A 56,449-nucleotide genomic window follows, 5' to 3' on the forward strand; every position below is an offset into this window, starting at 1 on the left:
GGCCGAGAAGACCGGTGAATACCCCTTCCACGGGGGCCTGCGCAAACTCGATGTCCAGCCGGTGGTGCTGTGCCCCGAAGGCGTGCACTTCTCCGTCGAACGCGCGGTGCGCCTGCTGGGTCTGGGCGAGGAGCACATCCTCACCATCCCGGTGGACAAGGACGGCCGGATGATCCCCGAGGAGGCCGACCGGGTACTCACCGAGCTCCCCGGCCACCAGCTCGCGGTCGCGATCGTGGCCGTCGCAGGCTCCACCGACCTCGGCATCGTGGACCCACTCCCTGCCCTGGCCGCGATAGCCCGCCGGCACGGCGTGTGGCTGCACGCTGACGCGGCCTACGGAGCCGGGGCGCTGTTCTCCCCCCGGCTGCGTGGCATGCTCGACGGACTCGCCGAGGCCGACTCGATCACTGTCGACCTGCACAAGTTCGGCTGGGCCCCGGCCTCTTCCGCCGTCCTGCTGGTCCGCAGGGCCGAGACCATGCTCTCGTTCGGTCTGCAGCCCACCACCTGCCTGAGTGCCGACGACGACACCTGCGCCGGGTTCATCGGTCTGCAGAACACCTCGCTGCAGACCACGCGGCGGGCGGACGCCCTCAAGATCGCGGTCACCATGCGCACGCTCGGCAGCAAGGCCATGGGCGCCATGGTGGACACCTGCCACGACCTCGCCCGGCACACCGCGTCTCGGATCGCGGCCGAGCCGCGCCTGGAACTGGGCACCGAACCACCGCTCACCGCCGTGCTGTTCCGCTACCTCCCGGCAGGCGACCTGGACGCCGATGCCTTCAACGGCGCCCTGCGCCGCCGGGTCATGGAGCAGGGGCGCGCTCTGATCGCCCGTACGCACATCGCCGGGGAGGACGGCGGCAGCCGGGTCTTCCTCAAGCTGATGTTGCTGAACCCGGAGACCACCACCGAGCAGATCGACACGGTCCTTGACGAGTTGCTGGCCGTGGCCGCCGCCCAGGAAGCAGAAGCGCTCGGTTCCTGAGCGGCCCCGCCCACTTGTTTCCCGGTTCGGCTCGAAGTTCAGCGGAGAGAGAGCGGCGATGCCCGAGGTGAATGACCCGCGCCCCTGCCTTGACAGCGGCCCCGGCGCGCCGGACAGCGTGCGCGAATCCATGCGGGTGCTACCGCGTGCGTTTGCCGTACCGCTCACGTTGCTGACCGGCCGGCCGCACGCCGGGCAGCGGCCGGTCCACTACACCCCCACCCGGCACCTGGTGAACGCCGTCGTCTCGGTCGCCACCGGGATGGCCCTCAGCGGGGCCGCGCTGAGGACGGCCGGCTGGTTGCTGGTCCTGCTGCTGCCGGGGTGGGCGATGACCCTGCACGGAGCCCGGAACCTACGGATGATGATCTACCACCAGTGCGCTCACCAGAACATGTGGCGACGGCGCGGACCGGACGCCACCCTGGGCCGGGTGCTCGCCGCCGTCCTGCTGGTCCAGGACTTCGGGAGGTACAGCGCCGAGCACGTCGGCGACCACCACGCCCTGCACCACATGACCCGCCGCGACCCCACGGTCCAGGCGTTCCTGGTGAGTCTGGAACTGCGACCCGGCATGACCCGCCGTCAGATGTGGCGGCAGGTTCTGGGGAAAACCTTCTCCCCCTGGTTCCACGCCCGATTCCTGACGGCCCGGTTCCGCTCGTTCTACGCCTTCGCGAGCACCCCCTGGCGGGTGGGGGCCACGGCGGGCCTCGTCGTGATGGTGGTATTGGCCACCTGGCTGCAGGTGTGGGTCTTCCTGGGGGTGGCCTGGGTGCTGCCCATGACGGTCTTCTTCCAGATGAGCAATGTCTTCCGGCTGTGCGTCAAGCACACCTTCCCCAGCCCGGAACAGACCGACCGACGGGGCAAGGAGTACTTCGCGAGCCTCACCAACGCCATCTTCATCGGCGAGGCCGCCCCCTCGCCCGGCCTTCCGCCCACGCGCCGGTACGTGGCCTGGGTGCGCTGGTGGGCCCGGATGCTGCTGATCCACTTCCCCACCCGGTACCTGATCCTCACCGGTGACACGGTGGTCCACGACTTCCACCACCGGCATCCCATGAACAAGAACTGGGCGAACTACCTCTTCGCCCGCGAGGACGACCACCGCCGTGGCAGCCCGGGCTGGCCCGCCTACCACGAGGTGTGGGGGATGGTCGCCGCGATCGACCTCGTCTTCGACTCACTGCGGGCCGCCGACCCCGACGAGTACCACCGCGACCGGCTCGCCGAGGTGAATCACCGTCAGCTGTTCATGGCCTTCGACGACTGACCCCCCGCGTCCTGCCCCGTCCCGTGCCCACCCACACTCCACAGAAAGAACGCCGATGAACACGCTTCCCGGGCCGAGCGAACGCCTGGTCGTCCTGGGCGTGGCCGAGAGCGACTCGCACGCCGTCGCCAACCACCTCATCACCATGCAGCTCCAGGACCACGGCTTCACCGTGATCAACCTCGGTGTCTGCACCCCGCTGAGCGACTTCGCCGACGCCGCGGACCGGTACCCGCAGGCCGAAGCCGTCCTGATCGGCACGCTCAACGGCCACGCACACCAGGACCTCAAGGCGCTGCCCGAACTGCGCGCCGCCGGCCGCCTCAACTGCCCCGTGGTGGTGGGCGGCAACCTCTCCGTCGGAAGCCACAAGAGCGACGCCGACCGGCAGCGGCTGTACGATCTGGGCGTCGACCACCTACTCAGCGACGCTGGCGAACTCGTACTGCTGCTCGACCAGCTCCACGCGCTCCGCGCGACGATGGTGGCCGAGTTGCAGAATGGCTGAACTGAACGGCCTCGAACTGGATCCACAGATCGCCGCCGATCTGCCCGGCTGGTCCGACATCCTGGCGTATCTCACAGAGCCCCGGCGACCCTTCGTCGTCAACGTACTGCGCGCCGCCGACGCGGCAGGTCGTCCGGCCGTCCAGCCGCGCTGCGGAGTCGGCGGGCACGAACCGATGCTGGCGCTGCTGCGTGCGCTGGAGCCCGCCGGGCCGGACATCCTCTCGGTCACCATCGACTCGCACACCCGGCTGCGGAACTTCGCCACAGCGCGGGACCTCATGCGCGACAGTCCGGCGGACCTCAACGGGTATCCGCTGATCGCGCACGGCTGGCAACGGGGCCGGGAACTGGGCGAGGCCGTCGCGGTCCCCCTGGAGGTCCGGCACGGCTCACCCGACGGCCGTGACCTGTTCGCGGTAACGCTCGCGGCTGGCATCACCTCGTTCGAGGGCGGCGGCATCGGCTACAACCTGCCGTACTCCAAGAACGTGCCACTGGCCCACTCCCTGCGGGCCTGGCAGCAGGTGGACGCCCTGTGCGGCACCCTCGCCGCGTCCGGGCTGGTCATCGACCGGGAGCTGTTCGGCACTCTCACGGCCGTGCTCGTCCCCCCTTCGGTCAGCCTCGCCATGACGCTGCTGGAAGGCGTCGCCGCCGCCCGAGAAGGCGTCAGCTGCCTGTCGATCGCCTACCCGCAGGGCGGCGAGGTGCACCAGGACGTCGCCGCCCTGCGCTCCGTGCGGACCCTGGCCCGCCGCTACCTCGGCACGGCCGTCGAGGTCTACCCGGTGCTGCACGAGTTCATGGGGGTCTTCCCCGCCACCCCCGAGTTCGCCGCCCTGCTGATCCTCCACGGCGGCCTGACGGCTCGGCTCGGCGGCGCGACCAAGGTGATCAACAAGACCGTGCAGGAGGCCTATGGCATTCCCGACGCCGAAGCCAACGCCCACGGGCTGCGCACCGCGGCCCTGGGCGCCTCGCACCTGCTCGACTTCGTCCGCATCGACGAGGACCGAGCGGCCGAGGAACAGCACTGGATCGAGCGCGAGGTCGCCGAGATCATCGAGCCTGTGCTCGCCACCGGTGACCTGTTCGACAGCATCGACTCGGCGTTCCGCGCCGGCCGCCTGGACATCCCCTTCAGCGCCAGCATCCACGCCCGCTCCCAGGTGATCCCCCGACGCGACCGCACCGGCGCCGTCCGATACGGCGACAGCGGGGACCTTCCGTTCTCCGGGGCGGTGCTGCGCCGCCAGGCCGACCTGCTCCGGGAGCCCCCGGGCACTCGGCCCCGCACCCGGATCGAAGCGGCCACCGCCGACATCCACTACTTCCTCGACAAAGAAAGCGCGTCGCTTCCCGACCGCTCGCGCTACGCCCCGTCCTCCCCGAGCCCCGATCGAGGTTCTGAATGACCACCGAAAACCTGCCCCCCACGCCGTCGTCCCCTCTGGTGCCTGACCCGGAGAAGGGAGCCCGCGTCGTCGCGGACGACCGCGCCCACCTCTTCCACTCCTGGGCCGCCCAGGGCAGCGTGAACCCCCTCCCGGTCGCGGGCGCCTCGGGGCGGTACTTCTGGGACTACTCGGGGAAGCGCTACCTCGACTTCTCCTCCCAGTTCATCAACCTGAACATCGGGCACGCGCACCCCAAGGTCGTCGCGGCGATCAAGGAGCAGGCCGACAAGATCTGCATGATCGCTTCGACTTTCGCCAACGACAAGCGCGGCGAGGCGGCCAAGCTGATCGCCGAGGTGGCGCCCGAGGGCCTCAACCGGGTCTTCTTCACCAACGGCGGCGCCGAGGCCAACGAGCACGCGGTGCGGATGGCCCGCATGCACACCGGCCGTCCCAAGATCCTGTCGGCCTACCGCTCGTACCACGGCGGTACCTCGACAGCGATCAGCCTGACCGGCGACCCGCGCCGCTGGGCCAACGAGCACTCCGGCAGTGCCTCGGGCAACATCGCCCACTTCTTCGGCCCCTACCTCTACCGTTCGCACTTCCACGCGACCACCGAGGCCGAGGAAAGCACACGCGCGCTGGCCCACCTCGAACAGGTCATCATGTTCGAAGGGCCCTCGACGATCGCCGCGATCGTGCTGGAGACCGTCGTCGGCACGGCCGGCATCCTCATACCCCCGGCCGGTTACCTCCAGGGCGTGCGCGACCTGTGCGACCGGCACGGCATCCTCTACATCGCCGACGAGGTGATGTCCGGCTTCGGCCGCACGGGCGAGTGGTTCGCCGTCGACCACTGGGGCGTCACCCCCGACCTCATCACCTTCGCCAAGGGCGTCAACTCCGGGTACGTACCGCTCGGCGGCGTGATCCTCTCCGACGCCGTCCACGAAACCTTCCGTGACGTGGCCTACCCCGGCGGCCTCACCTACTCCGGCCACCCGCTGGCCTGCGCCGCGGCCGTGGCCACCATCACCGCGATGAAGGAGGAGGGAATCAACGAGAACGCCACGCGCATCGGCGAGGACATCATCGGCCCCGGCCTGCGGGCGATCGCCGACCGCCACCCGTCGGTCGGCGAGGTCCGCGGCCTGGGCGTGTTCTGGGCGGTCGAACTCGTCCGCGACCGCGACACCCGAGAGATGCTCGTGCCCTACGCCGCCGGCGGCGACCTGACCCGCCCAGTGGACGAAGTCGTCGCCGCCTGCAAAGAACGCGGCCTGTGGCCCGTGTACAACTTCAACCGCATCCACATCGTCCCGCCGTGCAACACCACCGACGAGGAGGCCCGCGAGGGTCTTGCCATCCTTGACGAGGCGCTCGCCGCCGCGGACAAGTACGTCGGCTGACACCACTGACGGCAACGGTGGGGCCTACGGGGCCGGGGCGTGATCCACGCCCCGGCCCCGTAGGCCCCACCCGGGGCGAAAGCGACGGCCCGCTCGGACCGTCGCGGGCGGGTGGGTGGTCTGTCGGCGGCGTTCGCCGTTCTGCCCGGCCGCGGGCAGGATCCGGTACATCGTCCGCTCTGAGCACCAGTACTTGCCTGCGTCCAGCACGCGCACCCAGACCTGCGCGGGCGGCAGGTCGGCGCACTCCGGCCGGAGAGGGTGCTGGGCCGTGTGATGGTTTTGCCCACGTCCTGGTGGGTGGCGGGGTGCCGGTTCTTGGAGCCGGGTGGGCGTCCGGGGCCGGGACGGCTGGGTTTGGGCACCCTGGCCGGGCAGGGCAAGTGAGGTCGGAGGTGTCGTAACCCGCGTCGGACGCGGGTCGGCGTGAGGACCGTGCCGGGACGGGTGACCTTCTCCCAGGGCTTGCGCTGGTCGAGGGTCAACGGGGCGGCGAGGCGGAGTTGGGTGTGGGCAGCGATCACGAGCCATGTCCAACGATCCGCCGCGTGCGGGTCACGCATGCGCGGCCGGGTCCAGCCAAGAAGGGGTCTCCGTCCCAGATCAGAGGCCCTTTCCCAGGCAAAGCCGCAAGTGGCGGCAGACGAGTCGGGCTATACGCCGGGTTCTGTCGCCCGGCTGCCTCGCGGCGGCCGGGGAGACGGCCATCCATCTAGGGCCGGCGTTGCCGCCGGCCTCGTGCGGTCTACCCAAGGACTCGGGCGGGCAGCCCTCGAACGTCCTCGCAGGAGCGTCGTCCATATCCATGGGGACGTTCCCTTTTGACCTTGCTCCGGGTGGGGTTTACCTAGCTGCCCAGGTCACCCTGGGCACTGGTGGTCTCTTACACCACCGTTTCACCCTTACCGGGGAGCGCCCTCTTTCAAGGACACAGCCCTGGCGGTCTGTTTTCTGTGGCACTGTCCCGCGGGTCACCCCGGGTGGCCGTTAGCCATCACCCTGCCCTGTGGAGCCCGGACGTTCCTCGGGGAGCGCCCCCGAAGGGGAGTCCACGCGGCCGTCCGCCCGGCTCGTCTGCCGTGTCAACCATGCTACCGGGCGTCCGCCCCGACGCGGTCCAGTGGCCGTCGCCAGGACAGACCCCGCCAGGATGAGAGCGAAGGCGGCTAGGATGCCGACCGTCAGCGGTTCGTCCAGGAACACGGCACCCGCCGCCACCGCGACCGCCGGATTGACGTACGTGAACACCGTGGCCCGGGTCGGACCGACCTCCTTGATCAGCTCCAGGAACGCCACGAAGGCGAGAGCCGTGCAGACCACGCCCAGGACAGCCAGGGCCAGCAGTACGTGCGTGGACGGAAGTGTTTCCGGGCGGGTGATCACCGCCGCCGGGGCGTACACCAGCGCCGCCAGCGCCAGGCACGGCGCCGTGAGGTGGAGCGACGGGACGTCCTTCAGATGGCGCGCCACTATCAGCGGGGCCGAGGCATAGCCGATCACCGTCAGCAGCACCTCCGCCAGCGAGCGGGCGTCGCCGCCCGTCAGGTGCGGGACGGTCAGGACCGCGACGCCCGCCAAACCCAGGGTCAGGCCCGTGAGTCGCCGGGCCCCCAGCCTCTCCGTGCTGCCGAAGAAGCGGGCCAGCGCGAGCCCGACTATCGGCACCCCCGCGATCAGCAGGCCCGCCGTGGAGCTGGAGAGGTGGCGTTCCGCGTCTGTCAGGGTCCACCACGGGCCGATGATCTCGATGACCGCGAACGCCAGCATCGGGCGCCAGGACATTCGTATCGTTCGTGCGAGACCCCCTTGGCGGATCGCGAAGGGGAGGAGGATCGCCGCGCCCAGCAGACAACGCGTGAACACCACCGTCGACGGGGACAGGTCCGCCTCCACCGCCACCTTGATCAGCAGATACGGGATGCCCCAGACCACTCCCATCAGGGAGAACAACAACCAGCCGCGTGCAGTCATGCGGGCAAGTGTCGGCCCCTTCCCCTCCCGCCGTCTTGAACGCTGTTGCGGTAGGCCGCCGGGGTCACCCCCATCACGCGCCGGAACCAGCGGGTCAGGTGCGCCTGGTCGGCGAAGCCTACGAGCGACGCGACTTCCGCGGGGCGTAGTCCGCTCTCCAGCAGGGCTCTGGCCCGGGTCACGCGGTGCTGGGCCAGCCAGGCGTACGGGGGTATCCCGACCGTCGTACGGAAGGCGCGCAGGAGTTGGTAGCGGGACAGGCCCAGGCCGGTGGCGAGGTCGGCGAGGGAAGGCGGGGCGGTCAGTTCGTCGGCCAGGCGGGTTCGTACCGCGTGGGCTATCCGGTCCGCGCCGGGAATCCGGTCGTTCACCGGGCGGGCCGTGGAGTGGCGGCGGGCCAGTGCTGTGAGCAGCCAGGGGAGGCGGGACTCGGCCTCCAGAGGGTCCGGGCAGGCGCTCAGGTCGGTGTGCACGGCGCGGAAGGCGGCGGCCAGTTCGGGGTCGTCGAGGAGAGGCTCACGGAAGTACGGGAAGTCGCCGGTGGTGCCGTCCGTGAGGAGGGAGGTGTCGGCGTACAGGGCGCGGTAGGCGTAGCCGTCGGCGGTGTCCGGGCCGCCTGTGTGCATCTCTCCGGGGCCCAGTACGACGATGGAACCGGGCCTGGGGCGGAGGCGGCCACCTCGGTAGTCGATTACCTCGGAGCCGCCGACGCACAGCCCGACCGTGAACTCGTCGTGGGCGTGCGGGGCGTAGACGTGCCGGTCGAAGCGGGCGGTGAGCAGGTCCAGGGCGGGGCCGCAGCGGCCGAGTCTCGCCCTGGTCCACAGCGCCTGTTCCCGTGTGCCCCCGTCTGCGTTCACGGTTCCACGGTACTTCGCAGGCGTCCGAGGAAGTCCGTCGTGTCCGGGCGACCGTCACGCCGGTGCGAACCTCACCCCCGCCACCCCCAGCTCGGCCCGTGTGAGCCGTACCCGCAGTCGCTCCCCCAGCGGCAGCGGGACCCCGTCTCCGCCCTCGATGCGCGCGACCACCGCCGGGGAGTCCAACTGCACTGTCCCGACCGTCGGTTTGTGTTCCTCCACGTCCACCACGCACCCCTCGAAGACCTCCCCCACCCGGTCCTTGAGCAGTGCCGCCTCGACGATGTCCACGCATCCGCGTTCCACCGCGCCCGCCCGTCTCCCGCCCTCGGCCATCTCCTTGGGGAGGGCGTCCAGGGCCGCCAACACCCAGTCGGGCGGGGGCTGTTCGGTGACGGCGGCCAGGCAGATCTCCGAGGCGTACCGGTCGACCAGGCGGCGTAGGGGAGCCGTGCAGTGGGCGTAGGGGGCGGCTACGGCGGCGTGGGTGGTGAGCGGAGGGAGGTTGCCGTCGCGGAAGATCGTGTAGCCCGCGCCTCGTAGCAGGGTCGTGCACTCCTGGAGGAAGGCCGCGTGGTGGGGGCGGTGTGGGTCCAGGGAGCGGATCAGGGCCGCGTACGAGACGTGGTGCGGCCAGTCGATGTGCAGGGCCTGCGCGGTGCGGCGCAGGCGGCCGACCGCGCCGTCCGGTGCTGCGGGGAGGGTGCGGAGCACTCCGGTGCCGTGCGTCAGCATCAGCTCGGCCGCCGCCATGCCCGTGAGTAGGGAGATCTGGGCGTTCCAGCCTTCGGCGGGCAGTGGTGCACGGTAGGTGAGTGAGTACGTACGAGCGCCCTCGTTCTCGTTCTCGTCCTCACCCTGGCCCTCGTCCTCGTCCTCGTCCTCGTCCTCGTCTTCGACTATTTCCTGCTCCGGGACGTTCAGGGAGATTCCGCCGCGTTCGGCTTCCAGGCGTTCCCTCGCCTCGCCTATGTCCTTGAGGAGGGCCAGGGGCTCCTCCGCCGTTCCTGCGTCGAGTTGCCGCTGCACGCCCTCGTAGTCGAGTTTGGCGCGGCTGCGGACCAGGGCCCGGTGGACGTCCACGGCGACCGTACGGCCGTCCGCGTCCAGGTCGATCGTCCAGAGGGCGGCCGGGCGGGTCCGGTCGGGGAGGAGGCTCGCGGCGTTCTCGCTGAGTACCGGCGGGTGCAGCGGGGTCTTCTCGTCCGGGAAGTAGAGGGTGGTGACCCGGCGGTGCGTCTCCGCGTCCAACGCCCCGCCCGGTACGACGAATGCCGCCACGTCCGCGATGGCGTACCGGACGCGGAAGCCGCCGTCGGGGCGGCGGGACAAGTGCATCGCCTGGTCCAGGTCCGTGGACGTGGGCGGGTCGATGGTGAAGAACGGGATGTCCGTGGCGTCGAGCGGCGGGAGAGCGGGGTTCTTCGCCGCCCGGTCCGCCTCCGCCAGTACCGCGGGCGGGAAGCTGTCGGGGACGCCCAGTTCGGTGCGTAGCGCGGTGAGGGCGGCCCGGAGAGGGGCTTCGGGGGCGCCGGTCACTCGTATGCGGCGGCGAGGCATGGAACGAGCGTAGGCATAATCCGGACGACCCGCCTCACCACGTAATCTGACGCGGGTCGACCCGCGTACCTGCGTACCCGCATACCTGTGTAGCCGTTTGGAGAACTCACCGTGCTTGTCCTGCTGCCCCCCTCCGAAGGCAAGGCCGCTTCGGGTCGTGGCGCCCCGTTGAAGCTGGAGTCGCTGTCTCTGCCGGGGCTCACGGGTGCCCGCGAGGCTGTTCTCGGGGAGCTTGTCGAGCTGTGCGTCGGTGACGAGGACAAGGCGCGTGAGGTGCTCGGGCTGAGTGAGGGGCTGCGGGGTGAGGTCGCCAAGAACGTCGACCTGCTCACCGCCGGCGCGCGGCCTGCCGGGCAGGTCTACACGGGGGTGCTGTACGACGCCCTCGACCTCGCCTCTCTCGACGCCGCCGCGAAGAAGCGGGCCGCGCGTTCGCTGCTCGTCTTCTCGGGGCTCTGGGGCGCCGTACGGGTCACGGACCGTATCCCCTCGTACCGGTGCTCGATGGGCGTGAAGCTGCCCGGGCTCGGTGCGCTGGGCGCGCATTGGCGTGCCCCGATGGCCGCCGTCCTTCCCGAGGTGGCCGCTGACGGGCTCGTTCTCGATCTGCGGTCCTCCGCGTATGGCTCCGCCTGGAAGCCGAAGGGCGAGGTTGCCGGGCGGACGGCGACTGTGCGGGTGTTGCACGCGCCGACCCGGAAGGTGGTCAGTCACTTCAACAAGGCGACGAAGGGGAGGATCGTGCGGAGCCTGGTGAGTGCGGGGGTGGCACCCTCCGGGCCCGGGGAGCTGGTGGAGGTATTGCGGGATCTCGGGTACGTGGTGGAGGGGGAGGCTCCGCCGAGAGGGGCGGGGACTGCGTGGGCGTTGGATGTGCTGGTGGACGAGATTCACTGAGCCATGGGTTGTCGGCCGTCTACTGCGTCGTTGTGGCTTGTCGCGCAGTTCCCCGCGCCCCTTCGGTAACGCGCCCTATTGCAGCATGCACAACGCCCGTTGCGCGCACTGTAGGCCGGGGGCAGGATGAGGCGCATGCTCAGCCTCCCCATGGCCGGCCCCTCCTGCCCCTCCGGCCCCTCCGTTCTTGATCTTGCGCCTGTCGTCCCCGTGGTCGTCGTCGAGGACCTGGCCGACGCCGTGCCGCTTGCTCGGGCGCTCGTCGCCGGGGGGTTGCCTGCCATCGAGGTCACCCTGCGTACGCCCGTCGCGCTCGACGCCATCCGGGCCATCGCCGACGGAGTCCCCGGCGCGGTGGTCGGCGCGGGCACCGTCATCTCGCCGGCGCAGGTGTCCGACGCGCTCGCCGCCGGGGCGCGTTTTCTCGTCAGCCCGGGCTGGACGGACGTACTGCTGGAGTCCATGCGGGCTTCCGGGCTGCCGTTCCTGCCCGGAGTGTCGACGACGTCCGAAGTCGTAGCGCTGTTGGAGCGTGGGGTGCGGGAGATGAAGTTCTTTCCGGCGGAGGCGGCGGGCGGCATCGCGTATCTGAAGTCGTTGTCCGGGCCACTCCCCCAGGCCCGGTTCTGCCCGACCGGGGGGATCAGTTTCGCGAACGCACCCGAATATCGCGCGCTGCCCAACGTCGGTTGCGTGGGCGGGAGTTGGATGCTTCCGGCGGATGTCGTCGCCGCGCACGACTGGGGCCAGGTCGAGACGCTGGCCCGCGAGGCAGCAGGACTCCGCTGAGGGAGTACGAGGCTCAGCGCAGGTGGGATGTGTCGTTGAAGAGCCGTACGCTCGCGTTGCCGTCCGCGTAGTACGCCACCGCCGACAGTGAGGCCGCTGAGAGTTCCATGCGGAACAGGGACTCGGGTGGGGCGCCCAGGGCCAGGCGGATGAGGGTCTTGATCGGGGTCACGTGGGTGACCAGCAGGACCGTACGGCCCGCGTGGGCAGCGATCAACTTGTCGCGGGTGACGGCCATTCGGCGTGCGGTCGCCGCGAAGCTCTCGCCGCCGCCCGTCGGTTCGGCCTTCGGGGAGGCCAACCAGGCGTTCATGTCGTCCGGGTAGCGCTCGCGCACCTCGCCGAAGGTCAGCCCCTCCCACGCGCCGAAGTCCGTCTCGCGCAGGCCGTCGTCGATGGTCACGTCGAGGCCGAGGCGGGTCGCCACAGCGGCGGCGGTCTGGCGCGTGCGGGTCAGGGGGGACGCGACGATCGCCTCGATCGTGCCGCGCCCGGCCAAGGACGCCGCCACCCGCTCGGCCTGGTCCAGGCCCACGTCCGAGAGGGACGGGTCGGTGCCGCCGCTGCCCGAGAAGCGCTTCTGGGGGGTGAGGAGGGTCTCGCCGTGGCGCAGGAGTACGAACGTTGCCGGCGGGCCGAGATCCGCGGGCGCCGACCAGCCGACGGCCACCTTCGTGGCAGCACCGGTGTCCGCGTCAGCGGTCGTGGAGGTGAGGCCCGCGTCCAACTCCGCCGTCGACGTGGACGCCGACCACTGTTCGCCGCGCTTGCCCGCGTCCATCGCCTCGTTCGCCAAGCGGTCCGCGTGCTTGTTCCTCTCGCGCGGGATCCACTCGTACGTCACCTGCCCGGCGAGCGGGAACACCTGGGCGGCCTCCGCCGCCAGCGGCTTCATGTCCGGGTGCTTGATCTTCCAGCGGCCCGACATCTGCTCGACGACCAGCTTGGAGTCCATCCGGACGTGCACGGCGGCGGTCGGGTCCAGTTCGCGTGCCGCGCGCAGGCCGGCGACCAAGCCCCGGTACTCGGCGACGTTGTTCGTGGCGACGCCGATGTACTCGGCCGTCTCCGCCAGCGTCTCGCCCGTGGCCGCGTCGATGACGACGGAACCATAGCCCGCGGGCCCCGGGTTGCCCCGGGAACCGCCGTCGGCCTCGACGATGAACTCCCGCACGCCACAAGCTCCTTGCTGACCTACAACTGACTTACAGACCCGACTCCGACGTGCGCACCAGGATGCGGCGGCAGTTCTCGCAGCGCAGTACGGCGTTGCGGGGGGCGGCCTTCACCTCGTTGACCTCGGTGATGTTCAGCTCCAGGCGGCAGCCCTCGCAGCGGCGCTGGAAGAGACGGGCGGCGCCGACCCCGCCCTGCTGCTGGCGCAGCTTGTCGTACAGCTTGAGGAGTTCGTCGGGCACCGAACCCGAGATGACCTCGCGCTCCTTCGTCGCCGTGCCTGCCTCGCCGGCGAGGGACTCGTATGCCGCCTCGCGCCGCGCGGTCGCGTCGTCGATCTTGCCCTGGAAGGCGCCGACCCGCTCGGTCAGCTCGGCGACCCGTTCCTGCGCGGACTCACGGCGCTCCATGACCTCCAGGACGATGTCCTCCAGGTCGCCCTGCCGCTTGGCGAGGGAGACGATCTCGCGCTGGAGGTTCTCCAGGTCCTTGGACGAGCTGACGGCGCCGGAGTCCAGGCGCTGCTGGTCGCGGGTGGCGCGCTGACGCACCTGGTCCACGTCCTGCTCGGCCTTGGTCTGCTCGCGGGCGCAGTCGCTCTCCTCGGTCGTCGCGGCCACCAGCAGGTCGCGCAGCTGCGTGAGGTCCTTGGTCAGCGACTCGATCTCGGCGTGCTCGGGCAGCGACTTGCGCTTGTGCGCGAGCTGCTGGAGGCGTACGTCGAGAGCCTGGACGTCGAGAAGTCGGATCTGGTCGGCGGGCTCGGCGTTCAGTTGGGGGCTCCCAGTGCTTCAGAGGTGGTGGTGGACGCCGCGTGGGCCGTCCAGGGGTCGGTGACCGTGGCGGAGACGTGGACCCGAAGGCCCCATCCGTGCCGGTCGGAGATCGCGTCGAGCTGGGCGGCGGCCAGCTCGCACCAGGGCCACTCGGTGGCCCAGTGCGCCGCGTCGAGCAGCGCGAGGGGGTTGTGGGTGCCGGCGCCATGGGCACTTTGGGCGCGGGCCTCGCTCGCCGGGTGGTGGCGCAGGTCCGCGGTGAGGAAGGCGTCGACACCGGCCGCGCGTACGTCGTCGAAGAGGCTGTCGCCGGAGCCGCCGCTGACGGCGACCGTACGGACGAGGGCCTCGGGGTCGCCGGCGACCCGGATGCCCTGCGCGGTCGCGGGCAGCCGTTCGGCGGCTCGGGCGGCGAACTCGCGGACGGTCAGCGGGTGGTCCAGCTCGCAGACCCGGCCGAGGCCGCGTCTGCCCGCCGGGTCGGTGGGGTCCGGTACGAGCGGTCGTACGACCCGCAGGTCGAGGGCGCCGGCGAGGGCGTCGCTGACTCCCGGGTCGGCGACGTCGGCGTTGGTGTGGGCGACGTGGAGGGCGATGTCGTGCTTGATGAGGGTGTGCACGACCCGGCCCTTGAAGGTGTCCGCCGCGACCGTGGTCGTACCGCGCAGATAGAGCGGGTGGTGGGTGACCAGCAGGTCGGCGCCCAGCTTCACGGCCTCGTCGACGATGTCCTGGACGGGGTCCACGGCGAACAGGACCCGGGAGACCTCCTGATCGGGGTCGCCCACGACCGTGCCGACCGCGTCCCAGGACTCGGCCCGCTCGGCGGGCCACAGGGTCTCCAGCGCGGTGATGACTTCAGACAGACGAGGCACGAGCGCAAGGCTACCTGGCTGTTCCGTACGGCTGAACCGGTGTGTCCACCCCGCTGTCGCCCCACGGCCGTCCCACCGCCGCCCCCACTGCCATCCCCACCTCCGTCCCCACTGACGTCCCCGGTCCCCGTCAGCACACGCGCCACCGTTTCCTCAGGCGAATCGTTACTGGGCCACCCTTATGTGTGAAATGGTCGCCGCCCGGTCCCACGTCTGTGCGTGCGAAAACTAGTTTCGTCGCCGGAGGTGACCGATCGATGACGGCCTGTGCGATCGAAGCGATCGAGCCCATGATCGAACCCATGGCGATCGGACCCATGGCGGAGGACGGATTTTCCCCCGGGGCGGAGTTGGCGATCACGGCGGACGGCGCCTACGCCGCCCGGCTCGTGCGGAGTGGCGACTCGCGGAGCGGCGACTCCTGGTTTCCGGAGCGCTGGACGCTCGACGGGCCCGAGCCGTACGCCGTGCCGCTGCCCGGCAACCAGCCGGAGGAGCCCGGCACACAGGTACTGCCGATGGGAGACGGGCGGGTCCTCATCCACCGCTCGATCGACGGCCGGCACACCTTCGCGCTCCTCTATCCGACCGGCCCCGGCACCGGCGAACTCCCGCTCGGCGCGGTCGAGTGCCCCGACGCCGGTACCCGGCTGCGCCTGCTGCCCCCCGCTCCGGGCGGCGACCGCGCGTACGCCCTCGCCCTGGGCCGGCGTTCCACGACGGTGTGGCTGGTCGCGGGCGGCGCCTTCGGGCCCGAGTACGTCACGGAGGTGCCCGGCCGTTGCTCGGGCGGGGTCTGGCTGGACCGCACGGGGCGGCTGCTCGCCCTCGACCGGGAGGTCGGGGGGCGCACGAAGGCGATCGTGGTCGATCTGGAGCGCGACGGCGAGGTGTCGCCGCTGCTCCAGATCTCGGCGGAGAGCAACGACCGGCTGCTGCTCGCGGACGCGGACAGCGGACTGCTGCTGATCGGCTCGGACGCGCCCTCACCCGGGCAGCAGGAACGGTTGGGCTGGGGAGTGCTCGGCAGCACCCTGCCGGTGCGCTTCCCGGAGTGCCTGCGCATCGACGGGTGCACACTCACGCCGTTCGCGATCCAGCCGGGGCAGGTGCTGACGCCGGAGAGCTGCGGGGTGGCGTTGCGCGTGGACGGCTCGGCGGGGAGCTGGGTGGGGGTCTGGCGGCCCTCGGAGCGACAGGTGCGGCATCTTCCGGCGCCGGAGGGGTGGTTGCCGGGGGCGGGGCTGTGGAGCAGGGACGGGGAGCTTCAACTGCCTTACGTGACGGGGGAGATGCCGTGCGGGGTGGCTCGACTGCGGGCCGAGAGGTCCGAAGGGGTCGAGAGGTCCGAGGAGACCGCGGCGTGCGTGACGTTGGAGTCGGGAGCGGCGACAGGCCCGGAAACGACTGCTCCCGCGCCCGTCGCGGTGGCCCGGCCGGTGCCGTTGCAACAGGCTCCGCTGGGGCGGCTCGTGGCGAAGGCAGGGAAGCCCGGTAACGAAGTGGCGAAGCTTGTAACGAACTAGTCCCGGTCGGTGCGTGCGGCTCGTGTCACCCCGAGTTGTGCTGGTTAAGATCACCCGGCTGTAGAAAGATCATGTTGACGGGGTGAACACTTTCCGATGAACGACGCAAGCACCATGCAGCCGCTGTCCGCCGATGCCCACGAGGCTACGGGCCACAGCAGTGGCTACGGCAGACACCGGGGGCCGGTCTCGGCCCACAACGACGAGACGGCCCCGCACGGCCGTCATCGCAAGCCGTCCGACCAGGCCGAGAACATGGCCTGACGGTACGTCGAGCAACGTGCGGCCCCGCCCGGTTGGCTGGTTACGGGCGGGGCTGCTTTTTGCTGTCAGGCGCTGTGCCGGCCGCTGCGTCAGGCGCGCTTGAGTCCGAGTACCTCCGCCGCCGCGAACGTCTCCCCGGCGGGCCGCTCCGCGTAGTGCGGAGTGAGGAGCGCGTCCAGTTCGTCGTAGGTGAAGGTGTCCTGCTTGCTGTCGAACTTCGCGGCCACCCGCGGGCGTTCGACGACTGCGACCATCCCGCCATGGACGACGAGCAGCTGTCCGTTGACGTGTCCGGCGGCCGGGGACGCCAGGTAGCCGACGAGCGGGGCGACATGCTCGGGGGCGAGGGGGTCGAGGCTTCCGTGACCTTCCTCCGACCGCTCGACGCCCTGGAAGACGTCCTCGGTCATACGGGTCCGGGCGCGGGGGCAGATGGCGTTCGCCGTGACGCCGTACTTGGCGAGGGCGAGGGCCGTGGAGGTGGTCAGGCCGACGATTCCGCCTTTCGCGGCGGCGTAGTTGGGCTGTCCGGCCGAGCCGGCGAGAAACGCCTCCGAGGAGGTGTTCACGATCCGCCCGTACACCGGTGCGCCGGTCGCCTTGGCGCGCTCCCGCCAGTGCGCGGCGGCGAAGTGGGTCGTGTTGAAGTGCCCCTTGAGGTGAACCCGTATGACGGCGTCCCACTCCCCCTCCGTCATGGAGAAGACCATGCGGTCGCGCAGGATGCCCGCGTTGTTGACGAGGACGTCCAGCTTTCCGAACTCGGCGATCGCCAACTCGACCAGTTCACGCGCCTGTTCGTGATCGGCGACGTCTCCGGTGTGGGCGATCGCCGTGCCGCCCGCCGCGCGGATCTCGGCGGCGACCTCCTCAGCGGGGGTGGCGGACGCCTCGCCGGAGCCGTCCCGGCCGGGCTGCCCGTAGTCGTTGACGACGACGGCCGCGCCGAGCCGGGCCAGTTCCAGCGCCTCGACCCGGCCCAGACCGCGCCCCGCACCCGTGACGATCGCGGCGAGTCCCTCAAGTGGCAGTGACGGTGGCAATGACGGTGACAGTGGTGACATCGGCGTCCCTCAGATCTCGATGCACGTACGCAGCGCGGTTCCGGTGCGCATCTGGTCGAGGGCCTCGTTGATGCCGGAGAGCGGTACGCGGTGGGTGATGAGGCCCGCGAGGTCGACGCGTCCGGCACGCCAGAGGGCGATCGTGCGCTCGTAGGACCGCAGAACGTCGCCGCCGCCGTACATGGACGGCAGGATGCGCTTCTCGTCGAAGAACAGCTCGAACATGTTGAGTTGGAGGTTGTCGTCCATGGCGCCCGCACCGACGACGACCATGGTGCCGCCGCGCCGGGTGGTGTCGTAGGCGGTGCGGGCGGTGGCGGAGCGGCCGACGACCTCGAATACGTAGTCGAACCCCTCGCCGCCGGTGACCTGTTGCTTGGCGTCGGCCAGCTCGTCCGGTGAAACGGCCCTCGTGGCACCGAACTTGAGGGCCGCCTCCCGGCGTGAGAGCACGGGGTCGACGGCGACGATCTCGGCGGCGCCCTGGAGCCGCGCGCCCTGTATCGCGGAGATGCCGACGCCTCCGCAGCCGATGACGGCGACCGACGAACCGGCCTGCACATCAGCGGTGTTGAGGGCGGCGCCGAGTCCGGTGGTCACACCGCAGCCGATGAGGGCGGCGATGTCGAAGGGCACGTCGTCGGGGATGGGCACCGCGCAGCCGGCGTCGACGACGACCTCCTCGGCGAAGGTGCCGGTGCCGGCCATGCCGAAGATGTCGCCGCCGGGGCGCCGGAAGTTGGGGGTGCCCGCGTTCATGAACCCGGCGAGACACAGTTCGGTCTGGCCGCGCTTGCACGCAGGACATACGCCGCAGGCGGGCAGCCAGCAGACGACGACCCGGTCACCGGGCTTCACATGGCTTACGCCGTCCCCGACTTCGAGGATCTCGCCCGCGCCTTCGTGGCCGGGGACGAAGGGCGCCGGCTGCGGCAGTACGCCGTTCATCGCGGAGAGGTCCGAGTGGCACAGCCCGGTGGCCCGGACCCGGATCCTCACCTTGCCGGGACCGAAGCCCACGGCCTCGACGTCGTCCAGGATGTCGAGCTTGTCCTGCCCGATCTCATGCAGTACGGCTGCGCGCATTGGTGCGGCTCCCTTCGGGGACCTACAGGGATGTACAGGGATGTGCAGGGAGTACAGGGACGTACGAGTGCGTGTACGTGTGCGCGGTCATGGTCACGAGTGTTCGACGACCGTGTCGGCCAGTACCGGCGCCTCGTCCCGATCGACGGCGGTGACCGACACCTGGACGCGGTCCGGTTCGTGCGTCCACATCCGGATACGGAGGGTCTCCCCGGGGAACACGACCCCGGCGAAGCGGGTGCGGTACGCGCGGACCCGGCCGACGTCCCCGCCGAGCACCGTGTCGACGACCGCCTTCAGCGTCATGCCGTAGGTGCACAGGCCGTGCAGGATGGGCCGCTCGAACCCGGCGCGGGCGGCGAAGTCGGGGTCGGCGTGCAGCGGGTTCCAGTCGCCGGAGAGCCGGTAGAGCAGCGCCTGGTCGTCGCGGACGGTCCGCTCGACGACCTTCGCGGGCTCGGTGTCGGGCGCCGGGAGCCGGTTCGAGGGTCCCCTGTCACCGCCCCATCCGCCCTCTCCGCGTACGAAGATCTGCGCGTCGCTCGTCCACAACGGCCCTTCAGCGTCGGCGACTTCGGTGCGCATGACGAGGATCGCCGCGTTGCCCTTGTCGTACACGGCGGCGATGCTCCCGGTGGCGCGCGCCTTGCCCTCGACCGGGATCGGACGGTGCAGCTCGATGCTCTGGCCGCCGTGCAGGACGTGGGCGAGGTCGACGTCGACACCGGGCATGGAGAGACCGCTGATCACGTCCGGGGAGTCGTTGCCGGCGACGGTGGCGAAGCTGGGCAGGACGTGCAGCCGGGATTCGAGGGTGTAGCGCAGCTCGCCGGGGTCGGTCGCCGGGACGCCTGCGCCGATGCCGAGGTGGTAGAGCTGGACGTCCTTGCGACCCCAGGCGATCTCTGCGGACCGGGGTTCGGCGGCGACGGCCTTGGCGGCGTCAATGGGCATGGGGCTCCTGGTCGACTGGCGGGACGGACATCCCACACGACAGACATCTCGCAGGGACATCTCACAGGACGGAAATCTGGCGGGACTGAGACCTCGGTACGACCGTCCGCACCGTCGGCCGCACCGAGGTCGATACGGGCCGTTCTAGAACGGGTTCCAGCCCGGCGCCCCCTGTTGTATAGCCGAGCGGTCCTGAGTTGTGAATACTCCTGACGATGCGTCAGCTCAGCGATCCCGGACCGGCCGGCACACCGGGCCGGGACATTTGTCCTGCCGGAGTCCGTACATCGGCATCTGCCCGGCGTGCCCCTCGCTTCGTACGCTGTCGTCCATGTTCTGGATGCGAGAGGCCGCCTGCCAGGTGGGCGAGTGGCGGGCCGAACGGGTGCGCTGGCGGGCGGACATGGCGCGGTACAAGGCTGCCCGGCGGGCCGCGCGGAAGTCGGGCGGCCGGATGCCGGAGCCGGAGAACCCGGGCCCGCCACCCACCGGATTCGCCCTGCTGCCCTGGCTGCTGATGGGCATGGGCTCCTTCTCCAACCTGCTCCAGGGCCGGACCCCGCTGCCCTGGATCGGCGCCCTGGGCCTGCTCACCTTCAACTCCCTCTACATCTACGTCACGTTCCGCGCCTTCTCGAAGGAGACGCGGGACGCCAGATCGACGCGGGTGGCGCTCGTCGTGATGGGCGCGGTGACCTGCGCGCTGGCGATCGTCTACGGCGGCAGCTGGCTCTACTTCTTCCCGCTGCTCGGGCTGGCCACGGGCGCGGTGATGCGGGGCCCGTGGCTGGGCAGCACCGGACTCGCGCTCACCGCCCTCGCGGCGACGGTCTCCTCGGTCCGGGAGGGCTGGGACGCGCTGAACGTGGCATACGGGACCTTCCTGTCGACGATGGTGACGGCGGCGATCCTGTCCCTGACCGAGGCGGTACGTGAACTGCGGGCGGCGCGTGAGGAGTTGGCGCGCCGCGCGGTCGAGGAGGAACGGCTCCGCTTCTCCCGCGACCTGCACGATCTGCTGGGCCACACCCTGTCCGTGATCGTGGTGAAGTCGGAGGCGGCCCGGCGGCTGGCGCCCCGGGACATGGACGCCGCCCTGCTCCAGATCACGGACATCGAGTCGGTGGGCCGCCAGGCCCTGACGGAGATCCGCGAGGCGGTGACCGGCTACCGGCAGGGCAGCCTGGCCACGGAGCTGGACCGGGCGGACTCGGTCCTGACGGCGGCGGCCGTCACTCCGGTGATCCACCGCTCGGGCGCGCCCCTGCCGTCGCCGACGGAGGCACTGTTGGGCTGGGTGGTACGGGAGGCGGTCACGAACGTCCTGCGGCACAGCCGTGCCACCCGCTGCGAGATCACGGTGGAGGGCGCGGGCGTGGAGGGCCTGGGAGTGGAGGGCACGGGCGGGCGGGTGCGGCTGACTGTCGCGGACAACGGGACGGGCGTGACGCTGCCCGCTGAGGCCGCCCGGACGGGTATCGGCGGTACGGGGCTCAAGGGTCTGACGGAACGCCTGGCGGCGGCGGGAGGCTCGCTGTCGGCGGGTCCGATGCCTCGGGGCGGGTTCCTGGTGACGGCCGAACTGCCCGACCTGCCACACCTGTCCGACCTGCCACACCTGGCGGCCGAAACGCCTTCCCCTGCATCTTCTTCGTCGCCGTCACGGTCACCGTCACCTTCTTCATCGTCCTCTTCCTCTCTTTCGGCCTCTCCTTCCCAGGTCAACCCCCACATCCGCCCTACCCTTACTCCGTGAACGAGATGCCCCGGGACTACCGTCCCTCGAAGTCCATCAGGGTCCTCCTCGCCGAGGACCAGCAGATGATGCGAGGTGCTCTCGCCCTGTTGCTCGGGATGGAGCCGGACATCACCGTCGTCGCCCAGGTCGCGGCCGGTGACGCGATCGTCGACGCTGCGCTGCTGCACCGCCCGGACGTGGCGCTCCTCGACATCGAGCTGCCGGGTATCAGCGGACTGGACGCCGCCGCCCGACTCCGCGACGAGGCCCCGGACTGCCGGGTGCTGATCCTGACCACCTTCGGCCGCCCCGGCTATCTGCGCCGGGCCATGGAGGCGGGGGCCGCCGGTTTCCTCGTCAAGGACGGGCCCGTGGAGGAGTTGGCGGCGGCGATCCGCCGTGTGCTGACGGGGGAGACGGTCATCGACCCGGCCCTTGCCGCGGCTGCGCTGAGCGCAGGGCCCAATCCGCTCACGGCTCGCGAGTGCGAGGTTCTGAAGGCCTCGGTGGACGGGGCGACGGTCGCCGATGTCGCCGGCAGGCTTCATCTCTCCGAGTCGACGGTCCGGAACTATCTGTCGGCGGCCATCGGTAAGACCGGGACCCGTAACCGGATGGAGGCGGTGCGGGAGGCTCGGCAGCAGGGGTGGCTCTAGGCTTTAGCTGCTTCGGCGTGGGCCCGGCGCTTGCAGCGGCCCGCGGTGCGGTTCTCGGCCCCGCCACCGAGCTCCTCCCCCGCTACCCGGTCACCTTCACCGACTTGAACGCCCTCTCCTCCCCTCCCAAGCACACGAACCAGGCCGCCTGAGACCCCGCGACCGGCCTGATCACCGGCTCCTCGCTGTTCAGCTCGTAGTTCGCCGGGACCTTGCGGGCGACCGATGTGGTGCCGTCGTCCCAGGTGCAGGTGACCGTCCGGGCCGTGGGGGCCACCTCGCCGATCACCAGGCGATGCACGGCTCCGACCTTGAGGGTGTCGTTCCGTTCCAGTGGCATCGCGGCCGACTGCAGATCCGTACCGGACATGGTGTTGGTCTTGTCGATCTCGCCAAACATCACCTGCGTCCCGCTGCCGCCGACGACACGGTGGACGACGAAAAAGCCCTTGCCCACCAGGTCCTTGGGGATCTTCGCGTCAGGCGGACTCACTCCTTCCTCGGCCATGGAATCGAACTGCCGCACCGCCTCCGCCTCGTTCCTCGGTGCTCCCCAGATGTCGATGGTGACTCGCCACTCCACCCCCCGGTCCGTGCCCGTCGCGATCGTGGTCCGCTGAGGCTCGTACACGTGCCGCTCCTCCGCCGTCTGTGGCTGGATCGCCGCCTGGTTCACTCCGTCGCCGTTGCCGTCGCCGATGCCCGCCAGGGCCAGGGTTCCCGTCGACGCGGCGATCACCAGGGCCGCCGCCGACGCCACCGCCCAGCGGCGGGCCCTGCGGCGACGGCCGCCGCGGACCACCGCCTGGTAGGGGGCTATGCCGATCTCGACCTCGTCCGCCGCGCCGGCCAGCAGAAAGGTGATGTCCGTGTGTGCGGTGTCGCCGTGTGCCATGTCCTGGTTCTTCTCCCGGTCCGCGCTCATCACTTCCGCCCTCCGTGTGTCACCGTCTCGGCCAGGCCCGGTATGGCGCGGAGTTTCGCGATCCCCTTGGCCGCGCTGCTCTTCACCGCGCCCACCGAGCAGCCCATCGCCTGTGCGGCCTGCGTCTCGGTCAGGTCCTCCCAGTACCGCAGCACCACCGCCTCCCGCTGCCGGGGCGGCAGCTGGGCCAGCGCCTTGAGTAGCGCCCCTCGGTCGTCGGCCCTGGCGATGTGGTCGCCGGTGTCGGGCAGCTCGTGCGCCAGGCCCTCGTCGTCCTTGGGCGCCAGGAACTCCTTGAGCCGCCTGCGGTGCTTGCGTGCGTGCGCGTTGATCATCACGCGCCGCACATACGCCTCCGGGTCGTCGGCCGAACCGACTCTCCGCCAGGCCACATAGACCTGTTCCAGCGTCGACTGGACCAGGTCCTCCGCCGCGTGCTGCTCCCCCGTGAGCAGAAACGCCGTACGCATCAGCCTTGGCCAGCGGCCGATGACGAAGCTCTGGAACTCCTCGTCCCGAGCCACTTTCCGATCCCGTTCCCCCATGAGCACCTCCTAGATGTTCAAAGGAGTCCATGAGCCGCCCAAATCGTTGCCCCGATCCCAGAACATTTTCTGTGAGCCCGCACAGAACGGCAGACAGAACGGCAGACGGGACAGCAGAGAGGACGCCGAACGGGGCCGGACACGTGACGGCAAATCAGATTCCCACGAGCAGGTCAAGGATTAGTTAGTACGCCAAAACATCGGAATAGTTGCCCAGGCACACGGGTTCATCTCACACGTACCCCCGCCCGGACCTGCCTGGAGGCCCCACCCCATGACGCACACGACGACCGACCGGCCCGCCGGTGGAACCGGCAGAACGGGCGGAGCCATCGTCCCGGTGCTCGCCTTCGCGGGCATCGTTGTCGCGGTCATGCAGACCCTGCTCGTCCCCGTCATCAAGGACCTGCCCCAACTGCTGAGCACCTCGCCCAGCAACTCCACCTGGGTGCTGACCTCGACGCTCCTCTCCGGAGCCGTGGCCACGCCGATCATGGGGCGGCTCGGTGACCTGTACGGCAAGCGGCGCCTGCTGATCGCCAGCCTCTCTGTGATGGTGGTCGGCGCCCTCGTCAGCGCGCTCACCAGCGACCTGCTGACCATGATCGCGGGCCGTGCGCTCCAGGGCTTCGCCATGGGTGCCATCCCCCTCGGCATCGGTCTGATGCGCGACCTGCTGCCCCGCGAGAAGCTCCCCTCGGCGATGGCCCTGATGAGCTCCTCCATCGGCGTCGGCGGCGGCCTCGCGCTCCCTCTCGCCGCGCTGATCGCCCAGCACTCCGACTGGCACGCCCTCTTCTACGGCGCGGCCGGCCTCGGCGCCCTCGCCATCGTCCTCACCCTGCTCGTCGTACCCGAGTCCGAAATGCGCGCCGAGGGCACCTTCGACGTCCTCGGGGCCATCGGACTGTCCGTCGGCCTCGTCCTCTTCCTGCTGCCGATCACCAAGGGCAGCGACTGGGGCTGGACCTCCGGCACCACGCTCGGCCTGTTCGGCGCGTCCGCCCTCGTACTCCTCCTGTGGGGCGTGCTGGAGCTGCGGCTGAAGGCCCCGCTGGTGGACCTGCGGACCACCGCCCGGCCCGCCGTCCTCTTCACCAACCTCGCCTCGATCATGGTCGGCGTCTCCTTCTTCGTCGTCTCGCTCGTCCTGCCCCAGCTCCTCCAGCTGCCCACCTCGACCGGCTACGGCCTCGGCCAGTCGATGGTCATGGCAGGCCTGATCGTGGCGCCCCTCGGCCTGACGATGATGTTCACGGCGCCCGTCTATGCCCGCCTCTCCGCCAGGTACGGGCCCAAGGTCACCCTCATCCTCGGCCTGCTGATCATCGCGATCGGCTACGGCGCCGGCCTCGGCCTGATGAGCGCCGCCTGGCAGTCCCTGATCATCGCGGTGGTGCTGGGCGCCGGTATCGGCCTCGCCTACTCCTCTCTCCCCGCCCTGATCGTCGGCGCGGTCCCGGCCTCCGAGACCGGCGCGGCCAACGGCCTGAACACCCTCATGCGCTCCATCGGTACGTCCGTGTCCAGCGCCGTCATCGGCATGGTGCTCGCCAACACCGCGGACCATGTGGGCGGCGTCGTGATCCCCACGATGCACGGCTTCCGCGTCTCCTTCCTGATCGCCACGGGTGCGGTGCTGGTCGGCCTGCTGCTGGCCCTGTTCCTGCCGGGGCGGCGCCCGGCGAGCAAGCCGCAGCTGCGGGCGAGCAGCGAGGAGGCCGCCGTGCTCGGCTCCGGGTTCCGCGGGCGGGTGCTGGGTGCCGACGGCAGCCCGGTCGCCCGTGCCAAGGTCACTCTGATCGATCAGCGCGGGCGCCAGGCGGGCGCGACGCTCTCCGAGGCCGACGGGAGTTACGCGCTCGCCGTTCCCTCGCAGGGTGCGTACGTCCTGGCCGCGCGGGCCTCCGGCCATGGGCCGCTCGCCTCGTCTGCGACCCATGCGGGAGCGGACGGGACGGTCGATCTCGACCTGTCCCTGCCTGGGGAGACCGTCAGCGCGTAGGCGCTGCGCGCCGGGCTCGGGGGTTGTGTTTTGGGTGCGGGCCCGCTGTGGCTGGTCGCGCAGTTCCTCGCGCCCCTAGGTAGGCATGCGTGCCCCTGGTCATCCAGTGAACCGGGGGTGCGGCAGCATGGACGTTCCCGCACGCTCGTACGACCGAGAGGAACCCCATGACCACGGCGGCGCCCAAGCCCGAGATTCTGGCCGCTTTCGAGGCGGCCAAGGGGTTCATGCCCGTCGGTGAAGGGCTCGCGCTGTACGGGGCCGCCGTCGAGGCGGGGGCGCTCGGGCTGCCGTTGCTTGAGGTCGGGACGTACTGCGGGCGTTCCACGATCCTGCTCGCCGACGCGGCCCGCGCTGCCGGGGTCACGGCGGTCACCGTCGATCATCACCGGGGCAGCGAGGAGCAGCAGCCGGGGTGGGACTACCACGACCCGGAGACCGTCGACCCGGAACTCGGTGTCATGGACACCCTTCCGCTCTTCCGGCGCACCCTGCACACCGCGGGCCTGGAGGACCACGTGATCGCGGTCGTCGGGCGTTCGCCGCAGGTGGCGCGGATCTGGAACTCGCCGCTCGGCCTCGTCTTCATCGACGGCGGGCACACCGACGAGCACGCCACCGCCGACTACGAGGGCTGGGCCCCGCACGTCGCCGAGGGCGGCCTCCTCCTCATCCACGACGTGTACCCCGAACCCGAGGACGAGTTCACCGGCCAGGCGCCCTACCGCGTCTACCTCCGCGCCCTCGCCTCCGGCGCCTTCACCGAGGTCTCCGCGACCGACTCGCTGCGCGTCCTGCGGCGAACGGAAGCCGGCGTCCGAGGCCCCGGTTAGAGTCGTTGTCGTGTCCTACGCAGGCCCCGGCTTCGAGCCGCCCCCGCCCCGTTCCCCTCTGCGCCGTCCACTGGCCGTCGCCCTCACCGTGCTGGTGCTGGGCGCGACAGGCGGGTGGTTCGTCTGGGGGGCCGTGGCCGACGACGGCAAGGGCCGGGCCGAGTCCGGCGGCGTCCTTCCGGCCCTGTCGCCGATCGAACCGCCCGACTTCTCCGCACCCAGCCGGCCCGCGACTCCCCTTGAGGGCAAGGTCGTCGTCATCGATCCCGGACACAATCCCGGCAACTTCAAGCACACCGCCGAGATCGCCCGCAAGGTGAACATCGGCACGAACTCGAAGGAGTGCGACACCACCGGTACCGCCACCAACAGCGGTTACACGGAGGCCGAGTTCACCCTCGATGTGGCGCGGCGGCTGCGGACGGTCCTCGAACGGGAGGGCGCCACCGTGAAGTTCACGCAGGACGGCGACCGGTCCGACTACGCCTTCGGGCCGTGCGTCGACGAGCGCGCCCGGATCGGGAACGCAGCGCACGCCGACGCCGTCGTCTCCATCCACGCCGACGGGAGTACGCAGGGCAACCGCGGGTTCCATGTGATCCTGCCGGGGGCGGTGCACGAAGGGGCCGCGGACACCCGGCCGATCGTCGCCTCCTCCCGGCTGCTCGGCGTGGACATCAAGGCCGGGTTCATCAGCGAGACGGGCTCCGCGCCCTCCAACTACATCGGTGGCGGTACCGGTCTGGACACCCGCACGGACCTCGGCGGTCTCAATCTGTCAACGGTTCCGAAGGTGTTCATCGAGTGCGGCAACATGCGCGACAGCAAGGACGCCGCCCTTCTGACCAGCGGAACTTGGCGCCAGGAGGCCGCACAGGGGATCTCTGAGGGAATCGTGAGTTTTCTGCGCGGGTCGTGATCAACGTGTGCATCCCGGCGGACAGTCCACTCGGGCGGACGATAATGTCGTGCCCATACGCACGATCGATCGACGGCCGGCCGAACACGGGCGGCCGACCGACCGAACGACGACGCGACATGACCTACGAAGGACCTGAGGACCTGAAGTGAATATCCGCTCCCTCACTCGAGGCGACGGCGTGGTGATCGGAGCAGCGGTATTGCTGTTCATCGCGTCGTTCCTCGACATCTACTCCGTCGACGGCGCCACGGGCGTCGACATGCCGAGCGCCTGGGCCAGCGGACCGCTCCTGCTGGGCGTTGTCCTCGCGGGCCTCATCGGTGCCGCGCTCGTCGTGGTGTCGCACGGTCTGCCGCAGGTGCCCAAGGTCGCGGGCATCGAGCTCGGCCAGTTCGGTGTCGCCTTCACCGTCTTCGCCGCCTGGAGTGCGCTGGGCAACGTCTTCGACCCGGCGGGCGGCATCGACAACGTCGGCAGCAACGCCGGTTCGGGCCCGGACGCCGGCACCGGCCTGATCCTCTCCCTGATCGCCACGGTGGTCATGGCCGCCGCCGCCGTCGCCACCCCGCTGGTCCCGGCCCTGAAGGGCGCCCTGGTCGGCGCCCCCAAGCCGCCCGCCCCGCAGCCGTACGGCGGCGGTCAGCCCTTCCCCGGCGGCCAGCCCCAGGGCAGCTACGGCTATCCGGGCGCCGACGCCCAGCAGCCGCCGTACGGCGGTCAGCCGCAGACCGGTCAGCCCTTCGGCGGCGGTGCGAGTGGCGGCGTGAGCCAGCCGCAGCAGGTGCAGCCGCCGGCCCCGGAGTTCTCCCCGTTCTGGTTCGCCGTGCCGGTGCCGCGTGCGCTGTTCGCGGAGGACGGCTCCGCGACGGCGATCGCCGAACTGGCCCCCGGTACCTGGTACCTGGCCGTCGAGCAGCGCGGCCAGGGCCTCATCGCCCAGACTCAGGACGGCCGCCGGGGCGTCCTCCAGGACACCTCCGGCATCCAGCGCGGATAACACCGCCCGCGGGATACGCGAGCTGCGGCCCCTTGCCCTTCCGGGCGAGGGGCCGTTGTCGTACAGTCACGGCCGGCGCTCCCGGATCTGACGTACCGTCAGGAGGCAGGCATGCGGCTCGGTCTCGCGCTCGGCTACTGGGGTCGCGGCCCCTCCCCGCTCCATGTACCGCTCGCCCAGGAGGCCGAACGGCTCGGCTACGACTCGGTGTGGACCGCCGAGTCCTGGGGCTCGGACGCGTTCACCCCGCTGACGTGGATCGCGGCGCAGACGTCAAGGATCAAGCTGGGTACGGCGGTTGCCCAGATGGCGGCCCGCTCGCCGACGACCACCGCGATGCACGCCCTCACCCTCGACCATCTCTCCGGCGGACGCGTCATGCTCGGCCTCGGCCTGTCCGGCCCACAGGTCGTCGAGGGCTGGTACGGGCGCCCCTTCCCGAAGTCGCCGCTCACCGCGACCCGGGAGTACGTGGACGTCGTACGCCAAGTCCTCAGGCGCGAGGCTCCCGTTGAGCTGGAGGGTCGCTTCCACTCCCTGCCGTACGGCGGCCCGGACGGCACGGGCATCGGCAAGCCGCTGAAGTCGATCACCCATCCCCTGCGCGCCGAACTCCCCATCCTGCTCGGTGCGGAGGGGCCGAAGAACATCGCCCAGACGGCCCGGATCGCCGACGGCTGGCTGCCCCTGTACTGGTCCCCGCTGCGGGCCGGGGTGTACGAGGAGCCGCTGAGCGGTGCTCCGGAAGGGTTTCTGGTTGCGCCGATGGCGCAGGCCCGCGTCTGCGCCGACGTCTCCGAAGGGCTGCTGCCCGTCAAGACGATGCTCGGCTTCTACATCGGCGGGATGGGGCACGCGGCCCGCAACTTCCACGCGGACCTGATGGCGCGCATGGGGTACGAAGAGGAGGCCCGGCGGATCCAGGAGCTGTTCCTCGCCGGTCGGCGTGAGGAGGCCGTGCTCGCCGTGCCGGACGCCTTCGCCGACGAGATCTCCCTCGTCGGACCGCGTGAACGCATCGCGGAGCGGCTGGAGTTGTGGCGCAAGGGGCCGGTGACCGACCTGCTCGTCCTCTCCCCCGACCCGCACACCCTGCGCGTGCTCGCCGAGCTCAACTCCTGACGGCAAACTGACGACAGGCCGGCTGCCGGAAGTTGGTTTCATCCGGGGTTTCCGGGCAATCCGAAGGACATGTCCCCTGCATATCGCCGTGGTAGCAATCAGGCCGGGTCGGTCGTCGCGATCATCGCCGACATCATGGCCTTCATTCTCGGCCTCTGGATCCTGATGTACTTGCTGGACGCCAACAGTGCGAACGACTTCGTGCAGTTCGTCCATGACGCAGCCACCTGGCTGGCGGGCTGGTCGCATGACCTGTTCACGTTCGACGAGCAGTGGGCGCGGGTCGTCGCCGGGTACGGACTGGCCGCCATCGTCTATCTGTTCGTGGGCCACGCGATCGCCAACCGCATCAACCGTCACTGAGCACCGGCCAACAGCTGGACCCCGACTGCCGGCATCCGTTACTGGCAGCAGTCGGGGTCCAGCCCTGTCGGCAGCAGTTCCCCGCCGAACACCGCGCAGGTGGCCTCGTGGCCGCCGAGTGCGGCGACCGCGAGGAGCAGTGAACCCGCCGTCCAGGTGGTGAGTTCGCGCGGCCAGATCGCCTTGGCGTCGAACACGTACCCCGTCCAGTAGAGGCCGCTCTCCGTGTCGCGCAGATGCCTGATGGACTGGAGGATCTCCAGGGCCCGGTCGGACTCGCCCACCACCCAGAGCGCCAGGGCCAGTTCGGCCGACTCACCGCCCGTCACCCACGGGTTGGGCACGACACAGCGCACCCCGAGTCCGGGGACGACGAAGCGCTCCCAGCCCTCCTCGATACGGGACTTGGCCTCCGCACCCGTCAACGCGCCGCCCAGGACCGGGTAGTACCAGTCCATCGAGTAGCGGCCCTTGTCGAGGAAGCGCTCCGGGTGCCGACGGATCGCGTGCCGCAGCGCGCCCACCGCCAACTCCCAGTCGGGCTGCGGCTCTTCACGTGCATCGGCGATGGCGAGCGCGCAGCGCAGCGCGTGGTGGACGGACGAACTGCCGGTCAGCAGCGCGTCCTTGATCTCCGTGCCGTCGTCCTCGCGCTTCCACCCGATCTCGCCGCCGGGTTGCTGCAGCCGGAGGACGAACTCGACGGCCGCGAAGACCGTCGGCCACATCCGGTCCAGGAAGGCGTCGTCGCCGGTGGAGAGGTAGTGGTGCCAGACGCCGACGGCTATGTAGGCGACGAAGTTGGTCTCCCGGCCCCGGTCGGTGACGGCGGCGGCGTCCCCGTCGGCGTACGCGGCGTACCAGGATCCGTCCTGGACCTGGTGGGCGGCCAGCCACAGGTACGCCCGCTCGGCGGCCTCGTGCTCGCCTGCCGCGTCCAGGGCCATCGCGGACTCGGTGTGGTCCCACGGGTCGAGATGGTGCCCCCGGAACCACGGAATGGCCCCGTCCTCCCGCTGCTCCAGGAGAATCCCGTGGACGGTGACAGCGGCCTGCTCGGCGGTGAGGACCCCGGGCAGGACGAGGTGTTCTGTCCGGGGGGTGGTCACTTGGCGGCCACCTTGGAGTCGGGCTCGGCCTCGGACGTGGCGTCCGGCTCGGCGTCGGGCTTCGAAAGGCTCGGGAGGTGCGGCTTGGTCGCGTAGGCCACGAAGCTCTTTCCGATCAGCGGGTTCAGCGCCTGCTCGGCGACCCGGGTGACCAGCGGCTTCTTCATGATGTCCCAGACCAGCAGCTTGTGGTAGGCGCGCACCGGCAGCACCTTGTCGTTGTCCACGCCGAACGCGCACTTCAGCCACCAGTACGGGGAGTGCAGGGCGTGGGCGTGGTGCGTGCCGTAGGGCTTCAGTCCGGCTTCCCTGATCTTCGCGAGCAGCTCGTCCGCCTTGTAGATGCGGATGTGGCCGCCCTCGACCTCGTGATAGGCGTCGGAGAGGGACCAGCAGACCTTCTCGGGCCCGTAGCGCGGCACGGTGACCGCGATCCGGCCGCCGGGCTTCAGCACCCGCACCATCTCCGCGAGTACGCCCTTGTCGTCCGGGATGTGCTCCATGACCTCGGAGATGATCACGACGTCGAAGGACTCGTCGGGGAACGGCAGCGCCAGGGCGTTGCCCTCCATGGCCGTCGCGGTCGCCCCCGCGGGCGCCTCGCCCGCCTCCTTCATCGCCGCGAACCACTTGGCGACCTCGCGGATCTCCTCACCGTTCTGGTCGAGCGCCACGACCTGGGCGCCGCGCCGGTAGCACTCGAACGCGTGCCGGCCGGCCCCGCAGCCGAGGTCCAGGACGCGGTCGCCCGGGGCGAGCGGGAACCGGGTGAAGTCGACGGTCAGCACGAAGTCCTGCTTTCGCGGTCGGGGGTCACGTTGGGGGCGGGCATCGACTTGGGCGCGGGCGCGGAGCGGGCGATCGCCTCGCGGTAGTGGGCCGCCGTGCCCGCCGCGGCCCGGGCCCAGGTGAAGCGGTTCAGTACGCGCTCGCGGCCCGCCCGGCCCAGGCGCGCCCTCAGTTCCGGGTCGGCGAGGAGGGTCGCCAGGGCGGCGGCCAGGGCTCCCGGGTCGCCCGGTGGGACCGCCAGACAGGTCTCGCCGTCGGGGCCGGCCACCTCGGGGATCGCTCCGCCGGTGGTGGCGACCAGGGGCGTGCCGGTGGCCATCGCCTCCGCCGCCGGGAGGGAGAAGCCCTCGTACAGGGACGGCACGCAGGCGATCTCCGCCGAACGCACCAGGTCGACGAGTTCCGCGTCCGAGATGCCCTTCACGAACTCGACGGCGCCTTCGAGGCCGTACCGCTCGATCGCCTGGGCGACGGGTCCGTCCTCGGCGCGCTTGCCGACGACCACGAGGTGGGCGGCGGGATGTTCCGTACGTACCTTCGCCAGCGCCTCGACGAGGAACACCAGCCCCTTGAGGGGAACGTCCGCGCTGGACGTGGTCACGATGCGGCCCGGTACCTGACGGACCGCCGGGTCGGGCGAGAAGAGGTCGGTGTCCGCGCCGATGTGCACGACATGGATGCGCTCGTCCCGTACGCCGAGATGGTCGACGATCTCCTGGCGTGACGTGCCCGAGACGGTGAGTACCGACGGCAGGCGGCGCGCCACGCGCTTCTGCATGCGCGTGAAGCCGTACCAGCGCCGTACCGACATCCGGCGGCGCGCGCTCTCGGCCGCGTCCAGCTCCAACTGCCGGTCCACGGTGATGGGGTGGTGGATCGTGGTGACGAGCGGGGCACCGATGTCGCCCAACAGGCCGTACCCGAGCGTCTGGTTGTCGTGCACGACGTCGAACTCGCCGCTCCGGGCGCGCAGTTGGCGGCGAGCCCGGAGGGAGAAGGTGAGCGGTTCGGGGAAGCCGCCGGTCCACATGGTGGCGACTTCGAGCGCGTCGATCCAGTCGCGGTACTCGTCACGCGCCGGAGTGCGGAAGGGGTCCGGGTGACGGTACAGGTCGAGGCTGGGCAGCTCGGTGAGAACGGGGTCGGGGCCGGTGCCGGTGCCGGGGCTGAAACCGGCTTCGGACCCGTCGCGGCCGTCGAGTACGTCCAGTACGGGGTACGGCTGGGAGCCGATGACCTCGACGCGGTGACCGAGCCGGGCGAGTTCGCGCGACAGATGGCGTACGTAGACGCCCTGGCCGCCGCAGAACGGGTTCCCCTTATAGGTCAGAAGTGCGATGTTGAGCGGTCGCTCGCCGTCCGCTGCAGGTTCCCCCGGAGGGCCTGCCTCGCTGGCCTCGGCCGTCACTCCTGGCCCCCTTCTCCCCACGGTTTCCCGCGAGACTACGACGGGACGCTAATCTAGAACAAGTTTCAGACTTGATCGTTCAGGAGGCTCCGAATCTACCGGCAGGTACCTCGGCTGTGAGCGGTGGATCAGGTGATTCGCGCCACGGCGGCCGCACAACACTGACGTGCCATGCTGACTGTTTGCTGACATACGACTGCCAGATCGCTGACTGATCGCCGCCCGATCGTCACGCGATCACCGACTGTCACGGAACGGGACCCATGCCTGCCGACGCGAAGGTGGAAGCACATACGGCGCGACCGAGTTCGCCGTCCGGTTCGACGTCCCGTCCGGCCTCCGGTCCGGCGTCCGGTTCGCTGCCGGCCGCGTTGCCGCCGTCCGCTCCGCTCACGGAGCGGCAGCAGGCCCGGCGGCGCCGGATCCTGCACGCGAGCGCGCAGTTGGCGAGCCGGGGCGGTTTCGACGCGGTACAGATGCGGGAGGTCGCCGAGTCCTCGCAGGTCGCGCTCGGGACGCTCTACCGGTACTTCCCGTCCAAGGTCCATCTGCTGGTCGCCACCATGCAGGACCAGCTGGAACACATGCACGGCACGCTGCGCAAGAAGCCGCCGACGGGTGAGACGGCCGCGGAGCGGGTGGCGGAGACCCTGATGCGCGCCTTCCGCGCGCTCCAGCGTGAGCCGCATCTGGCGGACGCGATGGTGCGGGCGCTGACGTTCGCGGACCGCAGCGTTTCAGCGGAGGTCGACCAGGTCTCCCGCCAGACGACGGCGATCATCCTGGACTCGATGGGCCTGGGCGACCCGGGCCAGGGGCACCCGACGCCCGAGCAGCTCTCGGCGGTCCGCGTCATCGAGCACACCTGGCACTCGGCGCTGATCACCTGGCTGTCGGGCCGGGCGTCGATCGCCCAGGTGAAGATCGACATCGAGACGGTGTGCCGGTTGATCGACCTGACGGATCCCTCCGGGGAGGCCGGGGAGAGCCGGTAGGTTTCTCGCCCCCGCCGCCCCTACCCGTCCCATCCCTCCCCCAGAGGGGGACCCCCACTGGGGGCTGCGCCCCCAGACCCCCGCTTCGGCCCTGAACGGGCCTTGTCCTCAATCGCCGGACGGGCTGAAAACGCGGGCGGGGGGATGGACGGGTGGGAATCACGGCCCGGGCTGCACCCACCCCGCCCCCACTAGTCCTCCGGCGGAAACACCGGCTCCCCACCCCCCAGGAGCGTGATCATGATCGCCTCCACCGGGCAGTTCTCCGCCGCCGCCAACACCTTCTCGTTCGCGTCCGTGTCCGGTTCGACCGGGTGGGACTGCATCCCGGTGTCGAGGCGGAAACCGTCCGGTGCCCGGTGGACGCACTGGGCCGAGCCGATGCACAGCGAGCGGTCGACCTCCACGTGCCAGCGGTCGCCCATCGCGCCTATCCCTCCCAGCCGGCCGGGAGGTGGATCATCTTGTGCTCCAGGTACTCGCTGAACCCCTCGGGCCCGAACTCCCGCCCCAGACCCGAGTTCTTGTAGCCGCCGAACGGGCCGAGCATGTCGAGGCTGAAGGTGTTCACCGAGTACGTGCCGGTACGGACCTGGCGGGCGATCTCGATGCCGTGCGCGACGTCGGCCGTCCACACGCTGCCGGAGAGCCCGTAGTCGGAGTCGTTCGCGATCTTCACCGCCTCGGTCTCGTCTCCGTACGGGATCAGACAGATGACCGGGCCGAAGATCTCCTCGCGGGCGATGCGCATCGAGTTGTCGACGTCGCCGAAGAGGGTCGGTTCGACGTACCAGCCGCGGTCGAGGCCGGCGGGGCGTCCGCCGCCGGTGAGGATCTTGGCGCCCTCCTCCTGGCCGATGCGGATGTAGTCGAGGTTGCGCTGCTGCTGCCGCTGCGTGACCAGCGGGCCGACCTGCGTCGCCGGGTCCAGCGGGTCGCCGACCACCAGCGCGCTCGCGGCCTGGGTGAAGGCGTCCGCGAACTCGTCGTAGCGGGAGCGTGGGAGGAGGATGCGGGTCTGGGCCACGCACGCCTGGCCGTTGTTCATCCAGGCGGCGGAGACGATGCCGGGCACGGCGGTGTCGAGGTCGGCGTCGGGGAGGACGACGGCCGCCGACTTCCCGCCCAACTCCAGTGTCACGCGGGTGAGTTGACGGGAGGCGACCTCCATCACACGCCTGCCCGCGGCGACCGAACCGGTGAAGGAGATCTTGTCGATGCCGGGGTGCCCGACGAGGTACTCGCTGACCTCTCGGTCTGCCGGGAGAATGGAGAGAACGCCGGGCGGCAGTCCGGCCTCCTTCGCGATCTCCCCGAGGATGTACGAGTCGAGGGGTGACTCGGGCGACGGCTTCAGGACCACCGTGCAGCCGGTGAGCAGCGCGGGCGCGAGCTTGGCCGCCGCGACGAACTGCGGGACGTTCCAGGGGGCCACGGCAGCGACGACTCCGACCGGCTCGCGCCGGACGAGGATACGGCCGAGGACGCCGTCGCGTGACTCCTCGTACGTGAAGTCGCGGGCGACCGTGATCGCCGCGTCCCACACCATCATCGCGCCGAGGGCCTGGGCGAGGACGCTCCAGGAGTACGGGGAGCCGTTCTCCGAGGAGATGACGCGGCCGATCTCCTCGTACCGTGCCGCGATCCCGTCCTTGATGCGGGTGACGACGGCGATCCGCTCGTCGAGGGTCAGCCGCGGCCAGGGCCCCTCGTCGAAGGCGGTGCGCGCGGCGGCGACAGCCCGGTCGACGTCGGCCGTCGAGGCGTGCGGCACGCGGCCGATGACCTCTTCGGTGTGCGGGGAGATGACCTCGATGACATCCTTGCCGAGGGGGTCGGTCAACTCCCCGCCGATGAACAGCTGTCCGTGTTCCACGAGCTCGGTCATGGCCGACTGCCTCTCGCCGACTGCCTCTCCGGGTACCGTCTCTGACGGATCGTCAGATAGATACGGAGACAGTTACCAGTTCCCTCCGGAGGAGTCCACAGCTCTGGCACCACTACGCGGTAAGTGACTCGGGCTCCCATTGGAACTGGTTCTAGTTATAGTTGCTGGCAGCCCAGCCACAGGGGAGCCCATGACACAGGTGTCGACGCAGGTGACCGATCACGGCGGGGGCGTACGGTCCCTCCGGGTCCCCATTCCGAACAATCCCCTCGGATACACGCTGGTGTACGTCGTCGACACCGACAGCGGGCCGGTGCTCATCGACACGGGCTGGGACGACCCGCTGTCCTGGGACGCGCTCACCGAGGGCCTGTCGGCGTGCGGCACGTCGGCGGGCGAGATCCACGGCATGGTGATCACCCACCACCACCCGGACCACCACGGCCTGTCGGGCCAGGTCCGTGAGGTGTCCGGGGCGTGGATCGCGATGCACGAGGCCGACATCTCCCTCGTGAGGCGGACTCGCGACAACCGTTCCGAGCGCTGGTACACGTACATGACCGCGAAGTTGGCGGCGGCCGGCGCGCCCGCCGACCACGTGGCGACCCTGACCAGGACCCTCGTCGACATCCTGCCCGGCTTCTCCCCGGCGCTCCCCGACCGCGAGATCGTCCCCGGCGAACTCCTCGACCTCCCCGGCCGCCGCCTGCGCGCGATCTGGACGCCGGGCCACACCCCGGGCCACGTCTGCCTCCACCTGGAGGAGGCCCACCCGGCCCAACTCCCCGGCAACGGCCGCCTGTTCTCCGGCGACCACCTGCTCCCCGGGATCACCCCGCACATCGGCCTGTACGAGGACCCGGACGACACGACGGTCGCCGACCCGCTCGGCGACTACCTCGACTCCCTGGAGCGCATCGGCCGCCTCGCCCCGGCGGAGGTCCTCCCGGCGCACCGCCACGCCTTCCCCGACGCGACCGTCCGCGTGCAGGAACTCCTCGACCACCACGAAGACCGCCTCACCGGCCTCCGCTCCCTCCTCACCACCCCCCTCACCGCCTGGCAACTGGCGGAGCGTATGGAGTGGAACCGCCCCTGGTCCGAAATCCCCCCGGGATCACGGAACATCGCGGTCTCGGAGGCGGAGGCCCACGTACGCCGCCTGGTCAAACTGGGCCAGGCTGAAGCGATGACGGGAAGCGATCCGGTGACGTACGTGGCGGTTTGAATCCTCCCCTCCCTGAAGGGGAAGGGGATTCCTGGCTCAGGCCGCCTCCTGGAGCAGCGCTCCAGGAGGTCTTCTGCCATCGGCGCCAGCCGGGTTGAGACCAGCCCGGACGAGCATGACGTGTGCGGAGTTCTTGTCCCGTGGGGACACGTTTCCGCATACGGTGCAGGTGTAGGTGCGCTCACCCAGCGGCAGGCGATGCTTGGCTCTCGCATCGCAGTGCGCGCAGTCCATCGTGGTGTGCGCGGGGTGGACGAGGCGGATGTCCCGCCCGTGCTTGCGGCCCATCTCGATCAGCGCGGCCTTGGTGGCGCCGATGGCGGCGTCAGCGGCCTTGCGGGCCATCGTGGTCTTGGCGAGGAACTTGGGGCGGAAGTCCTCGACAGCGATGGCGTCGTGATCGCGGACCACCTTCTTGGCCCACTTGCGGCCCGTGTCCGCACGCTGCCTGGCGACCTTCTTGTGCGCCTTCGCCCGCCATTTCTTCGCCTCGCGGTAGCCCCTCGACCCGGGCTGCCCCTTCTTGGGCTTGCGGCGGGCCATCATCCGGTCGTACCGGGCCACCTTCGTCCGGGCCTTCCTCCCGTGCCCGGCGTGCGGCAGGTCGTGCCCGTCGGAGGTGGTGGTCGCGGTCTCCTTCACGCCCCAGTCGACGCCGAGTACGCGACCGGTGCGAGGCAGGGGCTGAACCTGGGCGGGGACGACGAACGAGCCGTACCAGTGCCCGAGGCTGTCCTGGTACACGCGCACCGAGGACGGCTCGGCCGGCAGTTCCCGCGACCACACCACCGCCACGACGATGCCGCCCGCCAGATGCAGACGTCCGTCCTTCAACCGGAACCCACGCTTGGTGTAGTTGAGGGTCGCCGGCGCCCCGTGCTTCTTCTTGTACGTGGGCATACCCGCCCGGCGTGCCATGGGCAGGCGCTCTTTGATGTCCTTGTGCGCCTTGGCGCGGGAGCGGCCGAAGTCACGGATGACCTGCTGCTGGACAACCGACGAGCCCTCACGCAGCCACGGTGTACGGGCGCGGGCTTCGGTCAGCATCCTGTCGAGCTGAGCCGGACCGCACGTGGCCTTCTGACCGGTGGCCTTGTTGTGCAGGTGCACGGCCTTGGACTTGGCGGCACATTCGTTCCACACCCACCGGCATCGGCCCCACTCCGCCGCCAGAGCGGCGCCGGCAGCGCACGACACGCGCAGCCGGTAGGTGTAGCGGGCATGCCCGGCCTCCACAGCCGCCCCCACCTGCGCCATCTCGCCCCCTCACGCTCCCCGGCCGGGACACCGTGCCGTCCCGAACCCCCCGAAGGACCATACGTACGACAGCCGCACAAACAGACCCCGATCCCCCAGCCTCACCCCGACCAGCGATCACAGGCACACACGTCCGCATCGCCTCGGGGTGCCTGCAGGCAGAGGTGGGCACTCCGCGCCCGGAACCGGATGCGGCGACGCTCCGCGTCGCGGCACCGGGATGCGCTTCCTCCCCGGCGTGAACGCCAGGGCCTCCCCGCAAGAAAGCAGGTGAACCTGTCTCCGTCCGCAGGGACCTCTCGACCGTTCGCCACCGGGCCGCCTTCGAGAGCCAGGTCACTTTCGACGCGCCCTGCGCGTGAAGCGGCCCACAGGACGCAGATCACCTACGAGGCGGATTAGTAGACCGAAGTCCGTGTCATGCCCACACAGAAACAGCCTCCGACCTGCGCATTGAGAGTCACGTCACAAAGTGTGCCGACCACCCACATACGAACACAACTAGCAAAAGGGGTGATTGCGGACGGCCGCCGGGTTTGTTTCTCTGGAGCAGTCGCACGGCGCCGACGAACCCTCACGGGTCGCGGCGCCGCCGCATGTCACCGCCACACACGCAACAGACGCAGTACGTGGCACCGGCTTGCCCGCGACGGTCCTGACCCCGAGGAAAAGGTTCTCCGTGTTCGTCTCCCGTATCGCCCGCACCATCGCCTCCCCCAAGAAGGCCCTCACCGCCGCCGCCGTGGCCGCCGCCACCGCCGGTATGGTGCTGGCCGCGGCTCCCGCACAGGCGGCGACCACCGCCTCCGCGTCCGACGCCAAGGCGATCGCGCAGAAGCTGATCCCGAACGACGCGCAGTACAACGCCTTCAGCAAGATCGTCGAGCACGAGAGTGGCTGGGACGTCGACGCCACCAACGCCTCCTCCGGCGCATACGGCCTGGTCCAGGCCCTCCCCGGCTCGAAGATGGCCTCCGCCGGCTCCGACTGGAAGACCAGCGCGGCCACCCAGATCAAGTGGGGCCTGGACTACATGAACGACCGCTACGGCAGCCCGGTCGGTGCCTGGAACTTCTGGCAGACCCACCACTGGTACTGAGCCGGCCCGGCAGGACGCGGGTAGTACGAAGGCGCCGGCCCCCGATCACTTCGGGGGCCGGCGCCTTCGTACTACCCGCCTGTCCGGGTCCCGCCCTGTCCCGCCCTGTCCCTCCGTATCCCCCCGTGGTGGACTGACCCGATGAGCACAGAGGCAACCGAGCCGGACCGTCCGTCGCCGCCGTCGCCGTCGTACGATCCCGAATCGCGCGGTCTGCGGCTGGTGGCCGTGCTGCTGGTGCTGACGGTGGTCAGCGGGTTGATCGACGCCGTCAGCTATCTCGGGCTCGGCCATGTGTTCACCGCGAACATGACCGGAAACGTCGTCGTGCTGGGCTTCGCCGCCGCCGGGGCGCCCGGGTTCTCCGTATCGCACACCCTGGTGTCGCTGTGTTCGTTCCTGGTGGGCGCGGTGGCCGGCGGGCGCGTCGCGGGGCGGCTGGGCGGCGGCTCGCGCCGGCGGTGGGCCCGGGTCACCCTCGCCGTCGAGGCGGTGTTCCTTGGCGTGTCCTCGGCGGTCGCCTTCGCGGCGCCGGACGCGAAGGCGACCGTCTACACGCTGATCGCGGTCACGGCCTTCGCGATGGGCCTGCGCAACGCCACCGTACGCAGACTGGGCGTCCCCGACCTGACGACCACCGTCCTGACGATGACCCTCACCGGTCTCGCCGCCGACTCCCGCGCGGCCGGCGGCACGGGCAGGCACTCTCCGCGCCGTTCGGCGTCGGTGGCGGCGATGGCGGTGGGCGCGCTGCTCGGCGCGTGGCTGGTGGTCCATCACGGCCTGGGAATTCCACTCCTCGTCGCGGCTGCCGTGGTGGCCGTGTTGGCGGTGAGTACGTCGGGGCGGGAGTGATCGGGGCCCGCGGCGTGCCGTTCGAGGTGGCGAAAGTGGCTACCGATTCATAACTCTTCGCGATCATGCTGTGCACGGCCAGGCCGTCCGACGGGCCTCCGAAGGGGCTCGCACCGGCCCTCCATACCCCTCGTGACCTGCACGATCCATGTCGGCGAGTGATCTTTCCCCCGTCCCCGCGCGCGTATACGCGGACCGGGCGCAGGTGTGGCCCGCGAGAGTCGGGGGTACCCACCGGGCCCATGACGGGCCCGCGCGGAGCATACTGGAGTCAATGACAAAGACAGCGGTAACGCGGGCCCATCTGGCCACCAGCCCCTTCAAAGCCCCTGTGGCACCTCCTACCAAGCTGTTCGCGGTAGGCGACCGAGTCACTCACGATGTCTTCGGCCTCGGCCGGGTGACCACTGTTGAGGACGGCATCGCAGTACTCGTCGACTTCGGCGGGCGTCAGGAACGGATCATCAGTCCCTACGCCAAGCTGACTGTTCTCTGAGTTCCGCACTGCCGTCTCGAGGATCAGGAGACCTTCCATCGAGCTGACTTCTCTGTTCTCCGCGCCGGAACCGACAGCGTTCCGCGCGAGGACCGATTCGCCGACCCCGGATATCGACCCCTTCCAGGCGCCGGCCTTCCGGGAGGGCACTCCCGGCGCCTCCGCCGACCTGTCGGAGGACCCCGGCAGCTGGGAGCAGCTCTGAGCCGCCCCACCACGTCCGTGTGACCGCCGACCGAATCGCCCAGTGAGCGGGTCGCGGGCTCCCGGGTGCCTTCAGGACCGAGGCACCGGAAGCGCGTACACCCTGTCGAAGTGCTGGGCGATCAGCGGATGGTCGGTGCCGCCGTCGGCGTCGCACGACAGCTGCCAGTCGTTGATGCCCGTGTCCCGGCCGTCGGTGAAGTTCCACAGCAGTTCGCCCCGCCGGGCGTCGATCGCGTAGAAGCCGTCCTTGTTGGCCTCGGCCGTGACGAACACGGCGTCGCCGCCCGCGACAAGAGGGTTCCCCAGGTCCAGCCTGGGGGTTTCGCAGAACCAGCGCCGGGAACCGTCGATGGCGTCGAACGCCTCGACGCCGTGCGGGTTGCTCGTCGTGCAGTAGACCGTGCCGTCCGCCACCGCGACAGAGGCGAAGCCGCCCTTCCCCTCCCTCACCCGCCAGCGCAGCGCCCCGGTCTCCAGGTCCACGGCGACGAGTTCGCTGTCCACCGCGAACACGGTCCCGTCCAGCACCACCGGGGCCGACCGGCCCTCCGAGTCGGACGCCATGCGATGGCTCCACAGCACGTCACTGCGGCCGTCGCGGCCCCTGGCCGTGAGACGGTGCAGCCCGTCCAGGTAGACGAAGCGGCCGGAATCGATGAACGGTTTCAGTTCGAGGCCGATGTCCTGCGTACTGATGGGAATGACCTGGGCCACACGCGCCTTCAGATCCGCACCGAGGACGACGTTCGTGGAGGTGGCCGGCCCCCGCGACCCGTCCGGACGGTCCTGACGGTCGAACCTCAGGCCGACGATGGTAGCTGTGCCGGCGGCCCCGCTGCCGAGCAGCGTGTCGAACCGGAAGTCCTCCCCGAAGTCCAGCGAGTACTGCTCCTCACCCGTGACCGGGTCGACGCCGATCACGGTCGCGCCGGTGCCGAGGGCGACCACGACGTCCGAGACGATCAGGGGCGGGGTGGGCGACTGGCTGATGCCCCGGTAGGTCCACCGAGGGCTGGCGCCGTCGGCGAGACCGAGGCAGAACAGGGTGCCGGACTGCGTCTTCAGCAGGGTCGTGCCGTTGTAGAAGACCGCCGGCGCCTGGACGAGCGGGTCGCTGCGGTACGTCCACAGTGGTTCCGGCGCCGGACCGGTCGGCGTGGCCGCACCGCTCGGTCCGTCGTCCTTCGATCCGTGGAGCAGTGCGGCGACACCGGTACCCAGGGCCAGTGCGGCAACGGTGAGGACCCCCCGGCGGGAAAGGGCCGGCCGCGACGGGCGCGGAGCTCGGTGGTTGCCCCGGTCGGGCCACAGCTCGGGCGGCTGCCCAGGGGGCTGCTCGCGCGCCGGGCCGGGCTTCGGTCTGTCGGGGAGTTCGTCGGATCCGGGGTGGTCCGGGAAGACGACGCGTCGGGGGCTGCTCGGGCGTCCCGTGGCCAGTCGTTGAACGGCTGCCAGGCGCGGGTCGACGCGGAGGCCGCCGGAGCCGGGGGCGGCTCCCACGGCGGCAGGGGCGGACTGGCGTCCGAGGGCTTCCGTCTTCGCATCGAGGCCGAGGTCCAGGTCCATCAGCTCGGCGGCCTGGCGTCTTATCGCGGAGAGAACGGCTTCGGGCAGCCAGCCGTCCCAGTCCAGCGCGTCGACGCCGCCGGGCGCGCACGCCGCCGACACCCGGTCCGGGCTGGGCCGGGCCACCGGGGACTTCTCAAGGCACAAACGCATGATCGTTTCCAGCGGTTCCTGGACGCCTGTCAGGTCCGGCGTGCCGTGCACCACCTGGTACAGCAGGGTGGCCGCCGACGCGCCGTCGAAGGGCGCCTTCCCGGTGGCCGCGTAGGCCAGGACCGAGCCGAGGCAGAACACGTCACCCGCCGGGCCCATCGGGTCCCCTGTGGCGTGCTCGGGGCACATGTACCGCGGGGAGCCCAACAGCACGCCGGACAGGGTGAGTTCGTAGCCGTCGGTGGCGCGGACGATGCCGAAGTCGATGACGCGCGGGCCCTCGGCGGAGAGCAGCACGTTGGACGGTTTGAGGTCGCGGTGCACAAGTCCCGCGGAGTGCACGGCGATCAGCGCTTCGGCGAGTCCGGCGCCGAGGGCCAGGACGGATCTCGGCGGCAGCGGCCCGTACGTCTCGATCGCGTCGGCCAGCGTCGGTCCGATGATGTGCGTGGTGGCCAGCCAGGGGACGCGGCCGTCCGGGTCGGCATCCACGACGGAGGCCGTGTAGGTGCCGCTCACCGCCCGCGCCGCGTCCACCTCGCGGCGGAACCGGTCGCGGAAGGCCTTGCCCGAGGCGAGCTCAGGACGGATGACCTTGACGGCCACGGTCCGTTGCCGGTCGTCCTTGGCGAGGAAGACCTCGCCCATCCCTCCGGCGCCGAGTCGCGCGACAGGACGGTACGGCCCCAACCGCTCCGGATCCGTGGGACGAAGTGGCTCCATAGGTCGTCAGCTCGCCTGTTCTCCGTCTGTCCCCCGTCGAATGGTTTTGGAGGGAGAGTAGGTGCTGGAGGGACGGATGGCGTACGCAACCAGGCAACTCGTGGCCAATACTTGAGACTTCAGGCAGGGACTGTCCGGACGTTACTCGTGACGACAGGGCGAACCGGACACGTTCACGACCCTCAGCTCGCTGTCGCGTACACGATGAGGTTGTCGACCGGGTGCCCCTGCTCGTCGAAGTCGCCGTCGCACGTGATGAGCCGTAGAGCACGCTCCTGGGTCGGCCCGTAGACCTTCTCCGTCGGGAAGGCGTTCTTGCTGACGCTCTCCGTGGCCCTGACGGTGAAGTGGAGGGCTTTTCCCGTCGCGTCGGTGACGGTGATGTCCGCACCCACCTCGATCTTCCTGAGGTCGTGGAAGACAGCCTTGCCGAAGTGGGTGTCGTTGTGGCCGATGATGACGGCCGCACCGACCGCACCGGGCACGGCACCGCCCGTGTACCAGCCCGCGGTCATCCCCTTCTCGGCCGGCGGGACCTCGACCGTCCTGTCCGTGTTGAGGCCCAGCTTCATGAGCGAACTGGTGATCCCCACGGAGGGGATGGCGACCTCGGCGGGGGCAGCCGGAGCGTCGGGGGCCGGTGGCCGCTCGGACTTCGGGGCGCCGGGCGCGGCGGCGGAGGCGGTGGGGGCGACCCGCACTGTCGGGTCGGGGCCGGCCGAGCAGCCGGTGAGCACGCTGACGAGGGTCAGCAGCGTGAGGGTCGCGAGGCGGGCCCGGGACAGGGCCGGACGGTGTGCAGGGGGCAACTCGGGCTCCAGAACAGGGTGCGGAGGTTCGCCGGAACGCACAGGGCGCCGCCCGGTGAAGGGCGGCGCCACCGTGTCGTACGAGAGGTAGTGCTGCCGGGTCAGCCTTCGCGGCGGGCGGTGGTGCGGCGGCGCAGTACGTAGGTGCCGGCGCCCGCGAGCAGCAGTGCGCCCGTGGCCGAACCGATGAGCGTGCCGGTGTTGTCGTCCTGGGCGGGGGCCTCGCCGGCGGCGACACCGCCACGCGGGTAGTCCTTGCCTCCGGCCTTCTGGGCTGCGGCGGCCTTCCTGGCCTCGGCCTCCTTGAGCGTCCTGGCGTCCTCGGCCTTCTTCTTCGCCAGGGCCTCCTTGTCGGCCGGGGTCGAGTCGGTCGCGCCCGGCGTCGGAGTCGAGTCGGCGAAGGCCGCGGTGGCCGGGACGAGCAGCGCGCCGGCCGCGACGCCGGTCAGGACAGCGAGGCGCAGCGGGCGCAGGGTGAGACGGCGGGACATGTAAGGGCTCCAGTTCCAGCCCGGCTTGGTCGTTCCTGGGTGCCGATCCGCACCAGGTTCCGGGCATGGCTTCACCCTGACGGCCACTTGTGAGGAACCTGTCAGAGCGCCGTGGTCATCCCATCAGGGTCGGTGGAGGACCTCGCCGGCAGCCGCAGGGTGAAGGTGGCGCCCTCCCCCTCCGTGCTCGCCACGTCCACCGTGCCGCCGTGGGCCTCGGCGAGCTTGAGGACGATCGCGAGGCCCAGGCCGCTGCCGCCGGTGCTGCGGTTGCGGGACTTCTCCGCCCGCCAGAAACGGTCGAACACGTACGGGAGATCACCCGCCGGGATGCCGCTGCCGGTGTCGGACACCTCCACGGCGAGCTCGTCCCCCGCGTCGGTGACGTACGAGCGCAGGGTCACCGTGCCGCCGGCCGGTGTGTGGCGTACCGCGTTGGAGAGCAGGTTGCTGACGGTCTGGCGCAGCCGTACGGGGTCGGCGTCGAGGAGCGGTGGGCGAGGGGTGCCCGGCGCGGCCGGGAGAACGGTGAGGGTGACGCCCGCCGTCTCGGCCGGCACCTGGTGCGCGGAGGCGACCTGGCCGAGCAGCTCGTCGATCCGTACCGGCTTGCGGTGCAGCCGCAGGGCGCCCGCGTCGGCCGCGCCGAGGTCCTGGAGGTCGTTGATGAGGTGCTGGAGCTGCACCGCCTCCTCCAGGAGCGAGGAGACGAACGCCGGGTCCGGCACGGCCAGTCCGTCGTGGGCCGCCTCCAGCCAGCCCCGGATGTTGCTCAGTGGTGTCCGCAGCTCATGGGCGACATCGCTGACCATCACCTTGCGCTGCTCCTCCAGGCGGGCCCGGTGCGCGGCCATGTCGTTGAAGGCCGCCGTCAGCCGCCCGATCTCGTTGTCCGAGACGACGGGCACGGGCACCGGAGTCGCGTCCAGGCCCTCCCGCATCCGCTGGGCGGCGCCGGTGAGCGCTTGCAGCGGGCGTACGAGCCTGGCTCCCGCGAGTACCGAGGCACCGACGGTGAGGGCGAGGACCAGGGCGGTGACGCCGGCGATGCGTGCGGTGTTGGCCCGGGAGAGGTCGAAGCCGGGCACACCGGCGGCTCCTGGGCCGTCGATGAACAGCAGTGCGGGATCGGCGACATAGCCCGCGAGCTGTTCCCGGCGGGCGCTGTCGACACAGTCGCCCACGGCCCGGTCGTACGCGCTGTCGCGGATCTCGGCGGGGGCGTAGTCGAGTGCGCCGCCGGATGCCGCCTTGCGTTGGGCCGTCGCGGCGTCCTCCGCCTTCTTGGCGGCCAGGGCCTCCGCCTCCCGAGCGCTGAGGCCGTCCTCGGCGGCGGGGGCCACGTCGTCCCGTCCGTACCCGTAACTCCGGTCCCAGGACAGGTCCAGGTTCAGTTTCACGGCGGTGCGACCCTGTCGTTTCAGGCAGGCGTCGGCCAGTTGGTTGAGGGCGCTCAGGGCCTTCCGCTCGGTCGCGGTGGGACCGAGCGGGTAGGACGACAGACACTTCGCTGCCATGTCACGGTCGGTCACGCTGTCGGTACCGCCCTCGGTCTCGTCGCTCACGAACTGGACGCGGGGCCGTCCGCCCGGGCTCTCGACGACGTCGGCGGCGATACCCATCTGGCTGAGGCACTCCACCCTCCGGTCGGAGGCCTTCCGCAGTGCGTCGCGTTCCTTCGCGGGCAGCCGGAAGGGCCCCACGGCCCGTGGATCGACGCGGTTGGCGCCGGCCCCGGCGGCGTCGGGCACGAGCACGGGGTCGACGGCGCGGGGGTCCACGACCGCCGAGGCCTGCGGTGCGAGCGGAGCCGACGTGGAACTGCCGCCCGCAGAGCGGGAGTCGGCCGAGGCCGCCGAGTCCACGAACGGGCGTCGGCCCGGCGTGGTGAGCACGATCCGGCGCCCGGACTCACCGGCCAGCTCTCGCACGGTGGTGTCGACGCCGTCCCAGTCGGGGTGGGTGGCCGCGTAACCGAGGAGGGTGTTGTAGATCTTCGCGTCGGACTTGAGGGTCTGCCCCTGCTCCTGGCGGATCGCGACGGAGGTCGTCTGCACGGCCAGCCAGGCGGTCGCGGCGACCGAGCACGAGGCCACCAGCGCCGACACGGTCAGCAGCCGCCCCGCCAGGCTCTTGCGGAGCGGCAGCCGGGCCCCCGCCGGGCCCCTCCTGTCAGGACGAGGCATGGCGTACGTTCCTCGCCGGGTCCGTCAGTTTGTAGCCGACGCCGAAGACGGTGATGAGGCGGTCCGGCCGCCGTGGAGCGCGCTCGATCTTCTTGCGCAGGTTCATGACGTGCACGTCCACGGTCCGGCCGCTGATGTACTTGTCGAAGCCGTGCAGTTCGTCCAGGAGCCGCGCCCTGGTGAAGACCCGGCCGGGCTCGGCCGCCATCGCCGCGAGGATACGGAACTCACCGGGCGTGCACTCGACGGGCGTACCGGCGACCGACACCTCGTGCCGCGCGGGATCGACCCTGAGCGCGCCGACCGCCAACACCTTCTCGTCCGGGGTCACTTCGGGCTCCGGGGCAGGAGCGGGGACGGTGACGGGGAGGGACACGGTCACGGAAGCCGGGTCGGTGCCGCGCCGGTTGCGGCGCAGCAACGTCCTTACCCGGGCCGTCAGTTCGCGCGGGCTGAACGGCTTGGTCATGTAGTCGTCGGCGCCGAGGTCGAGGCCGAGCAGCATGTCGTCCTCGGTGCTGCGGGCCGTCAGCATCAGCACCGGCACCTCCCGGCGTTCGGCGCGCAGGATCCGTACGACGTCGAGGCCGTCGGCTCTGGGCATCATCACGTCGAGGACGACCAGATCGGGTTCCTGGTGCCGGACCGTCTCGAGAGCCGCCCGGCCGTCCACGACGACCGTGACGGTGTGACCCTCGTGCTCCAGGTAGCGGCGCACGAGTTCGGCCTGCTTCGCATCATCTTCGGCGACCACAATGTTTGCGCACACGCCGCAGATCGTAGCGACCGCCGACGCCGGGAGAGCGGAAGTGTCCTTACCGTGCGGGCGGTTCGGTGGTGGACAGCCGAGGGTGCAGGCGCGCCGTCGAGCGTCCCGTGAGGTCGAGGAGCAGCTCGGCGAAGAGGGCGTCGCCCCAGCCGAACCAGGGGCGCGTGAAGGTCGCGGGGTCGTCGACGTGGAAGCTCTCGTGCACGCAGCCGGTGCCCCCGTCGGTGCGCAGCAGCAGCTCGGCGAGACGGACCCGCTCGGCCTCGTCGTCGCTGGTCAGCGCCTGCATGGTGAGAGAGAGCGGCCAGACGTGGCCGGGCGGGGTGTGCGGGCTGCCGATGCCGGCCGCCGAACTTCCCGCGTAGTAGAAGGGGTTGACGTCGCTGAGGACGAACTCACGGGTGCGCAGGTAGAGCTGGTCGCCCGGGTCGCACCAGCCGAGGTAGGGCAGCGAGAGCAGGCTCGGGATGTTGGCGTCGTCCATCAGCAACTGCCCGCCGAGACCGTCGACTTCGTACGCGTACACCGTCGGGTCTGCCCCTGCGGTCACCCCGTGCGTACGTACCCCGGTGGCGATCTCGCCGGACAGCGCGGTGGCGTCGGCGGCCAGGCCGGGGTCGCCGATCGCCGTCGCCAGTTCGGCGAGGCCGGCGAGGGCGACGGCCGCCATGGCGTTGGCCGGGACGAGATAGCCGTACTCGCAGCGGTCGTCGCTGGGGCGGAAGCCGGACCAGGTCATGCCGGTGGACGCGGTCGGTCCGCCCCGGCCGCCGCGCGGCAGCGTGTCGTACTCGTAGTCGCCGAGGCGCCGGAACTCGTACGGCGAGCGGTTCTCGTGGTCCTGCTCGACCCGCCACAGGGCGATGATCCGGCGGGCGGCCCGGACGAAGCGGTCGTCGGCGGTGAGGTGGCCGAGGCTGCCGGTGGCCCGCCAGATGCCGTAGGCGAGCTGGAGCGGGGCGCAGAGCGAGTCGACCTCGTACTTCTGCTCCCAGACCAGCGGGTCGGGCGTCGGCTCGTCGATGTGACCGGCGCCGGAGCCGTCGGGTTCGACGTTGAAGGCGTTGGCGTACGGGTCGGCGAGGACGTAACGCAGCTGGCGGCGCAGGACGCCGGTGAGCGCGCCGGCGACGGCGGGGTCGTCGGCGGCGAGGAGGTACGGGCGGACCTGGGCGGTGCTGTCGCGCAGCCACATCGCGGGGATGTCGCCGGTGAGGACGAAGACCTCGCCGTCGGGGAGCGGGCGCATGGCTCTGCCCCAGGTGCCGGTCAGCAGCCGGGTGAAGCGGTCGGCGGCGCGCGGGTCGAGGGAGCGCAGCTCGCGGTGCACGTCGGCGCGCAGGGCGCGGAGGCCTTCCGGCAGCCCGTCCTCCGGGTCACTGACAGGCAGCATGATCGTCCTCTCGCGCACTTCTCACAGCACTTCTCATCCACTGAGACAACGTTGTTTTGAAACAACGTTGTCAGACCATACAAACCGGTCCCCGCAATCCGCAAGGCATGCAAAATCCCTGTTCCAATCCATTGACAACGTTGTTTCACAGAGGTTTGCTGTGCGGCACACAGCGACACCCAAGTGACCCTTTTCGGAGTGATGCCGGACATGCGAACGCCCACCATGCGGGAGGTCGCCGCCCTTGCCGGGGTGTCGATCAAGACCGTCTCCCGGTTCGTCAACGGTGACGAGACGGTCTCCCCCGCGATCGCGGAGCGGGTGCGCGCTGCCATAGACGAGACCGGCTACCGCCGTAACGACCTCGCCCGGAGCCTGCGCCCCGGCCAGCGCAGCACCACGCTCGCGCTGCTGGTCGGCGACCTGACCAACCCCTTCTACGGCTCGATCGCCAACGGCGTCATGGGGGTGGCCCGCGCCCACGGTCACAACGTCGTGCTGGCCAGCTCCGACGAGGACCCCGAGGCCGAGCGCCGGGGCATCGACGACCTGCTCGGGCAGCGCGTCGCCGGGCTGCTGATCGTGCCGGGCGCGATGGACTACGGCTATCTCGGCCGCGAGGTCGACCAGGGCACCCCGGTGGTCTTCCTCGACCGGCCCGCGCTCGGCCTGGACGCGGACACCGTGCTGCTGGACAACCACGGGGGCGCCCGGAAGGCCACCGAGCATCTGATCGCCGCCGGTCACCGGCGGATCGGCGTCCTGGTGGCGGCCAGCTACTACACCACGGGCCGCCGTCTCGACGGCTACCTGGACGCCGTACGCGCCGCCTTCGGCGAGGTCGACGAGGCCCTGGTCGCGAGGCTGGAGCACGGCACCCGGGCGGAGGCCGAGCAGGCCGCCGCCGAACTGCTGGCGCTGCCCCCGGACCGGCGCCCCACGGCGCTGTTCACCACCACCAACTTCCTGACCCACGGCGCCCTGCGTGCCATGGGCCCGGGGCAGGGCCTGGCCCTGGTCGGCTTCGACGACTTCCCGTTCGCCGACCTGCTGCCGACCCCCGTGACGGTCGTGTCCGGGGACGCCTACGAGATGGGCCGCGAGGCCGCCCGACTGCTGCTGGCCCGGATCTCGGGCGAGAGCGGACCACCCCGCCGGGTCGAGCTCGGCACCGTACTGACCCCCCGTGGAAGCGGAGAGCAGAAGCCATGAGCATCCCCCCTCCGGCCACCCCGACCCCGGCCGCCTCGGCTCCGGCCACCTCGAATTCGGGCTGTGCCGGCCCGACACCGCACGGGGCCACCGCCGCCACCCCGGTCCTCGAACTGACCGGCATCGTCAAGAACTACGGCCAGGTCCAGGCGCTGCGCGGCGCCGCCCTCACCGTCTACCCGGGCGAGGTGGTCGCGCTGGTCGGTGACAACGGCGCCGGCAAGAGCACCACGATCAAGGTCATCTCCGGGGTGATCCAGCCCGACGCGGGTGAGATCAGGGTCGACGGCAAACCGGTGAGCATCCCGGACCCGATCGCCGCCCGCCGCCTGGGCATCGAGACCGTCTACCAGGACCTGGCCCTCGCGCCCGACCTGGACCCCGCCGAGAACCTGTTCCTGGGCCGCGAGATCATGCGCCCCGGTCTGCTCGGCAAGCTCGGCTTCCTGGACCGGAAGGCCATGCGGACCAAGGCCGACGAGGCGTTCGGCTCGCTCGGGGTCGGCATCCAGGACACCGCCGCGCAGGTCGTCACGATGTCCGGCGGCCAGCGCCAGGGCATCGCGGTCGGCCGGGCGGTGAACTGGGCGGACCGGGTGCTGCTGATGGACGAACCGACGGCGGCGCTGGGCGTCGTACAGACGGAACGGGTCGGTCAGCTGATCCGGCGGGTCCGGGCGTCGGGCGTGGCGGTGGTGCTGATCAGCCACAACCTGCCGTTCGTGTTCGAGTACGCGGACCGTATCGAGGTGCTGCGGCTCGGCCAGCGGGTGGCCCGGCTGTCGGGCGCGACGGCCACCAGCGAGAACGTCCTCGGCGCCATGACGGGCGCGCTCACCTTCGAGGACGCCTCGGATCCCGCCATCGACCCGGCAGACAGCGAGGACCAGTCATGACTCCCACGACCGAGGTGAAGTCCGCCGCCGCCGGACCGGACAAGGAGACCCCCCGCTCCCTGCGCTCGGCGGCCCTCGCCGCCGCCTGGCGCAACATGAAGGGCACCCGGAGCCTGGCCCTGGTCGTCCTGCTGATGCTGCTCGCGGTGTTCGGCGCCATGTACCCCGACAACTTCCTCACCGCGTACAACCTGCGCAGCGTCGCCATCGAGGCCGCCTCCTACTGTGTGCTGGCCATCGGGATGACGTTCGTGATGACCACCGGGGGCATCGACCTGTCGGTCGGCTCGGTGCTGATCTTCTCCGGGGTCGTGGGCGTGAAGGTGATGTCGGCACTGGGCGGCGAAGGCCCGCTGACCCTGCTGGCGGGCCTGTTGACAACGATGGCGACGGGCCTGGCCTGGGGCGTCCTGAACGGCCTCCTGGTCACCAAGGCCAAACTCCCGCCGCTGATCGCCACGTTGGCCACCCTCTCGGCGGCGGGCGGCGGCGCCCTGGTCCTCACCAACGGCCTGGACCTGCGCGGAGTCCCCGACTCCCTGGTCAACGGCCTCGGCTTCGGCCGCTTCCTGGGCATCCCGTACACGGTCTGGCTGGCCATCGGCCTGACCATCGGCGGCGCGATCGTCCTCGGCCTGACCCGCTTCGGCACCTACACCCGCACGATCGGCTCCAACGTCGAGGCCGCCCGCCGCGCCGGAGTCGCCGTCGACCGCCACCTCATCAAGGTGTACGCACTCTGCGGGCTCCTCGCCGGAATCGCCGCGTACGTCAACCTGGCCCGCTTCTCCACCACCACCGTCGGCGGCCACACCGGGGACAACCTCCAGGCGATCGTCGCCACCGTGCTCGGCGGCACCAGCCTCTTCGGCGGTGTGGGCAGCGTCCTGGGCACCGCCTTCGGCTCCCTCATCCCGGCCGTGCTGAGCAACGGCCTGGTCATCATCGGCCTCCAGCCGTTCTGGCAACAGGTCGCGGTCGGCGCGGTTCTGGCGGGGGTCGTGTACGTCGACCACGTCAACCGGCGCCGCCGCACGCTCCGTTAAGGCCCCCCGAGTACCTCCGAGTACCTCCAAGTCCCCCCTTGATCGCCCCCCGCGCAACGCCCTCGCTCAACGCCCCGTCGCACCAATGGAGTTGCACCATGAAGACCGCCCACCTCACCCTCAGAGGCGCTGCCCTCGCCACCGTCATAGTCCTGGGCGCCACCGCCTGCGGGTCCGGCGATTCCTCCTCCTCCACCTCGAACCCCAAGGTGACCGTCATCCTCGGCACCGCGTCCGACTCCTTCTACAACACCCTCGGCTGCGGGGCGAAGGCCGAGGGCAAGAAGCTCGGCGCCACCGTGGACGTCCAGGGTGCGACGACCTTCGACCCGGCCACTCAGACGCCGATCCTGACCAGCACCGTGGCCAAGAAGCCGAACGCCATCGTCATCGCGCCGACGGACTCGAAGGCGCTGGGTACGCCGTTGAAGCAGGCCAACGAGGCCGGCATCAAGATCGTGACGGCGGACACGGGCCTCGACGACACGAGCTTCATCTCCTCCGCCGTCTCCTCCAACAACGTGGAGGGCGGCGCCGAGGCGGCCCGCACGCTGGCCGAGCTCGTCGGCGAGAAGGGCAAGGTCGTCATCATCGGCGGCACCCCGGGTGTCACCACGGCCGACCAGCGGATCAAGGGCTTCGAGGACGAGATCAAGAAGTACCCGAACATCTCCTTCGTGGGCGTCCAGCCCTCCACGCCCAGCGGCGGCGTCGTCGAGGCCGCCCGCCTCACCGCCGCGTCCCTGTCCAAGGATCCCGACCTGGCGGGCATCTTCTCCATCAGCACCCCGGCCAGCGACGGCGCCAACAACGCCATCAAGGACGCGGGCAAGGTCGGCAGGATCAAGGTCGTCGGATTCGACGCGGGCCCCGCGCAGGTCGAGCAGCTGAAGAAGGGCACGGTCCAGGCACTGATCGCCCAGAAGGCGGAGGAGATCGGCGCACAGGCGGTGCAGCAGGCGGTGAACGCGATCCAGGGGAAGAAGGTGACGAAGTCGATCGGCACGTCGTTCGTGTCGATCACGGCGGCCAACCTGGGCGACGCGGACGTGAGCAAGTACGTGTACCGGTCGACCTGCTGACGTCTCGTCAGATTTGTTCGTACTCTGTTCCGGCGCGGACTGCCGGGTGACTCCGTCCCGTTACCGGGGCGGAGTCACTTCGACGCCCGCAGGTTGTCCCAGGTCGCGCGCTTCACGATGCCGTTGACGGCCAGGCCCTTGTCCACCTGGAAGTTCTTCATCGCCGCCTCCAGGCCCTCCCCGAACACGCCGTCCACGCCGGTGCCGCCGATGTCGTACCCGCGCAGCATGAGGATGCACTGGACCTGCTTGACGCGCTTCCCGGTGTCGCCGATGGCTGTGCGGACCTTGCCCGCGTAGTACGTGCAGTCGGTGACCCAGGGTGCCGAGGCGGGCTCGGTCGTGGAGGTGACCGGGGACGGCGTGGGGGTGGGCGTGGCGGCGGTGCCGCCGTCCGTTCCGGTGCTGGGGTCGGTTCCGGGGTCGGTGCCCGTACCCGTACCCGTTCCAGCGGTCGTGTCCGTGCCCGTAGACGTGTCGGGGTCCGTGGGGTCGTTCCCGGCGTCGCCGTCGCCGTCTGTGTCGTCGGTGTCGTTGGCGACCTGGGAGGGGTCGGCGGGGCCGTCCGCGGTCTCGGTGCCGTTGCCGGACGTGCTCGGGACCGACTTCCCGTCCGAGGTGCCCGGCTTCGGCAGGGCGTCGCCCGCTTCGGCGGCCGTGTCGGCGGAGGCCGTCGTGCCGGGCCCGGGCACAGCGGAAGCCTCCTGGTCCGACGGGCGGGCGAGTACGAAGCCCAGCGCGGCCAGGGCACAGACGGCGAGGGCCGCCGCCACGGCCGGTACCGGCCTTCTGCGCGCCCAGGCGACAGCCCCCTTCGGGCGCCGCCGTCCCGGGGACGTCTCGTCGGACGCCACCGCCGGGACGGCCGGGTCGGCTGCCGGGACGGGCGCCGCACCCTTCGCGGGCACCGGTAGCGCCGACGCCGGGTTCGGGCGGTGGCCCTGGAGACGCAGCTCCGCCACCCGCGCGACGGGGACGCTGTACAGGACGTCGTACGCCCGCTGCCGCTCCAGCACCCTGCCGAGCAGCGGTTCCGGCCATCTGGACGCCTCAGCGGACTCTCCGGCACACTCACGCGCCGCCTGGACCAGCGCCCTCGGCGTCGGCCGCCGCTCGGGTTCCTTGGAGAGGCAGGCGGCCAGCAGCGCGCCCAGCGCAGGGTCGATGGCCGAGATCTCGCCGATCACCTCGGCGTCGGGCTCCTCGAAGGCGACCCGGTGCATCACGTCGACACCGGTACCGTCTCCGAAGGGGGCCCGGCCGACCGCCGCGTAGATCAGTGTCCCGGCGAGCGAGAACACGTCGGAGGTCTCGTCGCAGTGGCCGGTCCGCAGATACTCCGGGGACATGTAGGCGGGCGTTCCGACCCGGTTGCCGGTGCCGGTGATCGCGCTCGCGTCGGCGGCCTTGGAGATGCCGAAGTCGATGACGTGGGCGCCCCGGAGCGACAGCAGCACGTTGGACGGCTTCAGGTCCCGGTGCACGATCCCCGTGGCGGCGAGGTCGGCGAGCGCCTGCCCCAGCTCCGCCACCAACCGCCAGACGGCGCCCGGCCCCAGGACACCGTCCTCCCGTACGGCGTCCGCGAGGTCGAGCGCGGCGAGGTACTCCGTGGCCATCCACAGCAACTCGTCCTGGAACCCCGTACCGCACAGCCTCGGGGCGCGCGGCGAACGGACCCGGCCGTGCACCAACGCCTCCTGCTCGAAGCGGCGCCGGAACGTCGGGTCCTCGGCGTACTCGGGGCGGATCACCTTGACCGCGAACAGGCCGGGACCGTCGTCCGAGGGGCGCGCCAGATAGACCCGCCCCATGCCACCGCTGCCGAGCAACGCCAACGGCACGTAGGGGCCGATGTGTTCAGGGTCTACGGGACGCAGGGGGGCCGCGCCGGCCTGCCGCAGTGCGGCAGCTTCGACTGTCACAAAACCCCCGAAGTGATGTTCTACATACGCCAGTTCGCCTCACTGGCAGAACGAGGCTAACTCAGCTCGCGCGTACGTACAGGGTTTCGATCACTTCCGCAGTGCAATTGTGAACGACGCCCAGGCGGTGAGAGGGAACACGAGGGCGGGACCGTGCGGGTTCCTGGAGTCACGGACAGGCACGACGGGGAGGTTGTCGACGACTTCGAGGCACTGTCCGCCGCGCCATGTCGCGCACCGAATCGTACGCACGTTGCAGCTGCCACAGGCTCTCCCCGCCGGCCTCGCGCAACGCCTTCAGTTCCTCGGCGAACCGCTGACGCGGCTCCTGGCTGCGACTCGTCGCCGTACGTCGTTGAGCGAGCCGCAGCCGCAACCGCAACCCTCACAACCGCTGGATGATCGTCCCCGTCGCCAGCGCCCCGCCCGCGCACATGGTGATCAGCGCGAACTCCTTGTCAACGCGCTCCAGTTCATGCAGTGCCGTGGCGATCAGCCGCGCCCCGGTCGCGCCGACCGGATGCCCGAGGGCGATGGCCCCGCCGTTCACGTTCACCTTGTCCAGGTCCTGCTCGAAGACCTGCGACCAGCTCAACACCACGGAGGCGAACGCCTCGTTGATCTCGATCAGGTCGATGTCCTTCAGCGTCATGCCCGCCTTGCCGAGCACCGCCCGGGTCGCGTCGATGGGACCGTCGAGGTGGAAGTGCGGGTCGGAACCCACCAGCGCCTGGGCCACGATCCGCGCCCTCGGGCGCAGCTTCAGCGCTCGCGCCATCCGCTTCGACGCCCACAGCAGCGCTGACGAACCGTCGCTGATCTGGGACGAGTTGCCCGCCGTATGGACAGCGGACGGCATGATCGGCTTCAGGGAGGCCAGCGCGTCCATGGACGTGTCGCGCAGCCCCTCGTCCCGGTCGACGAGGCGCCACATGCCCTGCCCGGCGCCCTGCTCCTCCTCCGTCGTGGGTACCTGAACGGCGAACGTCTCCCGCTTGAACCGCTCCTCCGCCCAGGCGACCGCCGCCCGCTCCTGCGAGAGAAGGCCCAGCGTGTCCACGTTCTCCCGGGTCAGTCCGCGCCGCCGGGCGATCCGCTCCGCCGCCTCGAACTGATTGGGCAGATCCACGTTCCACTCCTCGGGGAACGGCTTCCCGGGGCCGTGCTTGGACGCCGAGCCCAGCGGCACCCGCGACATGACCTCGACCCCGCAGCTGATGCCGACGTCGATGACGCCCGCCGAGATCATGTTGGCGACCATGTGCGAGGCCTGCTGGGAGGAACCGCACTGGGCGTTGACGGTGGTCGCCGCGGTCTCGTACGGCAGGCCCATGGTCAGCCAGGCGGTGCGGGCGGGGTTGGCGGACTGCTCGC

General features: G+C 70.7%; 51 protein-coding genes, 1 other RNA gene and 2 pseudogenes (2 of these 54 only partly in view). 26 read left to right on the forward strand and 28 right to left on the reverse strand.

The features are described from left to right. The 5 genes in view from G3I71_RS13020 to G3I71_RS13040 are tightly spaced (at most 58 nt apart) and all read left to right on the forward strand, a layout consistent with a single transcriptional unit that may run on beyond the window. On the forward strand, nt 1-994 hold the 3' portion of the coding sequence (locus tag G3I71_RS13020) for a pyridoxal-dependent decarboxylase (protein WP_203730080.1). It extends 527 nt beyond the left edge of the window; the window shows 994 of its 1,521 coding nt (coding positions 528-1,521); the start codon falls outside the window, past its left edge; its stop codon occupies nt 992-994. A gap of 58 nt (nt 995-1,052) precedes the next feature. Then, nucleotides 1,053-2,270 carry a fatty acid desaturase gene (locus tag G3I71_RS13025; protein WP_203730082.1) on the forward strand — a complete coding sequence of 406 codons (1,218 nt, stop codon included), beginning with the start codon at nt 1,053-1,055 and terminating at the stop codon, nt 2,268-2,270. Between the two features lie 55 nt (nt 2,271-2,325). Next, nucleotides 2,326-2,778, forward strand: a complete 453-nt coding sequence (locus G3I71_RS13030) for a cobalamin-dependent protein (protein WP_164314180.1) — start codon at nt 2,326-2,328, stop codon at nt 2,776-2,778. Continuing rightward, the gene (locus G3I71_RS13035; RefSeq protein WP_164314182.1) at nt 2,771-4,195 is read left to right on the forward strand and encodes a methylaspartate mutase; all 1,425 of its coding nucleotides are present in this window, start codon (nt 2,771-2,773) and stop codon (nt 4,193-4,195) included. Before G3I71_RS13030 ends, G3I71_RS13035 begins: the two co-directional genes overlap by 8 nt. Further along, on the forward strand, nt 4,192-5,589 hold the full coding sequence (locus G3I71_RS13040; RefSeq protein ID WP_164314183.1) for an aspartate aminotransferase family protein: 1,398 nt from the start codon (nt 4,192-4,194) through the stop codon (nt 5,587-5,589). Before G3I71_RS13035 ends, G3I71_RS13040 begins: the two co-directional genes overlap by 4 nt. Before the next feature lie 248 nt (nt 5,590-5,837). On the opposite strand, the pseudogene G3I71_RS51070 reads toward G3I71_RS13040, so the two are convergent. The 5 genes and pseudogenes from G3I71_RS51070 to G3I71_RS13060 all read right to left on the reverse strand — a co-directional run. Continuing rightward, a pseudogene (locus G3I71_RS51070) lies at nt 5,838-6,173 on the reverse strand (transposase); the annotation flags it as partial. Nucleotides 6,174-6,229: 56 nt separating this feature from the next. Then, an RNA gene (rnpB, locus tag G3I71_RS13045) (RNase P RNA component class A) lies at nt 6,230-6,662 on the reverse strand. Nucleotides 6,663-6,777: 115 nt separating this feature from the next. After that, nucleotides 6,778-7,560 (reverse strand): annotated as a pseudogene (locus G3I71_RS52915) (DMT family transporter); the annotation flags it as partial. Continuing rightward, nucleotides 7,557-8,420, reverse strand: coding sequence for an AraC family transcriptional regulator (locus G3I71_RS13055; protein ID WP_164314185.1), 864 nt, complete (start codon nt 8,418-8,420; stop codon nt 7,557-7,559). The pseudogene G3I71_RS52915 and the gene G3I71_RS13055, both read right to left, overlap by 4 nt. 54 nt (nt 8,421-8,474) lie before the next feature. Next, nucleotides 8,475-9,980: an RNB domain-containing ribonuclease gene (locus tag G3I71_RS13060; protein ID WP_164314187.1), complete on the reverse strand. Its 1,506-nt coding sequence runs from the start codon at nt 9,978-9,980 to the stop codon at nt 8,475-8,477. Nucleotides 9,981-10,091: 111 nt separating this feature from the next. On the opposite strand from G3I71_RS13060, the gene yaaA reads away from it, so the two are divergent. Next, on the forward strand, nt 10,092-10,877 hold the full coding sequence (gene yaaA, locus G3I71_RS13065) for a peroxide stress protein YaaA (protein WP_164314189.1): 786 nt from the start codon (nt 10,092-10,094) through the stop codon (nt 10,875-10,877). Between the two features lie 135 nt (nt 10,878-11,012). Continuing rightward, nucleotides 11,013-11,666 (forward strand): bifunctional 4-hydroxy-2-oxoglutarate aldolase/2-dehydro-3-deoxy-phosphogluconate aldolase, encoded by a 654-nt coding sequence (eda, locus tag G3I71_RS13070; protein ID WP_239149122.1) that lies wholly within the window; start codon nt 11,013-11,015, stop codon nt 11,664-11,666. A 13-nt stretch (nt 11,667-11,679) separates the two neighbouring features. Here eda and G3I71_RS13075 read toward each other — a convergent pair whose 3' ends face one another. The 3 genes from G3I71_RS13075 to G3I71_RS13085 are packed head-to-tail and all read right to left on the reverse strand — an operon-like array spanning nt 11,680 to nt 14,493. Beyond that, nucleotides 11,680-12,840: a bifunctional RNase H/acid phosphatase gene (locus G3I71_RS13075; RefSeq protein WP_164314191.1), complete on the reverse strand. Its 1,161-nt coding sequence runs from the start codon at nt 12,838-12,840 to the stop codon at nt 11,680-11,682. Nucleotides 12,841-12,871: 31 nt separating this feature from the next. Continuing rightward, complete coding sequence (locus G3I71_RS52690) at nt 12,872-13,615, reverse strand: C4-type zinc ribbon domain-containing protein (RefSeq protein WP_164314401.1); 744 nt, start codon at nt 13,613-13,615, stop codon at nt 12,872-12,874. Beyond that, nucleotides 13,612-14,493, reverse strand: a complete 882-nt coding sequence (locus tag G3I71_RS13085; protein ID WP_164314193.1) for a Nif3-like dinuclear metal center hexameric protein — start codon at nt 14,491-14,493, stop codon at nt 13,612-13,614. Before G3I71_RS13085 ends, G3I71_RS52690 begins: the two co-directional genes overlap by 4 nt. 257 nt (nt 14,494-14,750) lie before the next feature. Between G3I71_RS13085 and G3I71_RS13090 the strand changes: the two genes are divergently transcribed. Next, on the forward strand, nt 14,751-16,019 hold the full coding sequence (locus G3I71_RS13090) for a hypothetical protein (RefSeq protein WP_164314195.1): 1,269 nt from the start codon (nt 14,751-14,753) through the stop codon (nt 16,017-16,019). 96 nt (nt 16,020-16,115) lie between these two features. Beyond that, on the forward strand, nt 16,116-16,283 hold the full coding sequence (locus tag G3I71_RS50310) for a hypothetical protein (RefSeq protein WP_203730085.1): 168 nt from the start codon (nt 16,116-16,118) through the stop codon (nt 16,281-16,283). Nucleotides 16,284-16,372: 89 nt separating this feature from the next. Here G3I71_RS50310 and G3I71_RS13095 read toward each other — a convergent pair whose 3' ends face one another. The 3 genes from G3I71_RS13095 to G3I71_RS13105 all read right to left on the reverse strand — a co-directional run bounded on the left by G3I71_RS13095 (nt 16,373) and on the right by G3I71_RS13105 (nt 19,387). After that, entirely contained in the window at nt 16,373-17,347 is a 975-nt protein-coding gene (locus tag G3I71_RS13095; protein WP_164314197.1) for a 3-oxoacyl-ACP reductase, read from the reverse strand. Between the two features lie 9 nt (nt 17,348-17,356). Beyond that, nucleotides 17,357-18,433, reverse strand: coding sequence for a Zn-dependent alcohol dehydrogenase (locus tag G3I71_RS13100; RefSeq protein ID WP_164314199.1), 1,077 nt, complete (start codon nt 18,431-18,433; stop codon nt 17,357-17,359). A gap of 93 nt (nt 18,434-18,526) precedes the next feature. Then, the gene (locus tag G3I71_RS13105) at nt 18,527-19,387 is read right to left on the reverse strand and encodes a MaoC/PaaZ C-terminal domain-containing protein (RefSeq protein ID WP_164314200.1); all 861 of its coding nucleotides are present in this window, start codon (nt 19,385-19,387) and stop codon (nt 18,527-18,529) included. A 331-nt stretch (nt 19,388-19,718) separates the two neighbouring features. On the opposite strand from G3I71_RS13105, the gene G3I71_RS13110 reads away from it, so the two are divergent. Beyond that, complete coding sequence (locus G3I71_RS13110; protein ID WP_164314202.1) at nt 19,719-21,143, forward strand: sensor histidine kinase; 1,425 nt, start codon at nt 19,719-19,721, stop codon at nt 21,141-21,143. Nucleotides 21,144-21,148: 5 nt separating this feature from the next. Next, nucleotides 21,149-21,781, forward strand: coding sequence for a response regulator transcription factor (locus tag G3I71_RS13115; protein WP_164314403.1), 633 nt, complete (start codon nt 21,149-21,151; stop codon nt 21,779-21,781). 82 nt (nt 21,782-21,863) lie between these two features. Here G3I71_RS13115 and G3I71_RS13120 read toward each other — a convergent pair whose 3' ends face one another. After that, on the reverse strand, nt 21,864-22,706 hold the full coding sequence (locus G3I71_RS13120; protein WP_203730087.1) for a hypothetical protein: 843 nt from the start codon (nt 22,704-22,706) through the stop codon (nt 21,864-21,866). Beyond that, entirely contained in the window at nt 22,706-23,251 is a 546-nt protein-coding gene (locus tag G3I71_RS13125; protein WP_164314205.1) for a SigE family RNA polymerase sigma factor, read from the reverse strand. Before G3I71_RS13125 ends, G3I71_RS13120 begins: the two co-directional genes overlap by 1 nt. Nucleotides 23,252-23,525: 274 nt before the next feature. Here G3I71_RS13125 and G3I71_RS13130 point away from each other — a divergent pair, with 274 nt between their 5' ends. The 6 genes from G3I71_RS13130 to G3I71_RS13155 all read left to right on the forward strand — a co-directional run bounded on the left by G3I71_RS13130 (nt 23,526) and on the right by G3I71_RS13155 (nt 29,493). After that, nucleotides 23,526-25,256 (forward strand): MFS transporter, encoded by a 1,731-nt coding sequence (locus G3I71_RS13130; RefSeq protein ID WP_164314207.1) that lies wholly within the window; start codon nt 23,526-23,528, stop codon nt 25,254-25,256. A 167-nt stretch (nt 25,257-25,423) separates the two neighbouring features. Then, a complete protein-coding gene (locus G3I71_RS13135; protein ID WP_164314209.1) occupies nt 25,424-26,089 on the forward strand; it encodes a class I SAM-dependent methyltransferase in 666 nt (221 codons plus the stop codon). Between the two features lie 10 nt (nt 26,090-26,099). After that, nucleotides 26,100-27,008, forward strand: coding sequence for an N-acetylmuramoyl-L-alanine amidase (locus G3I71_RS13140; RefSeq protein WP_164314210.1), 909 nt, complete (start codon nt 26,100-26,102; stop codon nt 27,006-27,008). A 148-nt stretch (nt 27,009-27,156) separates the two neighbouring features. Further along, nucleotides 27,157-28,008 (forward strand): DUF5336 domain-containing protein, encoded by an 852-nt coding sequence (locus G3I71_RS13145; protein WP_164314212.1) that lies wholly within the window; start codon nt 27,157-27,159, stop codon nt 28,006-28,008. Between the two features lie 111 nt (nt 28,009-28,119). Continuing rightward, nucleotides 28,120-29,130, forward strand: a complete 1,011-nt coding sequence (locus tag G3I71_RS13150) for an LLM class F420-dependent oxidoreductase (RefSeq protein WP_164314214.1) — start codon at nt 28,120-28,122, stop codon at nt 29,128-29,130. 69 nt (nt 29,131-29,199) lie between these two features. Beyond that, nucleotides 29,200-29,493: a hypothetical protein gene (locus G3I71_RS13155; protein ID WP_164314216.1), complete on the forward strand. Its 294-nt coding sequence runs from the start codon at nt 29,200-29,202 to the stop codon at nt 29,491-29,493. A 38-nt stretch (nt 29,494-29,531) separates the two neighbouring features. Here the strand turns inward: G3I71_RS13155 and G3I71_RS13160 are convergent, their stop codons facing one another. The 3 genes from G3I71_RS13160 to G3I71_RS13170 are packed head-to-tail and all read right to left on the reverse strand — an operon-like array spanning nt 29,532 to nt 32,799. Then, nucleotides 29,532-30,602 carry a prenyltransferase gene (locus G3I71_RS13160; protein ID WP_164314218.1) on the reverse strand — a complete coding sequence of 357 codons (1,071 nt, stop codon included), beginning with the start codon at nt 30,600-30,602 and terminating at the stop codon, nt 29,532-29,534. Beyond that, a complete protein-coding gene (locus G3I71_RS13165) occupies nt 30,599-31,390 on the reverse strand; it encodes a class I SAM-dependent methyltransferase (protein ID WP_164314220.1) in 792 nt (263 codons plus the stop codon). Before G3I71_RS13165 ends, G3I71_RS13160 begins: the two co-directional genes overlap by 4 nt. Then, the gene (locus G3I71_RS13170; protein ID WP_164314222.1) at nt 31,384-32,799 is read right to left on the reverse strand and encodes a glycosyltransferase family 4 protein; all 1,416 of its coding nucleotides are present in this window, start codon (nt 32,797-32,799) and stop codon (nt 31,384-31,386) included. Before G3I71_RS13170 ends, G3I71_RS13165 begins: the two co-directional genes overlap by 7 nt. Nucleotides 32,800-33,062: 263 nt before the next feature. Between G3I71_RS13170 and G3I71_RS13175 the strand changes: the two genes are divergently transcribed. Next, a complete protein-coding gene (locus G3I71_RS13175; protein WP_203730089.1) occupies nt 33,063-33,794 on the forward strand; it encodes a TetR family transcriptional regulator in 732 nt (243 codons plus the stop codon). A 191-nt stretch (nt 33,795-33,985) separates the two neighbouring features. Here the strand turns inward: G3I71_RS13175 and G3I71_RS13180 are convergent, their stop codons facing one another. Together G3I71_RS13180 and G3I71_RS13185 are read right to left on the reverse strand one after the other, a co-directional pair. Beyond that, entirely contained in the window at nt 33,986-34,219 is a 234-nt protein-coding gene (locus G3I71_RS13180) for a ferredoxin (RefSeq protein ID WP_164314224.1), read from the reverse strand. A gap of 5 nt (nt 34,220-34,224) precedes the next feature. Then, on the reverse strand, nt 34,225-35,682 hold the full coding sequence (locus tag G3I71_RS13185; protein WP_164314226.1) for an aldehyde dehydrogenase: 1,458 nt from the start codon (nt 35,680-35,682) through the stop codon (nt 34,225-34,227). A 190-nt stretch (nt 35,683-35,872) separates the two neighbouring features. Between G3I71_RS13185 and G3I71_RS13190 the strand changes: the two genes are divergently transcribed. Then, entirely contained in the window at nt 35,873-36,910 is a 1,038-nt protein-coding gene (locus tag G3I71_RS13190) for an MBL fold metallo-hydrolase (RefSeq protein WP_164314228.1), read from the forward strand. Nucleotides 36,911-36,946: 36 nt separating this feature from the next. On the opposite strand, the gene G3I71_RS13195 is transcribed toward G3I71_RS13190, so the two are convergent. Continuing rightward, complete coding sequence (locus G3I71_RS13195; protein WP_164314230.1) at nt 36,947-38,167, reverse strand: RNA-guided endonuclease TnpB family protein; 1,221 nt, start codon at nt 38,165-38,167, stop codon at nt 36,947-36,949. Between the two features lie 679 nt (nt 38,168-38,846). Between G3I71_RS13195 and G3I71_RS13200 the strand changes: the two genes are divergently transcribed. From G3I71_RS13200 to G3I71_RS13210, 3 genes are all read left to right on the forward strand, one after another. Continuing rightward, nucleotides 38,847-39,266 carry a transglycosylase SLT domain-containing protein gene (locus G3I71_RS13200; protein ID WP_164314232.1) on the forward strand — a complete coding sequence of 140 codons (420 nt, stop codon included), beginning with the start codon at nt 38,847-38,849 and terminating at the stop codon, nt 39,264-39,266. Nucleotides 39,267-39,407: 141 nt separating this feature from the next. Then, a complete protein-coding gene (locus G3I71_RS13205) occupies nt 39,408-40,121 on the forward strand; it encodes a YoaK family protein (RefSeq protein WP_164314234.1) in 714 nt (237 codons plus the stop codon). A 274-nt stretch (nt 40,122-40,395) separates the two neighbouring features. Next, the gene (locus G3I71_RS13210) at nt 40,396-40,617 is read left to right on the forward strand and encodes a hypothetical protein (RefSeq protein WP_044473203.1); all 222 of its coding nucleotides are present in this window, start codon (nt 40,396-40,398) and stop codon (nt 40,615-40,617) included. A 276-nt stretch (nt 40,618-40,893) separates the two neighbouring features. On the opposite strand, the gene G3I71_RS13215 is transcribed toward G3I71_RS13210, so the two are convergent. The 6 genes from G3I71_RS13215 to G3I71_RS13240 form a co-directional block, all read right to left on the reverse strand. Continuing rightward, entirely contained in the window at nt 40,894-43,191 is a 2,298-nt protein-coding gene (locus G3I71_RS13215) for a PQQ-binding-like beta-propeller repeat protein (protein ID WP_239149123.1), read from the reverse strand. 257 nt (nt 43,192-43,448) lie between these two features. After that, a complete protein-coding gene (locus G3I71_RS13220; RefSeq protein ID WP_203730091.1) occupies nt 43,449-44,075 on the reverse strand; it encodes a class F sortase in 627 nt (208 codons plus the stop codon). Between the two features lie 101 nt (nt 44,076-44,176). Then, nucleotides 44,177-44,566 (reverse strand): hypothetical protein, encoded by a 390-nt coding sequence (locus tag G3I71_RS13225; protein ID WP_164314239.1) that lies wholly within the window; start codon nt 44,564-44,566, stop codon nt 44,177-44,179. Between the two features lie 101 nt (nt 44,567-44,667). Beyond that, nucleotides 44,668-46,752, reverse strand: coding sequence for a cell wall metabolism sensor histidine kinase WalK (locus G3I71_RS13230; protein ID WP_164314241.1), 2,085 nt, complete (start codon nt 46,750-46,752; stop codon nt 44,668-44,670). Next, on the reverse strand, nt 46,739-47,521 hold the full coding sequence (locus G3I71_RS13235) for a response regulator transcription factor (RefSeq protein ID WP_343242950.1): 783 nt from the start codon (nt 47,519-47,521) through the stop codon (nt 46,739-46,741). The genes G3I71_RS13230 and G3I71_RS13235 overlap by 14 nt, the downstream gene beginning before the upstream one ends. Before the next feature lie 46 nt (nt 47,522-47,567). After that, on the reverse strand, nt 47,568-48,914 hold the full coding sequence (locus G3I71_RS13240) for a glycoside hydrolase family 125 protein (RefSeq protein WP_164314243.1): 1,347 nt from the start codon (nt 48,912-48,914) through the stop codon (nt 47,568-47,570). A gap of 210 nt (nt 48,915-49,124) precedes the next feature. On the opposite strand from G3I71_RS13240, the gene G3I71_RS13245 reads away from it, so the two are divergent. From G3I71_RS13245 to G3I71_RS13260, 4 genes are all read left to right on the forward strand, one after another. Next, nucleotides 49,125-50,126: a LacI family DNA-binding transcriptional regulator gene (locus G3I71_RS13245; RefSeq protein WP_239149124.1), complete on the forward strand. Its 1,002-nt coding sequence runs from the start codon at nt 49,125-49,127 to the stop codon at nt 50,124-50,126. Then, nucleotides 50,123-51,022 carry an ATP-binding cassette domain-containing protein gene (locus tag G3I71_RS13250; protein WP_239149125.1) on the forward strand — a complete coding sequence of 300 codons (900 nt, stop codon included), beginning with the start codon at nt 50,123-50,125 and terminating at the stop codon, nt 51,020-51,022. Before G3I71_RS13245 ends, G3I71_RS13250 begins: the two co-directional genes overlap by 4 nt. Further along, complete coding sequence (locus tag G3I71_RS13255) at nt 51,019-52,068, forward strand: ABC transporter permease (RefSeq protein WP_164314246.1); 1,050 nt, start codon at nt 51,019-51,021, stop codon at nt 52,066-52,068. The genes G3I71_RS13250 and G3I71_RS13255 overlap by 4 nt, the downstream gene beginning before the upstream one ends. 98 nt (nt 52,069-52,166) lie before the next feature. Then, nucleotides 52,167-53,150, forward strand: a complete 984-nt coding sequence (locus G3I71_RS13260; RefSeq protein WP_164314248.1) for an ABC transporter substrate-binding protein — start codon at nt 52,167-52,169, stop codon at nt 53,148-53,150. Between the two features lie 74 nt (nt 53,151-53,224). Here the strand turns inward: G3I71_RS13260 and G3I71_RS13265 are convergent, their stop codons facing one another. The 3 genes from G3I71_RS13265 to G3I71_RS13275 all read right to left on the reverse strand — a co-directional run. Then, the gene (locus G3I71_RS13265; protein ID WP_164314250.1) at nt 53,225-55,075 is read right to left on the reverse strand and encodes a serine/threonine-protein kinase; all 1,851 of its coding nucleotides are present in this window, start codon (nt 55,073-55,075) and stop codon (nt 53,225-53,227) included. Nucleotides 55,076-55,165: 90 nt separating this feature from the next. Beyond that, entirely contained in the window at nt 55,166-55,327 is a 162-nt protein-coding gene (locus G3I71_RS13270) for a DUF397 domain-containing protein (protein ID WP_164314252.1), read from the reverse strand. A 133-nt stretch (nt 55,328-55,460) separates the two neighbouring features. Then, on the reverse strand, nt 55,461-56,449 hold the 3' portion of the coding sequence (locus G3I71_RS13275; RefSeq protein WP_164314254.1) for a steroid 3-ketoacyl-CoA thiolase. Its footprint extends 181 nt past the window's final position; the window shows 989 of its 1,170 coding nt (coding positions 182-1,170); the start codon falls outside the window, past its right edge; its stop codon occupies nt 55,461-55,463.

Source organism: Streptomyces sp. SID12501 (assembly GCF_010550245.1).
In the GTDB taxonomy this organism is placed as follows: domain Bacteria; phylum Actinomycetota; class Actinomycetes; order Streptomycetales; family Streptomycetaceae; genus Streptomyces.

Coding starts and splice junctions, on each gene's coding strand:
- G3I71_RS13025 (WP_203730082.1), top strand. CDS start 1,053: ATGCCCGAGGTGAATGACCCGCGCCCCTGCCTTGACAGCGGCCCCGGC.
- G3I71_RS13030 (WP_164314180.1), top strand. CDS start 2,326: ATGAACACGCTTCCCGGGCCGAGCGAACGCCTGGTCGTCCTGGGCGTG.
- G3I71_RS13035 (WP_164314182.1), top strand. CDS start 2,771: ATGGCTGAACTGAACGGCCTCGAACTGGATCCACAGATCGCCGCCGAT.
- G3I71_RS13040 (WP_164314183.1), top strand. CDS start 4,192: ATGACCACCGAAAACCTGCCCCCCACGCCGTCGTCCCCTCTGGTGCCT.
- G3I71_RS13060 (WP_164314187.1), bottom strand. CDS start 9,980: ATGCCTCGCCGCCGCATACGAGTGACCGGCGCCCCCGAAGCCCCTCTC.
- eda (WP_239149122.1), top strand. CDS start 11,013: ATGCTCAGCCTCCCCATGGCCGGCCCCTCCTGCCCCTCCGGCCCCTCC.
- G3I71_RS13090 (WP_164314195.1), top strand. CDS start 14,751: ATGACGGCCTGTGCGATCGAAGCGATCGAGCCCATGATCGAACCCATG.
- G3I71_RS50310 (WP_203730085.1), top strand. CDS start 16,116: ATGAACGACGCAAGCACCATGCAGCCGCTGTCCGCCGATGCCCACGAG.
- G3I71_RS13095 (WP_164314197.1), bottom strand. CDS start 17,347: ATGTCACCACTGTCACCGTCATTGCCACCGTCACTGCCACTTGAGGGA.
- G3I71_RS13100 (WP_164314199.1), bottom strand. CDS start 18,433: ATGCGCGCAGCCGTACTGCATGAGATCGGGCAGGACAAGCTCGACATC.
- G3I71_RS13105 (WP_164314200.1), bottom strand. CDS start 19,387: ATGCCCATTGACGCCGCCAAGGCCGTCGCCGCCGAACCCCGGTCCGCA.
- G3I71_RS13110 (WP_164314202.1), top strand. CDS start 19,719: ATGTTCTGGATGCGAGAGGCCGCCTGCCAGGTGGGCGAGTGGCGGGCC.
- G3I71_RS13115 (WP_164314403.1), top strand. CDS start 21,149: ATGCCCCGGGACTACCGTCCCTCGAAGTCCATCAGGGTCCTCCTCGCC.
- G3I71_RS13120 (WP_203730087.1), bottom strand. CDS start 22,706: ATGAGCGCGGACCGGGAGAAGAACCAGGACATGGCACACGGCGACACC.
- G3I71_RS13125 (WP_164314205.1), bottom strand. CDS start 23,251: ATGGGGGAACGGGATCGGAAAGTGGCTCGGGACGAGGAGTTCCAGAGC.
- G3I71_RS13130 (WP_164314207.1), top strand. CDS start 23,526: ATGACGCACACGACGACCGACCGGCCCGCCGGTGGAACCGGCAGAACG.
- G3I71_RS13135 (WP_164314209.1), top strand. CDS start 25,424: ATGACCACGGCGGCGCCCAAGCCCGAGATTCTGGCCGCTTTCGAGGCG.
- G3I71_RS13150 (WP_164314214.1), top strand. CDS start 28,120: ATGCGGCTCGGTCTCGCGCTCGGCTACTGGGGTCGCGGCCCCTCCCCG.
- G3I71_RS13155 (WP_164314216.1), top strand. CDS start 29,200: ATGTCCCCTGCATATCGCCGTGGTAGCAATCAGGCCGGGTCGGTCGTC.
- G3I71_RS13175 (WP_203730089.1), top strand. CDS start 33,063: ATGCCTGCCGACGCGAAGGTGGAAGCACATACGGCGCGACCGAGTTCG.
- G3I71_RS13180 (WP_164314224.1), bottom strand. CDS start 34,219: ATGGGCGACCGCTGGCACGTGGAGGTCGACCGCTCGCTGTGCATCGGC.
- G3I71_RS13185 (WP_164314226.1), bottom strand. CDS start 35,682: ATGACCGAGCTCGTGGAACACGGACAGCTGTTCATCGGCGGGGAGTTG.
- G3I71_RS13190 (WP_164314228.1), top strand. CDS start 35,873: ATGACACAGGTGTCGACGCAGGTGACCGATCACGGCGGGGGCGTACGG.
- G3I71_RS13195 (WP_164314230.1), bottom strand. CDS start 38,167: ATGGCGCAGGTGGGGGCGGCTGTGGAGGCCGGGCATGCCCGCTACACC.
- G3I71_RS13205 (WP_164314234.1), top strand. CDS start 39,408: ATGAGCACAGAGGCAACCGAGCCGGACCGTCCGTCGCCGCCGTCGCCG.
- G3I71_RS13210 (WP_044473203.1), top strand. CDS start 40,396: ATGACAAAGACAGCGGTAACGCGGGCCCATCTGGCCACCAGCCCCTTC.
- G3I71_RS13215 (WP_239149123.1), bottom strand. CDS start 43,191: ATGGGCGAGGTCTTCCTCGCCAAGGACGACCGGCAACGGACCGTGGCC.
- G3I71_RS13225 (WP_164314239.1), bottom strand. CDS start 44,566: ATGTCCCGCCGTCTCACCCTGCGCCCGCTGCGCCTCGCTGTCCTGACC.
- G3I71_RS13230 (WP_164314241.1), bottom strand. CDS start 46,752: ATGCCTCGTCCTGACAGGAGGGGCCCGGCGGGGGCCCGGCTGCCGCTC.
- G3I71_RS13240 (WP_164314243.1), bottom strand. CDS start 48,914: ATGCTGCCTGTCAGTGACCCGGAGGACGGGCTGCCGGAAGGCCTCCGC.
- G3I71_RS13245 (WP_239149124.1), top strand. CDS start 49,125: ATGCGAACGCCCACCATGCGGGAGGTCGCCGCCCTTGCCGGGGTGTCG.
- G3I71_RS13250 (WP_239149125.1), top strand. CDS start 50,123: ATGAGCATCCCCCCTCCGGCCACCCCGACCCCGGCCGCCTCGGCTCCG.
- G3I71_RS13255 (WP_164314246.1), top strand. CDS start 51,019: ATGACTCCCACGACCGAGGTGAAGTCCGCCGCCGCCGGACCGGACAAG.
- G3I71_RS13260 (WP_164314248.1), top strand. CDS start 52,167: ATGAAGACCGCCCACCTCACCCTCAGAGGCGCTGCCCTCGCCACCGTC.